At 61.4% G+C, this 56,893-nt stretch carries 56 protein-coding genes (1 of these 56 cut by a window edge); 30 read left to right on the forward strand and 26 right to left on the reverse strand.

Annotation, left to right across the window (positions count from 1 at the left end; translation table 11 throughout):
- Positions 1-211: 211 nt before the first annotated feature.
- Positions 212-1,534: a DUF3422 family protein gene (locus NKH57_RS18545; RefSeq protein WP_352945976.1), complete on the reverse strand. Its 1,323-nt coding sequence runs from the start codon at positions 1,532-1,534 to the stop codon at positions 212-214.
- 210 nt (positions 1,535-1,744) lie between these two features.
- Between NKH57_RS18545 and NKH57_RS18550 the strand changes: the two genes are divergently transcribed.
- The 3 genes from NKH57_RS18550 (at position 1,745) to NKH57_RS18560 (ending at position 4,656) form a co-directional block, all read left to right on the forward strand.
- Positions 1,745-2,548, forward strand: a complete 804-nt coding sequence (locus NKH57_RS18550) for a FadR/GntR family transcriptional regulator (RefSeq protein WP_352945979.1) — start codon at positions 1,745-1,747, stop codon at positions 2,546-2,548.
- A gap of 19 nt (positions 2,549-2,567) precedes the next feature.
- Positions 2,568-3,704, forward strand: coding sequence for an alpha-hydroxy acid oxidase (locus tag NKH57_RS18555; RefSeq protein ID WP_352945981.1), 1,137 nt, complete (start codon positions 2,568-2,570; stop codon positions 3,702-3,704).
- Positions 3,705-3,864: 160 nt separating this feature from the next.
- Complete coding sequence (locus NKH57_RS18560) at positions 3,865-4,656, forward strand: metallophosphoesterase (protein WP_352945984.1); 792 nt, start codon at positions 3,865-3,867, stop codon at positions 4,654-4,656.
- 27 nt (positions 4,657-4,683) lie between these two features.
- Here the strand turns inward: NKH57_RS18560 and NKH57_RS18565 are convergent, their stop codons facing one another.
- Both NKH57_RS18565 and NKH57_RS18570 read right to left on the reverse strand, forming a co-directional pair.
- On the reverse strand, positions 4,684-4,815 hold the full coding sequence (locus tag NKH57_RS18565) for a hypothetical protein (RefSeq protein ID WP_280948931.1): 132 nt from the start codon (positions 4,813-4,815) through the stop codon (positions 4,684-4,686).
- A 293-nt stretch (positions 4,816-5,108) separates the two neighbouring features.
- Positions 5,109-5,807 (reverse strand): type 1 glutamine amidotransferase, encoded by a 699-nt coding sequence (locus tag NKH57_RS18570; RefSeq protein WP_352945987.1) that lies wholly within the window; start codon positions 5,805-5,807, stop codon positions 5,109-5,111.
- An 88-nt stretch (positions 5,808-5,895) separates the two neighbouring features.
- Between NKH57_RS18570 and NKH57_RS18575 the strand changes: the two genes are divergently transcribed.
- The 5 genes from NKH57_RS18575 (at position 5,896) to NKH57_RS18595 (ending at position 10,501) form a co-directional block, all read left to right on the forward strand.
- Complete coding sequence (locus NKH57_RS18575; protein ID WP_352945990.1) at positions 5,896-6,543, forward strand: hypothetical protein; 648 nt, start codon at positions 5,896-5,898, stop codon at positions 6,541-6,543.
- 31 nt (positions 6,544-6,574) lie between these two features.
- Positions 6,575-7,309 carry a 16S rRNA (uracil(1498)-N(3))-methyltransferase gene (locus NKH57_RS18580; RefSeq protein ID WP_352945993.1) on the forward strand — a complete coding sequence of 245 codons (735 nt, stop codon included), beginning with the start codon at positions 6,575-6,577 and terminating at the stop codon, positions 7,307-7,309.
- A 244-nt stretch (positions 7,310-7,553) separates the two neighbouring features.
- On the forward strand, positions 7,554-8,927 hold the full coding sequence (locus NKH57_RS18585; RefSeq protein ID WP_352836088.1) for a glutamate--cysteine ligase: 1,374 nt from the start codon (positions 7,554-7,556) through the stop codon (positions 8,925-8,927).
- 100 nt (positions 8,928-9,027) lie between these two features.
- Positions 9,028-10,032: a DUF937 domain-containing protein gene (locus NKH57_RS18590; RefSeq protein WP_352945996.1), complete on the forward strand. Its 1,005-nt coding sequence runs from the start codon at positions 9,028-9,030 to the stop codon at positions 10,030-10,032.
- A 247-nt stretch (positions 10,033-10,279) separates the two neighbouring features.
- Positions 10,280-10,501, forward strand: coding sequence for a type II toxin-antitoxin system HicB family antitoxin (locus NKH57_RS18595; protein ID WP_050589468.1), 222 nt, complete (start codon positions 10,280-10,282; stop codon positions 10,499-10,501).
- A 144-nt stretch (positions 10,502-10,645) separates the two neighbouring features.
- Here NKH57_RS18595 and NKH57_RS18600 read toward each other — a convergent pair whose 3' ends face one another.
- Complete coding sequence (locus tag NKH57_RS18600) at positions 10,646-10,936, reverse strand: DUF1127 domain-containing protein (RefSeq protein WP_023756836.1); 291 nt, start codon at positions 10,934-10,936, stop codon at positions 10,646-10,648.
- 176 nt (positions 10,937-11,112) lie between these two features.
- Between NKH57_RS18600 and NKH57_RS18605 the strand changes: the two genes are divergently transcribed.
- The 3 genes from NKH57_RS18605 (at position 11,113) to NKH57_RS18615 (ending at position 14,906) form a co-directional block, all read left to right on the forward strand.
- The gene (locus NKH57_RS18605; RefSeq protein WP_023756837.1) at positions 11,113-12,069 is read left to right on the forward strand and encodes a LysR substrate-binding domain-containing protein; all 957 of its coding nucleotides are present in this window, start codon (positions 11,113-11,115) and stop codon (positions 12,067-12,069) included.
- An 82-nt stretch (positions 12,070-12,151) separates the two neighbouring features.
- Entirely contained in the window at positions 12,152-13,783 is a 1,632-nt protein-coding gene (gene xseA / locus NKH57_RS18610) for an exodeoxyribonuclease VII large subunit (RefSeq protein WP_352946000.1), read from the forward strand.
- Between the two features lie 4 nt (positions 13,784-13,787).
- Positions 13,788-14,906, forward strand: a complete 1,119-nt coding sequence (locus NKH57_RS18615) for a DmpA family aminopeptidase (protein ID WP_352731358.1) — start codon at positions 13,788-13,790, stop codon at positions 14,904-14,906.
- A gap of 63 nt (positions 14,907-14,969) precedes the next feature.
- Here the strand turns inward: NKH57_RS18615 and NKH57_RS18620 are convergent, their stop codons facing one another.
- The 11 genes from NKH57_RS18620 to ehuR form a co-directional block, all read right to left on the reverse strand.
- On the reverse strand, positions 14,970-15,224 hold the full coding sequence (locus tag NKH57_RS18620; RefSeq protein ID WP_352731361.1) for a hypothetical protein: 255 nt from the start codon (positions 15,222-15,224) through the stop codon (positions 14,970-14,972).
- 448 nt (positions 15,225-15,672) lie between these two features.
- Complete coding sequence (doeB, locus tag NKH57_RS18625) at positions 15,673-16,671, reverse strand: N(2)-acetyl-L-2,4-diaminobutanoate deacetylase DoeB (protein WP_352946004.1); 999 nt, start codon at positions 16,669-16,671, stop codon at positions 15,673-15,675.
- Positions 16,672-16,676: 5 nt separating this feature from the next.
- Positions 16,677-17,855, reverse strand: a complete 1,179-nt coding sequence (gene doeA / locus NKH57_RS18630) for an ectoine hydrolase DoeA (RefSeq protein WP_352731366.1) — start codon at positions 17,853-17,855, stop codon at positions 16,677-16,679.
- A gap of 38 nt (positions 17,856-17,893) precedes the next feature.
- Complete coding sequence (gene eutC / locus NKH57_RS18635) at positions 17,894-18,886, reverse strand: ectoine utilization protein EutC (RefSeq protein ID WP_023756843.1); 993 nt, start codon at positions 18,884-18,886, stop codon at positions 17,894-17,896.
- Positions 18,883-19,872, reverse strand: a complete 990-nt coding sequence (gene eutB / locus NKH57_RS18640) for a hydroxyectoine utilization dehydratase EutB (RefSeq protein WP_352486821.1) — start codon at positions 19,870-19,872, stop codon at positions 18,883-18,885. Before eutB ends, eutC begins: the two co-directional genes overlap by 4 nt.
- A 5-nt stretch (positions 19,873-19,877) precedes the next feature.
- Positions 19,878-20,657, reverse strand: a complete 780-nt coding sequence (eutA, locus tag NKH57_RS18645; protein ID WP_352731368.1) for an ectoine utilization protein EutA — start codon at positions 20,655-20,657, stop codon at positions 19,878-19,880.
- A gap of 3 nt (positions 20,658-20,660) precedes the next feature.
- The gene (gene ehuD / locus NKH57_RS18650) at positions 20,661-21,320 is read right to left on the reverse strand and encodes an ectoine/hydroxyectoine ABC transporter permease subunit EhuD (RefSeq protein WP_023756846.1); all 660 of its coding nucleotides are present in this window, start codon (positions 21,318-21,320) and stop codon (positions 20,661-20,663) included.
- A gap of 34 nt (positions 21,321-21,354) precedes the next feature.
- Positions 21,355-22,014, reverse strand: a complete 660-nt coding sequence (ehuC, locus tag NKH57_RS18655; protein WP_352946009.1) for an ectoine/hydroxyectoine ABC transporter permease subunit EhuC — start codon at positions 22,012-22,014, stop codon at positions 21,355-21,357.
- 173 nt (positions 22,015-22,187) lie between these two features.
- Positions 22,188-23,039: an ectoine/hydroxyectoine ABC transporter substrate-binding protein EhuB gene (gene ehuB, locus NKH57_RS18660; protein ID WP_352946012.1), complete on the reverse strand. Its 852-nt coding sequence runs from the start codon at positions 23,037-23,039 to the stop codon at positions 22,188-22,190.
- A gap of 86 nt (positions 23,040-23,125) precedes the next feature.
- Entirely contained in the window at positions 23,126-23,911 is a 786-nt protein-coding gene (gene ehuA / locus NKH57_RS18665; RefSeq protein WP_352606580.1) for an ectoine/hydroxyectoine ABC transporter ATP-binding protein EhuA, read from the reverse strand.
- 124 nt (positions 23,912-24,035) lie between these two features.
- Positions 24,036-25,421: a MocR-like ectoine utilization transcription factor EhuR gene (gene ehuR, locus NKH57_RS18670; RefSeq protein WP_352946015.1), complete on the reverse strand. Its 1,386-nt coding sequence runs from the start codon at positions 25,419-25,421 to the stop codon at positions 24,036-24,038.
- Positions 25,422-25,503: 82 nt separating this feature from the next.
- On the opposite strand from ehuR, the gene NKH57_RS18675 reads away from it, so the two are divergent.
- The 4 genes from NKH57_RS18675 to NKH57_RS18690 all read left to right on the forward strand — a co-directional run bounded on the left by NKH57_RS18675 (position 25,504) and on the right by NKH57_RS18690 (position 30,144).
- Positions 25,504-25,995: an Lrp/AsnC family transcriptional regulator gene (locus tag NKH57_RS18675; protein ID WP_023756851.1), complete on the forward strand. Its 492-nt coding sequence runs from the start codon at positions 25,504-25,506 to the stop codon at positions 25,993-25,995.
- A gap of 131 nt (positions 25,996-26,126) precedes the next feature.
- Positions 26,127-27,620: an NAD-dependent succinate-semialdehyde dehydrogenase gene (locus NKH57_RS18680; protein ID WP_352946018.1), complete on the forward strand. Its 1,494-nt coding sequence runs from the start codon at positions 26,127-26,129 to the stop codon at positions 27,618-27,620.
- Positions 27,621-27,651: 31 nt separating this feature from the next.
- The gene (locus NKH57_RS18685) at positions 27,652-29,031 is read left to right on the forward strand and encodes an aspartate aminotransferase family protein (RefSeq protein WP_352946021.1); all 1,380 of its coding nucleotides are present in this window, start codon (positions 27,652-27,654) and stop codon (positions 29,029-29,031) included.
- 9 nt (positions 29,032-29,040) lie between these two features.
- Positions 29,041-30,144 carry an alcohol dehydrogenase family protein gene (locus tag NKH57_RS18690; RefSeq protein WP_352946024.1) on the forward strand — a complete coding sequence of 368 codons (1,104 nt, stop codon included), beginning with the start codon at positions 29,041-29,043 and terminating at the stop codon, positions 30,142-30,144.
- A 295-nt stretch (positions 30,145-30,439) separates the two neighbouring features.
- Here NKH57_RS18690 and NKH57_RS18695 read toward each other — a convergent pair whose 3' ends face one another.
- The 7 genes from NKH57_RS18695 to NKH57_RS18725 form a co-directional block, all read right to left on the reverse strand.
- Positions 30,440-31,459, reverse strand: coding sequence for an isopenicillin N synthase family dioxygenase (locus NKH57_RS18695; protein WP_352946027.1), 1,020 nt, complete (start codon positions 31,457-31,459; stop codon positions 30,440-30,442).
- A gap of 258 nt (positions 31,460-31,717) precedes the next feature.
- The gene (locus NKH57_RS18700; protein ID WP_352946030.1) at positions 31,718-32,854 is read right to left on the reverse strand and encodes a hypothetical protein; all 1,137 of its coding nucleotides are present in this window, start codon (positions 32,852-32,854) and stop codon (positions 31,718-31,720) included.
- Between the two features lie 369 nt (positions 32,855-33,223).
- Positions 33,224-33,763 (reverse strand): prepilin peptidase, encoded by a 540-nt coding sequence (locus NKH57_RS18705; protein ID WP_352946033.1) that lies wholly within the window; start codon positions 33,761-33,763, stop codon positions 33,224-33,226.
- A gap of 1 nt (position 33,764) precedes the next feature.
- Entirely contained in the window at positions 33,765-34,304 is a 540-nt protein-coding gene (locus NKH57_RS18710; protein ID WP_352946036.1) for a tetratricopeptide repeat protein, read from the reverse strand.
- A 53-nt stretch (positions 34,305-34,357) separates the two neighbouring features.
- Positions 34,358-35,248 (reverse strand): type II secretion system F family protein, encoded by an 891-nt coding sequence (locus NKH57_RS18715; protein WP_502907304.1) that lies wholly within the window; start codon positions 35,246-35,248, stop codon positions 34,358-34,360.
- A 78-nt stretch (positions 35,249-35,326) separates the two neighbouring features.
- Positions 35,327-36,298 (reverse strand): type II secretion system F family protein, encoded by a 972-nt coding sequence (locus tag NKH57_RS18720; RefSeq protein ID WP_352946039.1) that lies wholly within the window; start codon positions 36,296-36,298, stop codon positions 35,327-35,329.
- Positions 36,298-37,686: a TadA family conjugal transfer-associated ATPase gene (locus tag NKH57_RS18725; RefSeq protein ID WP_352946042.1), complete on the reverse strand. Its 1,389-nt coding sequence runs from the start codon at positions 37,684-37,686 to the stop codon at positions 36,298-36,300. The genes NKH57_RS18720 and NKH57_RS18725 overlap by 1 nt, the downstream gene beginning before the upstream one ends.
- Before the next feature lie 526 nt (positions 37,687-38,212).
- Between NKH57_RS18725 and NKH57_RS18730 the strand changes: the two genes are divergently transcribed.
- From NKH57_RS18730 to NKH57_RS18775, 10 genes are all read left to right on the forward strand, one after another.
- Positions 38,213-38,425: a Flp family type IVb pilin gene (locus NKH57_RS18730; RefSeq protein WP_352946045.1), complete on the forward strand. Its 213-nt coding sequence runs from the start codon at positions 38,213-38,215 to the stop codon at positions 38,423-38,425.
- A 90-nt stretch (positions 38,426-38,515) separates the two neighbouring features.
- Positions 38,516-39,577, forward strand: coding sequence for a Flp pilus assembly protein CpaB (cpaB, locus tag NKH57_RS18735; RefSeq protein ID WP_352946047.1), 1,062 nt, complete (start codon positions 38,516-38,518; stop codon positions 39,575-39,577).
- A 54-nt stretch (positions 39,578-39,631) separates the two neighbouring features.
- Entirely contained in the window at positions 39,632-41,077 is a 1,446-nt protein-coding gene (locus NKH57_RS18740) for a type II and III secretion system protein family protein (RefSeq protein WP_352946050.1), read from the forward strand.
- Positions 41,064-41,354, forward strand: a complete 291-nt coding sequence (locus NKH57_RS18745) for a hypothetical protein (RefSeq protein ID WP_352946053.1) — start codon at positions 41,064-41,066, stop codon at positions 41,352-41,354. The genes NKH57_RS18740 and NKH57_RS18745 overlap by 14 nt, the downstream gene beginning before the upstream one ends.
- A 77-nt stretch (positions 41,355-41,431) precedes the next feature.
- A complete protein-coding gene (locus NKH57_RS18750) occupies positions 41,432-42,841 on the forward strand; it encodes a pilus assembly protein TadG-related protein (RefSeq protein WP_352946056.1) in 1,410 nt (469 codons plus the stop codon).
- A 5-nt stretch (positions 42,842-42,846) separates the two neighbouring features.
- Entirely contained in the window at positions 42,847-43,386 is a 540-nt protein-coding gene (locus NKH57_RS18755; RefSeq protein ID WP_352946059.1) for a TadE/TadG family type IV pilus assembly protein, read from the forward strand.
- A gap of 2 nt (positions 43,387-43,388) precedes the next feature.
- The gene (locus tag NKH57_RS18760) at positions 43,389-44,036 is read left to right on the forward strand and encodes a TadE/TadG family type IV pilus assembly protein (protein WP_352946062.1); all 648 of its coding nucleotides are present in this window, start codon (positions 43,389-43,391) and stop codon (positions 44,034-44,036) included.
- The gene (locus NKH57_RS18765; protein WP_352946065.1) at positions 44,033-45,196 is read left to right on the forward strand and encodes a CpaE/TadZ family protein; all 1,164 of its coding nucleotides are present in this window, start codon (positions 44,033-44,035) and stop codon (positions 45,194-45,196) included. The genes NKH57_RS18760 and NKH57_RS18765 overlap by 4 nt, the downstream gene beginning before the upstream one ends.
- Complete coding sequence (locus NKH57_RS18770) at positions 45,180-45,779, forward strand: L,D-transpeptidase (protein ID WP_352606537.1); 600 nt, start codon at positions 45,180-45,182, stop codon at positions 45,777-45,779. The genes NKH57_RS18765 and NKH57_RS18770 overlap by 17 nt, the downstream gene beginning before the upstream one ends.
- Positions 45,776-46,372, forward strand: coding sequence for a hypothetical protein (locus NKH57_RS18775; RefSeq protein WP_352946068.1), 597 nt, complete (start codon positions 45,776-45,778; stop codon positions 46,370-46,372). Before NKH57_RS18770 ends, NKH57_RS18775 begins: the two co-directional genes overlap by 4 nt.
- An 8-nt stretch (positions 46,373-46,380) precedes the next feature.
- Here the strand turns inward: NKH57_RS18775 and NKH57_RS18780 are convergent, their stop codons facing one another.
- From NKH57_RS18780 to NKH57_RS18795, 4 genes are all read right to left on the reverse strand, one after another.
- Entirely contained in the window at positions 46,381-46,917 is a 537-nt protein-coding gene (locus NKH57_RS18780) for a hypothetical protein (protein WP_023756874.1), read from the reverse strand.
- A gap of 253 nt (positions 46,918-47,170) precedes the next feature.
- A complete protein-coding gene (locus tag NKH57_RS18785) occupies positions 47,171-47,611 on the reverse strand; it encodes a hypothetical protein (RefSeq protein WP_352946071.1) in 441 nt (146 codons plus the stop codon).
- Between the two features lie 628 nt (positions 47,612-48,239).
- On the reverse strand, positions 48,240-49,007 hold the full coding sequence (locus NKH57_RS18790; protein ID WP_023756876.1) for a Crp/Fnr family transcriptional regulator: 768 nt from the start codon (positions 49,005-49,007) through the stop codon (positions 48,240-48,242).
- A 259-nt stretch (positions 49,008-49,266) separates the two neighbouring features.
- Positions 49,267-49,833, reverse strand: a complete 567-nt coding sequence (locus NKH57_RS18795) for a hypothetical protein (RefSeq protein WP_023756877.1) — start codon at positions 49,831-49,833, stop codon at positions 49,267-49,269.
- Between the two features lie 432 nt (positions 49,834-50,265).
- Between NKH57_RS18795 and NKH57_RS18800 the strand changes: the two genes are divergently transcribed.
- The 5 genes from NKH57_RS18800 to NKH57_RS18820 form a co-directional block, all read left to right on the forward strand.
- Positions 50,266-52,362, forward strand: coding sequence for a GumC family protein (locus NKH57_RS18800; protein ID WP_352946073.1), 2,097 nt, complete (start codon positions 50,266-50,268; stop codon positions 52,360-52,362).
- A 19-nt stretch (positions 52,363-52,381) separates the two neighbouring features.
- A complete protein-coding gene (nusG, locus tag NKH57_RS18805) occupies positions 52,382-52,939 on the forward strand; it encodes a transcription termination/antitermination protein NusG (protein WP_352946076.1) in 558 nt (185 codons plus the stop codon).
- A gap of 394 nt (positions 52,940-53,333) precedes the next feature.
- Positions 53,334-54,956, forward strand: coding sequence for a hypothetical protein (locus NKH57_RS18810; RefSeq protein WP_352946079.1), 1,623 nt, complete (start codon positions 53,334-53,336; stop codon positions 54,954-54,956).
- A 196-nt stretch (positions 54,957-55,152) separates the two neighbouring features.
- Positions 55,153-56,373, forward strand: coding sequence for a glycosyltransferase (locus NKH57_RS18815; protein WP_352946082.1), 1,221 nt, complete (start codon positions 55,153-55,155; stop codon positions 56,371-56,373).
- A gap of 125 nt (positions 56,374-56,498) precedes the next feature.
- Positions 56,499-56,893, forward strand: partial view of a polysaccharide biosynthesis/export family protein gene (locus NKH57_RS18820; RefSeq protein ID WP_352946085.1) — the 5' portion only. The gene runs 994 nt beyond the window's last position; the window shows 395 of its 1,389 coding nt (coding positions 1-395); it begins with the start codon at positions 56,499-56,501; its stop codon lies off the right edge, out of view.

The raw sequence follows: 56,893 nt of genomic DNA on the forward strand, positions 1-56,893 counted from the left end.
AGAGGTCCTTTCAGAATCGATTTCCGCACACCACACAAGAGTCCCTTTGTACTCATGTGCGATTCCCCTGCCCCTTGTGGGGAGGGTCGCGAACGAAGTGAGCGGGGTGGGGTCAGCGCGGCGCTCTACGAGGACCCCCACCCCGTCTCACGATCTTCGCTTCGCTGCGATCATGAGCCGACCCTCCCCACAAGGGGGAGGGTGAGCAAATCTACTCCCCCGCCAGCTTGCCGGGCTCGGAGTGCATTCGGCGCACACGGCGCACGCCCCACCAGACCAGCAGGATGGCGACGGGCACCGAAGCAGCAGTGATAACCTCCGGCGCGAAGGCATGGCCGAAGATCGAGGCGCCCTTGGCGACATAACCGATGAGGCCGACCACGTAATAGGAGACGGCGGCGACCGAGAGCCCTTCGACGGTCTGCTGCAGGCGCAGTTGCAAGCGGGCACGGTTGTTCATCGAGGCGAGCAGGTCGCGGTTCTGCTTCTCGACCTCGACATCGACCCAGGTGCGCAGCAGCGTCGTGGCGCGGGTCAGTTTTCGCGATAGATTGGCTTGCCGCTCCTCAACCGAACGGCAGGTGCGCATGGCCGGTGCGACGCGGCGCTGCAGGAACCCGCCCCAGGTGTCGTAGCCGGGCACTGCCTCTTCCTCGAGCGCTTCCAGCCGCTCGACGACGATGCCGTCATAGGCGCGGCTGGCGCCGAAACGGTAAAGGCTCGACGCGGCGTCGGCTTCCAGTTCCGCGGCGAGTTCGGTGAGATCGGCCAGCAAGGTCTGGCTGTCACGGGTTTGAGCGACCTTCATCTCCAGCGTGGTCTGCGCCAGCCGGTCCTCGATGCGGCGGGCGCGGCCGGACAGGTTCAGCGCCAACGGCAGGCCGAGCATGGCCAGCGTGCGATAGGTTTCGACGTCGATCAGCCGCTGCGACAGTGCGCCGGTGCGCGCCGGGGTCAGGCCGCGGTCGAGCACCAGCATGCGGGTCATGCCGTCGCCATCCTGGCGGAAATCGGTGACGATGGCGGCGTTGCCGCGCTCGACCAGCGAGTAGCACAGGCTGGTGGGATCAAAGCTTGCGATCAGCCTTTCGCTGACCTGCGTCCACTTGCGGATTTCGAGCCGAATACCCGAAATGACGGTTCCCGGCGGCGAAAACCCGTTGCCGAATGGCGAATCTTCCGGCGTCCTGCCGCTTTCGGAGAGCGGCCCTTCCCACAGATAGGTCGAGAATTCGGTGTGCCGCTCCCAGCGCAGCGAACCCTTGCCCCACTTCATGGCATGATGGCGGGCCTGCCGGTCGGGTGCGGCGATGCCGAGACGTCGCGACAGTTCCGAAAGCACCGCGTGGTCGACGCCGGAACCGCCCTCGGTCATGAAGGCGAGCTGCACCAGCACGCGCGGCTTCTCGATCAACGGATGCGGCCGGGCATGGACCTCGCCGAGCGCGCCGGGCCGGCCCTCATGCGCGGGAAACCCCATGACGCTGCCTTTGGCGCGCGGCTGGAACTCGAGATTGGACGGGTCGTCTGACACGGCGTGTTCCCCGGGGTTTCTTTGAACCCTCTTGCACTCGCGTCCCTCTAGAGCCAATAGCCCGGTGACGCAAACAACAAAGTTTAGCCGAAGATGACATGGTGCCCGGCGGCAAAATCGACATGCTTCGGCCAATTGGATAAATAATTTGACCAGTTGGCGACGCAGGCTTTATCCTGCGCGACAGCGGGTCACCTTCCAGGCATCGAGTTGAGCGACATTTTTTCCAGGATCGAGCATTCGCGCACCGCCGACGAGGTGGTGCAGCAGATCGAGAGCCTCATCCTCGAAGGCGTGCTGCGCACCGGCGACCGGTTGCCGGGCGAGCGCGAGCTCGCACGCCAGTTCGACGTGTCGCGGCCGATCCTGCGCGATGCACTGAAGGCGCTGGAAGGGCGCGGCCTTTTGACGACAAGGCCCGGCGGCGGCACGCATGTCGCCGATGTCATCGGCCAGCTGTTCACCAAGCCGGTGACGGACCTGATCTCGATGCACCGCAAGGCTGTGATCGACTATCTGGAATACCGCCGTGAGATCGAAGCGGTGGCGGCCGAATACGCGGCGCGGCGCGCCACTCCAGACGACATAGCCCTGCTCGACAAGATCATGGCACGCATGGACGACGCGCACAGGACCGGCGACTTCGACGACGAGGCTGACATCGACGTCGAGTTCCATCACGCGATCTGCGAATGCGCGCACAACATCATCCTTTTGCACACGCTGCGATCCTGCTACCGGCTGTTGTCGGAAGGTGTGTTCCAGAACCGGCTCCTGGTGTTCAGCGTGCCTGGCGCGCGCGAGGCGCTGCTTGCGCAGCACCGGGCGATCCATGCGGCGGTGAAGGCCGGCGACCCGGCCGCTGCCCGGCAAGCAGCGATGGACCACATCACCTATGTCGAACGGTCGATGGCGGAGGCTGAGCGTAGCGGCGACTGGCAGCGCGTCTCGCGGCTGAGGCTGAAGCAGCGCGTCGACGCCACCGACACCGAACCTGCACGCAAACGCTCCTAGCAATCGAAAACGGGAACCCATGAGCCAGATCCTGACCATCGCCGATCTCAAGGACCTCGCGCGCCGGCGCGTGCCGAAGATGTTCTTCGACTATGCAGATTCCGGTTCGTGGACCGAAAGCACGTATCGGGCCAACGAAGAGGATTTCCAGAAGATCAAGTTCCGCCAGCGCGTCCTCGTCGACATGGACAACCGTTCGCTGGCATCGACGATGGTGGGCGAGAAGGTATCGATGCCGGTGGCATTGGCGCCAACCGGCATGACCGGCATGCAGCACGCCAATGGCGAGATGCTGGCGGCGCAGGCGGCGGAAGAGTTCGGCGTGCCGTTCACCTTGTCGACGATGAGCATCTGCTCGATCGAAGATGTTGCCTCCGTCACCACCAAACCGTTCTGGTTCCAGCTCTATGTGCTGCGCGACAAGGATTTCGTGCTCAACCTCATCGACAGGGCGAAGGCAGCGAAATGCTCGGCGCTGGTGCTGACGCTTGACCTGCAGATTCTCGGCCAGCGCCACAAGGACATCCGCAACGGGCTTTCGGCACCGCCGAAGCTGACGCTGACGAACATCGTCGACATGGCCATCCGCCCGCGCTGGTGCGCCGCCATGGCCGGCACCAAGCGGCGGACCTTCCGCAACATCGTCGGCCACGCCAAGGGCGTCGGCAACATGTCCTCACTGGCATCGTGGACGACGGAGCAGTTCGATCCGCATCTGTCGTGGAAGGACGTCGCCTGGATCAAGGAACGCTGGGGCGGCAAGCTGATCCTCAAAGGCATTCTCGACAAGGAAGACGCGCTGATGGCGGCCAAGACCGGTGCCGACGCGATCATCGTTTCCAACCATGGCGGACGCCAGCTCGATGGCGCATCCTCATCGATCGGCGTGCTGGAAGAGATCGCAGATGCGGTCGGCGACACGATCGAGGTGCATATGGATGGCGGCATCCGCTCCGGCCAGGATGTGCTGAAGGCGCTCTGTCTCGGCGCCAAGGGCACCTATATCGGCCGGCCATTTCTTTATGGCCTGGGTGCGCTCGGCAAGGGAGGGGTTACCAAGGCGTTGGAAATCATCCGCAAGGAGATGGACATCACGCTGGCGCTGTGCGGAAAGCGTCTGGTCACCGACATGGGCAAAGACCAGCTCCGGCGTTAGAGCTGTCGTCGTTTCACGAACGCAGAAACGCTCTATCTCTTTGTTTTGTCGCAGTTCCCAAGGGAAAGCGCTTTGCGCTTTTTCCGGGAAAAGCGTTTCACAATTTTCTTGGAACTGCTCTAGAGTTCCGTGACAGCCTGATCACGGAGACAATGAGAAATTGGCGGAAACAGGTATCCACTTTCTCGACGCGCATGGGCCGGAGGAGGTGCGTGTTTATTCGATTGGCGACGTGCATGGCCGGCTCGACCTGCTGGCTGCCATGCATCAGCGCATCAAGACCGAGATCGAGACGCAGGCGCCCGCCGACTGGCGTGTCATCCATCTTGGCGACTATGTCGACCGCGGTCCAGATTCAAAGGGTGTCATCGACTTCCTGATCGAAGCGCGGGAGCGCGACCCGCGCCATCTGATGCTGGCCGGCAATCACGACATCGGCTTTCTCGATTTTCTCAATAGGCCCGACCCGGACGGACTTTTCATCCGGTTTGGCGGCATCCAGACGGCGCAGTCCTACGGCGTGGCGATCAGCGATAGCGCCAGCGCGTGGTTCGGCAAGGCCGAGGCGGCCGTGCGCAAAGGACATCAAGCTCTGGTCGAGGCCGTGCCGCAAAGCCACGTCGACTTCCTGCGGTCGCTGCCGTTTTCAGTGACGCTAGGCGATTTCTTCTTCTGCCATGCCGGCATCCGGCCGGGCATCCCCCTGGAAAGGCAAAACCCGCAGGATCTGATCTGGATCCGCGACGTTTTCCACGATCACACCGGCCTCTATCCGAAGATCGTGGTGCACGGCCACACGCCGGTACCGGAGGCGGAAGTGATGGCCAACCGCGTCAATGTCGACACGCTTGCCTGGCAATCAGGCATGCTGACCGCGCTCGTCGTCGACGGCTCGGACAAACGTATCCTGACGATGACGATCAAGAAACCTGGGAAAATAGGGGAAGCTTGACCGCTGCGTGGCCGAGGACGCTCGGTTTTAGTGCAGCGAGGCGGTCACGCCGTAGCCGTCGACGGCGTTGTGGTTGTTGGCCGCGTCCGCGGCATAGATGCCCAGACCGCAAAGCACGATGGCGGACAACATGGCAAAGGACAGAAGCGCTGCTTTCACGGAGGTCATCTCTTGTTGAGCTTTCGGCATCTGTGCACGAGGCGGTTACCAATGCGTTGAAACGGAGAATTCGCTTCAAAATTTCGACGATTTTGCGCTTCTAGGCACGTTCTGTATCGACGGTGTGTCGCGCCGGTCACACCAAAGGTTCATCGCGGTTGCACAAAAGATGCGGAGCGCGCGCCTTCTAGGATAGCGGGCGGACACAAGCCAAGGATGAAAGCGGTTTTCCCCAACGGTTTCGCCACCGCGTGCCAATTATGTCACGCGGCGAGGCCCTGAGGGACGGATGCTCAGATCGTCGCCACCCAGGCACGAGCGATGGCGAGGCCGGCAGCGTCCGCGTCGGGCCCGTTGCGGGCCATTTCGCCGTCGAGCGTGCCTGCCCAATCGGGGTGGCGCGCGGCGATGATCGGGGCAAAGGACGTGCTCCAGTCCTTGACCATGGGGCGGTCGGCCTCGAAATGGAACTGGAAGCCGTAGACCGCGCGGCCGACGCGAAATGCCTGGTTTTCGGCGACATCGTTGCCGGCTAGCCGCACGGCGTTCTCCGGCAGCACGAAGGTGTCGTCATGCCACTGGAAGATCGGGAATTGTTCGGGCAGCGCGCCCAGCACCGGATCGGCCTTGGCGTCCAGCGTCAGCGACACGCCGCGCCAGCCGAACTCGTTGGCGCCGCCGATGCGGTTCTCGCCGCCGAAGGCACGGGCGACGAGCTGGCCGCCGAGGCAGATGCCGAGCACGGCGCGATCCTTGTCGGCGAAATCGCGGGTCAGTTGGAGCAGTGCCGGGAAATAGGGGTACTCGTCATCGGCCAGCGCATTCTGGCCACCGCCGAGGACCACCATGGCATCATGCCCGGCCGCGTCATCCGGAAGGGTGTCGCCCTTGTAGGGGAGACGCAGATCGAGATCGGCGCCCGCCTCCGCAAGCGCGGCGCCAACCTGACCAAGGCCGGTATTGTCGTAGTTCTGGACCACCAGCACCCGCATCGCAAAACCCTGCTGACATGAAAATGATGCGACGAGCGATATCATGCCGTCTGTATTGCAGCCAAGATGGGTATTGCGGGAGAAAACTATGCCACTGCAGAACCGGGTCGATCCGTTCGGTGTCATCCACGCCGTACCCGAACGCGGGCTGTTCACCGGCAATCGCGGCATCATCCACGATCCCGAGACGAAGACGCTGTTGAAGAAGCGCTGGGCGCTTCAGGCCTGGATCATCTGCGTCTGCCAATTCCGCAATGTGCGGCGCGAGCCGATGGGCCGCAACCGGGAGGGCGGTAGAGCGGGGTGGACCGAGCTGTTCTTCCTCGACGAGGTGACGGCATTGGCGGCCGGGCATCGCCCCTGTTTCTTTTGCCAGCGCGAACGGGCCAAGGATTTCGTCGGTCGCTTCGGCGAAGCTTTCGGCATTGCCGAGCCGCGCGCGCCGCAAATCGACAAGCGGCTGCACAAGGAGCGGCTGGCGTCGGGCGGCCGGCTGGCGATGGTGGCCTTTGAGGAGCTTGCCGGCCTGCCGGACGGCGCCCTGGTCGCGGATGGCAGCGACGCTTATGCCTTGCGCGGCGGCAAGCTACTGCGTTGGTCTTTTGGCGGATATGGCCCACCCGCCGATTTCGCCCTGCTCGAAGGCAAGACGCTCTCGCTGCTGACACCGGCCACGACGCTTGCCGTGCTGCGGCAAGGCTTTCGACCCGTATGGCATCCGTCGGCAGAGGCTTGACGCCGGCGGCCGGCTCGCTCATTCCTCGCCAATGCGCGCCAACTACAAGATGCAACGTCTCTTCGTGCCCGACGATCTGCGGCCAGACATCGAATTTGACGCCGGTCAACAGCAAAGCCACTATCTCCTGCATGTGCTGCGGCTCGGCGAAGGTGCCGAAATCCTGGTGTTCAACGGCCGCGACGGCGAATGGTCGGCGGCCATTGCAGTCAAGACAAAAAGGGCGGTGCGGCTGAAAGTGTTCGTGCTACAACGGCCGCAGCCGCCGCTGCCCGACCTCGTCTACTGCTTTGCGCCGCTGAAGCAGGGCCGCCTCGACTATCTCGTACAAAAAGCGGTCGAGATGGGCGCCGGCGTCCTGCAACCGGTCATCACCCAGCACACGCAGGTCGCAAAGCCATCCATCGATCGCCTGCGTGCCAATGTCGTCGAGGCTTCCGAACAATGCGGCATCCTGGCGGTGCCGGAGGTGCGCGAAGCGGAAAAATTCGAGCGTTTGCTGACCGGTTGGGACAAGGAACGGCGGCTGATCTTCTGCGACGAGGATGCCTCGACCAACAATCCGCTGCCCGCGCTGCAGGCGGTCAAGGAAAAGAAGCTTGGCCTGCTGGTCGGGCCGGAGGGCGGTTTTTCCGACGACGAGCGCAAGATGCTGCGCGCCCTGCCCTTCGTCACCGCCATTCCACTCGGACCGCGCATCCTGCGCGCCGACACGGCCGCGGTGGCCGCGCTCGCGGTGATGCAGGCGACGGTTGGAGACTGGTGAGACGTCATCTCTCGCAAGGGACGGAGAGTGCAGCACCGTTCAATTCCTGTTCACCTGTGGCTCAGGATTTTTCGCTTGCTCGTCTGCTGACATTTCGTCCATTTAGCGCCGGCGATCGTCCGATCGTCCTATAGCGCCACGCGTCCTTTCGGACACACAAAGGACGCTGTAGCATTTCATTGGGTTCATGGTCCTTCCGAAAATCGAAAGCAGATTTTCGCGGTCATGTGCTGAGGGCTTACAAATGGCGCGCGATACTACCGATTTCCGCCCGATCGAAGGTGTCGACGAACTCGTCGAGCATCTGGCCGAAGGCAACAAGCCGCGCGACAAGTGGCGCATCGGCACCGAGCACGAGAAATTCCCCTTCTATGTCGACGGCAACGCGCCTGTGCCCTATGGCGGCGAGCGCGGCATCCGCGCCATCCTCGAAGGCATGCAGTCAAAACTCGGCTGGGACCCGATCATCGATGACGGCCGCATCATCGGCCTTGTCGAACCGACCGGCCAGGGTGCGATTTCGCTGGAACCCGGCGGCCAGTTTGAGCTTTCCGGCGCGCCGCTAGAGACGATCCACCAGACCTGCCGCGAGGGCAATGCCCATCTGGCGCAGGTGCGCGAGATCGCCGAGCCGATGGGCATCCGCTTTCTTGGCCTCGGCGGCAGCCCGAAATGGTCGCTGGCCGAGACGCCGAAAATGCCGAAATCGCGCTACGAGATCATGACGCGCTACATGCCCAAGGTCGGCACCAAGGGCCTCGACATGATGTACCGCACCTGCACGATCCAGGTGAATCTCGACTTCGAGAGCGAGGCAGACATGCGCCGCAAGATGCAGGTGTCGCTGAAGCTGCAGCCGCTGTCGACGGCATTGTTCGCCAATTCGCCTTTCACCGAAAGTCACCCGAACGGCTTGCAAAGCTGGCGCGGCGACATCTGGCGCGACACCGACAACCAGCGCTCGGGCCTGCTCGAATTCTGCTTCTCGCCCGATTTCGGTTTCGCCGACTATGTCGAATGGGCGCTCGACGTGCCGATGTATTTCGTCATCCGCGACGACCACTATCACGACATGACGCACATCACCTTCCGCCAGTTCATGGCCGGGGCCGCGCGCAATGAAGTGCCGGACGGGCTGCCGACAATGGGCGATTGGGCAAACCATCTGTCGACGCTGTTCCCGGACGTGCGGCTGAAGCGCTTCCTCGAGATGCGCGGCGCCGACGGCGGGCCGTGGCGGCGCATCTGCGCATTGCCGGCCTTCTGGGTGGGGCTTCTCTATGATGAGGCAGCGCTGGACGCCGCCGAAGCGCTGACTTCCAGTTGGACCTATGAAGAAACGCTGGGGATGCGCAACGCGGTGCCGGAACAAGGCATTTCCGCGCCCTTCCGCAACGCCACGCTGCGCGAAATCGCTCGCGACGTGCTGGTCATCTCGCGCATGGGGCTGAAGAACCGCGGCAAGAAGAACCGCGACGGCTATGACGAGACCTCCTTCCTCAACACTTTGGACGAGGTCGTCGCCCGCGGCACAACCAGCGCCGAGGAGATGCTGTCAGCCTATCACACGCGCTGGGGCGGCTCGATCGAGCCGGTTTTCATGGAATACGCCTATTAGGCCTCGGATATGACGCAGCCGATCGATCGGCAAAAGCCGCTTCAATCGGAAGTCGAAACAAACTAGGCTTCTTCGGCGAGGATTTCCGGAGGAGACGCCGATGCCTACCTTGTTCGACATGCTGACGCAGGCCCAGAACGGCAACGGCATGCAGGCCCTTGCCCAGCAATACGGGCTTTCGATGCAGCAGACGCAAGCGGCGGTTGCCGCATTGCTGCCGGCCTTTTCGCAGGGGCTGCAACGCAACACCGCCGACCCCTATGGGCTCGGCGCCTTCATGACGGCGATGGCCAGCGGCCAGCACGCCAAGTATTTCGAGGACGCAACCAGAGCCTTCTCGCCGCAGGGCGTCGATGAGGGCAACGGCATTCTCGGACATTTGTTCGGCTCGAAGGATCTATCGCGCGCCGTCGCCAGCCAGGCGGCGCAAGCGAGCGGCGTCAGTCAGCAGATCCTGCAGCAGATGCTGCCGGCGATCGCCTCGATGGTCATGGGCGGGTTGTTCAAGCAGACGACAAACCAGATGCGGGCCGCCGGCGGTTTTGGCGGCGGCGGCAACAATCCGCTCGGCGAGATAATCGAGCAGATGATGCGGCAAGGTGGCGGCATGCAGGCCCCGGCGCCGCAGCCCCAGAACCCGATGGATAACCCGCTCGGCAAGGTTTTGCAGGACATGTTCGGCGGCGGGGCGCCACAGCCGCAGAGCCAGCCGCAGCCGGCACCCAATCCCTATGGCGACAATCCGCTTGGCAAGGTGCTGCAGGACATGTTCGGCGGCGGCGCACCTCAGCCGCAAAGCCGCGCGCAGCCGCAGCAGACGCAAAGCCCCTACGGCGACAACCCGCTGGGAAAAATCTTCGAGGAGATGTTGCGGCAGGGCGGAGGCGGCTTCGGCATCCCGGGCGGCCAGCCGGCGCCGCAACAGCCTCAAGCGCCCCCACAGCAACGTCAGGCACCTCAGACCAATCCGAGCGGTCGGCCGAAGAATCCGTTCGACGACCTGTTCGGCAAGATGTTCGAGACCGGCGCCCAGCAGCGTGACGACTACCAGAAGGGCGTGGAAACGATCTTCGACCAGTTCAAGCGCGACATGGACCGGCGGTAGTCGACATCCGTGGGTAAGAGACTGGAGCAGATGCGCCGCAACCCGCGCGGCGACTGGTCGATAGCCGATGTAAAGGCGGTTTGTGACGAGGCTGGTGTCCAATGCGTGCCGCCAAGGTCAGGCGGCTCACACTACAAGGTCTATCATTCGGCAATAACCGATATTTTGACCGTGCCTTTCAAACGGCCGATCAAACCCGTATATATTCGAAAGCTCGTGGCATTTATCGACGAGGCAAAGAGACATGATGGACAGACTTGAATATCCCGTCGTCATTGCGCCACTTTCTGCAGAGGACGGAGGGGGGTTTTCGGCTTTGGTGCCTGATCTGCCAGGCTGCGTGAGTGACGGCGACACCCCTGAAGAGGCCATCGCGAATGTCCAGGACGCCATAGCATCTTGGATAGAGGCCGCGCACGAGCTCGGCAGATCGATACCAAGGCCATCGCGAAAGCTGGCATTCGCCTGACTGCCAAAAGAAAAGCCCGGTCCTGGGAGGACCGGGCAGAGTGCAGGCGGCCGGCGGGGATCCGGCAGGGAGTGGGGCCTGCATACTTTTCAGTCGCGCCGAACCTCTAAAAGGTTCAAAGCAACCTGAACAACAAGCTGTCGATCAAGCGACCTTGCGGGCGAAATCCTCGATCGTCTCGATGCGATCGCTGGCGATTTCGCGCAACATCGCCGTCGGGTCGCGGCCAAACGGCACGTCGATGGCGACATGCAGGTCGGCGCGCGTCAGGCCGATATCGGCGAGTTCGGCGTCCGACATCTCTCCCAGGCGATAGAAGGCGCGGCGGTTTTTCCAGGCGCGGTAGACGTTGGAAATGGTGTTTGCCACGCGCGTCGCAACGGCCGGACGCGAGGTGATGCGCGAGGTCTCGGTGGCGAAATCAAACGTGGTCATGTCGGTCTCCTTCAGACTCGAACGAGCAAGGCCAGCAATCGGCGCTGACAACAGCGGCGGTTCCGGTCCCAATTCACATGCTTTCATGTGGACAATGCGAATTTGACATGATGCGATTGATTAATCCAACGAATGTTTCTAATCTTAGGCATCAACACTAGTGATGGATCATATCGATGAAATCGCCTCTCGATCTCGATCAGTTGCAGACCTTCATCTCGATTGCCGACACCGGCAGCTTCACCAGAGCGGCCGAAGAGGTGCACCGGACGCAGTCGGCGGTGTCGATGCAGATGCGCCGGCTGGAAGAGCGGATCGGCAAGCCGCTGTTCGAGAAAGACGGGCGCACCAACAGACTGACCGAGGAAGGCGACAAGCTGCTGTCCTACGCGCGCCGGCTGCTCTATCTCAACCGCGAGACGCTCGCCGCTTTTGATGATCGGCGGCTCGAAGGCACGATCCGCATCGGCACGCCGGACGATTATGCCGACCGTTTCCTTCCGGAAATCATGGCGCGGTTCACGCGCTCCAATCCGCGCGTCGAACTGACTGTCATCTGCGAGCCGACACCGGGGCTTGTCGAGCATATCAAGCGCGGCAATCTCGACCTGGCGCTGGTGACGCACAACGACGTTCGCGGCCAGTCGGAGGTGGTGCGGCGCGAACCGCTGCTGTGGGTCACCTCGGCCAACCATGCAACGCATGAACAGGAAACGCTGCCGATGGCCTTTGGCCGGCCGAACTGCATCTGGCGGCGCGCTGCAGTCGATGTGCTCGACCAGCAGAACCGCGATTATCGCATCCTGTTCACCAGCTTCTCGGCCACTGTCATCACCGCCGCGGTGCTTTCCGGCCTGGCGATCTCGGTGCTGCCGGAATGCGCGCTGCGGCCAGGCATGCGGGTGCTGGGTGAGGCCGACGGCTTCGGCGCCCTGCCCGATTGCCGTATCGGCATCATGCGCGGCCAGACGTCGCGACCCGAGATCGTCGACGCGCTCGCCCGCCATATTTCGGAAAGCCTCGACAATATTTCCGTGCCGCTCAGCGAGGACACCGGGACATTCGATTTCGCAGCGCTCGCCTTCACGAAGCTGCGGAGAAGCAAGCCGAACCAGATCCTGCCCGGCTGGTAGGCGGGTCAGGCATGCGGGTTATGAATGCCTGGCCGAGAGCGGCCACCTTGACGCGGGCGCCCAACCGTCCCCCAATCGGCCGATGAGCGACGCATCATCCGAATCACGCACCAACGCCACCGAATACACGGTGAGCGAGATTTCCGGCGCGCTGAAGCGCACGGTCGAGGACGTGTTCGGCAATGTGCGGGTGCGCGGCGAAATCTCGGGCTATCGCGGGCCGCATTCCTCCGGTCATGCCTATTTCGCGCTGAAGGACGACCGTGCCCGGCTCGACGCCGTGGTGTGGAAGGGCACGATGAGCCGGCTGAAGTTCCGCCCCGAAGAGGGGATGGAGGTGATCGCCACCGGCAAGCTCACCACCTATCCCGGCAAGTCCAATTACCAGATCGTCATCGACAATCTGGAGCCAGCCGGCGCGGGCGCGCTGATGGCGCTGCTGGAAGAGCGCAAACGGCGGCTGCAGGCCGAGGGCCTGTTCGACACCAGCCGCAAGCGGTTGCTGCCGTTCATGCCGCGCGTCATCGGCGTCGTCACCTCGCCGACCGGATCCGTCATCCGCGACATCATCCACCGCATCAAGGACCGGTTTCCGCTGCATATCCTGGTCTGGCCGGTGCGCGTGCAGGGCGAAACGTCTGGCGCGGAAGTGACTGCGGCGGTCAACGGCTTCAACGCGCTGGCCTGGGACGGTGCCATCCAGCGCCCCGATCTGCTGATCGTGGCGCGCGGCGGCGGCAGTCTCGAAGACCTCTGGGGGTTTAACGACGAGGCGCTCGCCCGTGCCGTTGCCGCCTCCGCGATTCCGGTGATTTCGGCTGTCGGCCACGAGACGGACTGGACGCTAGTCGATCTCGTCGCGGATGTGCGGGCACCGACCCCGACCGGTGCGGCCGAGATTGCAGTGCCGGTGAAGGCGGACCTTGAAGCCACGCTTGCCAGCCTCGGCGCGCGGCTCAAGGCGGCGGTCCTGCGCAATTTCGAACGCAAGCGGCAGGCCGCCCGTGCGGCCGCCCGTGCTCTCCCCTCGCCCGATCAATTGCTGGCGCTGCCGCGGCGGCGCCTCGATGATGCGACATCTAGGCTCGGCCGCGGCCTGATGGTCTCCACCGAACGAAAGCGGGCACGATTCTTCGCTGTAAAGCTGACACCGGCGATGCTGTCCCAGCGCATTGCCGAGGTGCGGCGCTCCAATGAGCGCAATCTTTTAAGGGCACAAGTGGCGCTACGCGCGTTGGCAAGAGCCCGGCGGGCGGAATTAAATCGTGCGGCGGACCAGTTGCCGAAATGCGCCAGGGCATCGCTGCAGCGGCACAGGCAGCAACTGGCTTTGCTGCAAGGCCGCATCACGATCGATCCCACAGCGCGGCGGCAACGCGTGCAGAGGGATTTGCTGACAGCTTTAACAAGACGCGGAACGCAAGCCGTGGGGCTCAGGCTGGAGCGCCTGCGCGGCCGCGTGGTACAAGCCGAAAGGCTGATGGCGACGCTGTCGCACAAGGCGGTTCTGGCGCGCGGCTTCGCCTTGGTGAAGGACGCCGACGGAGCGGTGATCAAGCAAGCATCTGAGGTAGCGTCGGGAATGGCGCTTTCGCTTGAGTTCGCGGACGGCACCGCCGATGCGATTGCAACCAGCGGCACGGCAAAACCGAAAGCGGTGGCCAAACCAGCAGCCAGGGCCAAAGTACCAGGCAATCAGGGATCGCTGTTCTGATGCCATGACCGACAATCCGAACCATCTGGCAACGCCTTCAGGCAAACCCCGCGCGCGAAGTTTTGGCATCGTCTTCGACGGGACGCCCGGGCCGTGCAACGCGATCACCGATGTGCCCGGAGTGGCGGTCGGTTACGCGACGCTGATTTCCGGCGACGGAGCGCTCGTCGTCGGCCAGGGTCCGGTGCGCACCGGCGTGACCGCGATCCTGCCCAGGCCGCGCGCCGATCTTGCCACGCCGGTCTTCGCCGGCATCTTCAGCCAGAACGGCAATGGCGAACTGACCGGCTCGCACATCGTCGAGGAAACCGGCGCTTTCAACTTCCCGATCACCATCACCAACACGCATTCCTGCGGTGTCTCACGCGACGGCACGCTGCGCTGGATGCAAAGCGTGCTGCCGGCGGCGCTCGACAGCGCCTGGGGCCTGCCGGTAGCGGCGGAGACCTATGACGGCTTCCTCAACGACATCAACGGCCACCATTTGACTTTTGAGCACGTCGCCCAGGCTCTTGACGGTGCGACCAGCGGACCGATCGAGGAAGGCAGCGTCGGCGGCGGCACCGGTATGATCACCTTCGGCTTCAAGGCAGGTTCAGGGACCGCGTCGCGCGTCGTCGAATGGCAAGGCCATGGCTACGCCGTCGGCGCCTTCGTGCAGTCGAATTTCGGCAAGCGACACAATTTTACCATTCGTGGTCTGCGTGCCGGGCTGGAACTCGTCGAACCGGCGATCCGCGAAGGGGCGCCGCGCGCCGAAAAGGGCTCGATCATAGCCGTCATCGCCACCGATGCGCCGTTCCTGCCGCACCAGATGAAGCGGCTGGCACGCCGGGTGCCGCTCGGCGTCTCCATGACCGGCGGCTTCGGCTACCACAGCTCCGGCGACATTTTTCTCGCCTTCTCGACCGCTAATCCCGCAGCGGCTCTGGTACCGTCAGGCACCATCGCCAGTGCCGAGTTCATCCCTGACACAGACATCGATCCGTTTTTCGACGCGGTGATCCAGGCCGTGGAGGAAGCGATCCTCAACGCGCTGGTCGCCAATGACGACATGAGCGGACGCGACGGCAATTTCGTGCCGGCGCTGCCGAAGGCGTGGCTGAAAGAAAAATTTGGCTGAAAACCATCGTTGAAACGAAAACGCGGGCCAGCAAGCCCGCGTGTTTCAGATGAGGTCCGCCCCCTATTCCGCGGCTTTGCTGGACGCCTGCTGCTGCTCGTCGGCCTCGGCCGCTTCCTCTAGCCTGGAGGCGATGAGTTCCTTGATATCGCCGACTTCCTCCTGGATATCCTCCAGGGGTATGCCGACTTCGGCTGCCTTGGCAGCGCACTCCTTGGCCAGTGTCTCGGCCTGCTTCTCGATCCGGGCCTCGGAAGGCTGGCAGTGGACCTTCTCACCGATCCATTCCTGCAAGAACTCGATCGCATGTTCACTCATACTGCTGTTCCCTTGCGGCAAAGCCGGTTGGCAATCATAAACGTCGGCACCCCGCAAAGGATGCATGTCCCCATTCCAGCCGAGTCGCGGTCACTCGGCAAGCCGATGCCGTCCAACGTCCACAGAGCCATAGGAAATCGAGGGGTCAAGAGCATTTTCTGATTCTGGAGGGTCGGTACCGTAGGCTGGGTTACGCCCAGCGTCGCGCCACTGTTTCTATTTGCTTTTTTCCGGTTTCCGAGCCGATTTTCGTCACAATAGATGGCGCAACACACAACACATTTACAGTCGCTTCGAGGTCGCTGCCCTCAGGCACGCGGGGTCGAAGCCGCCGCTATATAGTGGCATCCTCATGCAATGTCGACTCCGCTCGCCATCCTGCTTCTTTCCGCCGCGCCGAGGGGCGGAAACAAGCCAAGGATGGACAAGCTTGCCGCAGCTTCAAGCTTCAGACGTGCACAGCCACGACCGCCGCGCAGTCGCCGGCCTTGACCAGGCCGGGGAAATGCCGCGCCGCCAGCATGCCCGACATTTTTGCCCGGATTTCCTGGGGGGCCATGCCGGTGCGACCGGTGGAATGGATGCGGGCAAGCACCGCGCCTTCTTCGACCGGCTCGCCAAGATCGACCATGGTTTCGATCATGCCGTCTTCCTCGGCGAACGAAAAACAATCGCCAGACGGCATGTCGAGCCACTGCGTCGGACTTTTCTCGACCGCTCCGGCAACGATGCCGGCATGACGCAGCACATTGAGAATACCGCGCCGCGCGATCCGTACGGTTTGCGCACGCGAGGTCCCGCCGCCACCAAGTTCGGTGCTGACAAAAACCTTGCCCATCTCTTCGGCTGCCGTGTCGTACATGCCGACTGAATCAATCTCGATCATGCGCATCGAAAACGGCGCGGAAAATGCCGCAACCGCCTCGAAGGCTTTCTGCTCCAGTGCCTTGTCCGGCAAAGTATGCGCGGCGCAGAACGGCACGAAGTCCAGCGTCCTGCCGCCGGAATGGAAATCGAACACGATGTCGGCGCGAGGCAGCAACTCACGTTGAAAATAGTCGGCGATCTTCTCGGTCACCGTGCCGTCCGGCCGGCCGGGGAAACTGCGGTTCATATTGCCCTTGTCGATCGGCGAGGTACGCGTGCCGGCGCGGAAGGCCGGATAATTCATCGCCGGCACGATGATCACGGTGCCGCTGACATGCTTGGGATCGAGCGTGCGGGCGAGGTCGTAAAGCGCCAGCGGCCCCTCATACTCATCGCCATGGTTGCCGCCGGTCAGCAGTGCCGCCGGCCCCTTGCCCTTGCGGATGACGCAGATCGGGATCATCACCGAGCCCCAGGCCGAGTCGTCTCGACTGTAGGGCAGGCGCAGGAAACCGTGCTGGACGCCGTCACGGTCAAAATCCACCGTCGGCGCGATCGGTGATGGGCGTAGACTCGACATCGGGTTCAATCCTTCACCACGAGTTTGCGCGGCACGTTGGCCAGGCACTCTACACCGGTTTCGGTGATCAGGATGGACTCGGTGATCTCCAGTCCCATCGTTTCCAACCACAGGCCGGTCATGAAATGGAAGGTCATGCCGGGCTTGAGCTCGGTGCGGTCGCCGGGACGCAGACTCATCGTGCGTTCGCCCCAGTCCGGCGGATAGGACAGACCGATTGGGTAGCCGGTGCGGTTGTCCTTGACGATGCCGTATTTCTTCAGCACGCCGAAGAAGCCATTGGCGATATCCTCGCAGGTGTTGCCGGGTTTCGCTGCGGCCAGGCCCGCTTCCATGCCCTCCAGCGTCGCCTTCTCGGCATCGAGGAATTCCTGCGTCGGCTTGCCGAGGAAGACGGTGCGCGACAGCGGACAGTGATACCTGTTGTAGCAGCCGGCTATCTCGAAGAAGGTGCCCTCGCCGCGCCGCATCGGCTTGTCATCCCAGGTCAGGTGCGGCGCCGAAGCGTCGGCGCCCGACGGCAGCAATGGGACGATCGCCGGATAGTCCCCGCCGATACCATCGACGCCGCGCGTGCCGGCATCATAGATCTCGGCAACGAGATCGCATTTGCGCATGCCGACCTCGATCTTGTCGAAGATGCGCTGGTGCATCGCTTCGACGATGCGGGCAGCCTTGCGCATATAGTCGATCTCGGTCGGGCTCTTGACCGCGCGCTGCCAGTTGACCAGCGCGGTTGCGTCGACGAAGCGGGCGTTAGGCAGATGTTTCTGCAGCGATGCGAAGGCGGCGGCCGAAAACCAGTAATTGTCCATCTCGACGCCGATGGTGAGCTTGCCCCAGCCGCGATCGGCAAGCACGCTGGACAGAAAATCCATCGGGTGGCGCTCTGTCGACTGCACATAGTGATCGGCATAGCCGACGATGTTGTCATGCGCGAGATAGGCGGTGCGCTTGGCGCCGTTGGCGTCCTGGCCGCGGCCGTACCACACGGGCTCTCCCGAGGGCGGCACGATGACGGCCTGGTGTACATAAAACGACCAGCCATCATAGCCGGTCAGCCAGGCCATGTTGGAGGGATCGCTGACGATCAGGAGATCGACGCCCTTCGCTTCCATGGCTTTCCGCGTCTTGGCCAGGCGATCCGCGTATTCGCCTCGCGAGAATTTCAGGTTCGGCTGCATTGTTCTTGGTCCTCGTTTGTTGGGCCTCGCGGCCAGCATCAGCTTTCGAAAATGGTTCCGGAATTTGCCGCCCGCGCGCGGTCGCGGGCGAGCGTGGCGATCGCCGTGTCCTGCACCCCGGTGCCGGTCAGATCGGCAATGGTGATGTCGCTGGCCGAGCGCCGGCCATGCCGTTCGCCGGCGATGACCTGGCCGAGTTCGGTCACCTCTTCCTCGGCGGCCATTACACCCGCCGCAATGGCATGATGCAGTTCACCCAGCCGCCTTGTCTGGATGGCGCTGTCGGCGACATAGAGATCGGCCATGCGCAGGATTGCCGGCGCAATCTCGTTCTTGTGCTCGGCATCGGAGCCCATCGCGGTGACGTGCTGGCCCGCGGAAACAAACCCCGCCTTGAGCAGCGGCTCGGTCGACGGCGTGGTGGTGACGATTATATCGGCGCCGGCAACCGCGTTTGCGGGATCGGGTTCGACGCGCACGGCGATGCCGAGCTTTTCGCGCAATGCGCCAGCAGTCGTCTCAGCCTTGACGGCATCACGCGCCCAGATGCGTGCCTCGGCGATCGGCCGCACCAGCATGAGTGCTTCGAGCTGCAAGCCCGCCTGCACACCGGCGCCGAAGATCGCTGCCACTGAGGAGTCCGACCGCGACAGATGTTTGGCCGCGACCGCGCCGGCGGCAGCCGTGCGGACATCGGTGAGATAGCCATTGTCGAGCAGCAGCGCTTCGACCAAACCGGTTTTCGACGACAGCAGCACCATCATGCCGTTGACGCTGGGCAGGCCAAGCTTGGGGTTGTCGAAGAAGCCGGGGCTGATCTTGATGGCGAAGCCGTCAATGCCTGGCACATAGGCGGTCTTCACGTCGACCTCGCCACGATGCTCGGGAATGTCGAGCCGCAGGATCGGCGGCATCGCCACCGGCAGAGTGGCGAGCGCGAGGAAGGCATTTTCGACGCAGGCGACCGCATCGAGATCCAGCGTCACGATCGAGCGCAATTCGGCTTCGGTAAGGATCGTCATCCGGCTCATATGGCATCCTCCTTCAACGATGGCGCCTCGCAAACGATCCTGCGGTGCGCATTCATGTCGATGTTGCGGCCGGAGAGAAGCACGACCACCGGCCCATTCGCCCCGACCTTGCCGGCGAGCAGCGCGGCGATCCCGACCGCGCCGGCGCCCTCGACGATCTCGCGCTCCTGCGCATAGGCGTGGCGGATGCCGGCGGCGATCTCGTCCTCGCTTAGCAGGATGACATCGTCGAGCAGGTCGCGGCACATGGCGAAGGTCAGCCGGTTGTCGAGGCCGATGCCGCCGCCGAGCGAATCCGCCAGCGTTGGCAATTCTTCCACCAGCACCGGGTGGCCGGCATCGAGACTGGCCTTCATCGCCGCACCACGCGCCATCGAGACACCGATGATTTTTGTCCCGGGGCTGACGCCTTTGATGGCTGCGGCAACGCCGGAGGCGAGCCCGCCGCCAGAGAGCTGGACCAGAACGAGAGCAGCATCCGGAACCTGCTCGATCATCTCCAGCCCGAGCGTGCCTTGCCCGGCGATGATGGAAGGATGATCGAAGGGCGGCAGCATCACCAGCCCTTCCTGCGCGACCAGTCGCTCGACCTCCTGCTGGGCATCGTCCTGGCTGTTGCCGACGATGCGGACCTCCGCGCCAAGCCGGCGGATTTCGTCGAGCTTATTTCCCGGCACCAGCCGCGACATGCAGATCACGGCGCGCAGGCCTTCGAGCTTTGCCGCATGGGCAAGCGCCCGACCATGATTGCCGGTCGAGGCCGCGACCACGCCCCGCGCCTTCTCATTAGTGCTCAGCGAAGCGACCGCATTGGAGGCGCCACGCAGCTTGAAGCTGCCGGTGATTTGGCGATGTTCGAGCTTGAGGTAAATTTGCGCGCCCAGCCGTTCGGAAAGACTCGGGGATAGCACGGTCGGGGTACGCTCGACCTTGCCTGCAATACGCTCACGCGCGGCGCGAATGTGCTCAAGGGTTACCCGTGTCATGATCATCAATCACGCGGCAGTGGCAGTGTCATCAGACGGCCGAATTCAGGACGCTGCGCGTCATCTCCACAAAGCCGCAAACAATTCCAGGCTGTCGCCTGGTTGCTGGTCACTACGGGGCGGCCAATCGCCTTTTCGATGCCCGTGACCGCGATTGCAGCGCGCAGCGCCGTGCAGGACACGAACAGGGCATCGGCGCTGGCTTCCGTCGCCTCACGCGCGAGATCGACAAGCTTTGCCGGGGCAATGCGCGCCATCTCGCGATCATCCTCGAACCCGAGACAGGTGAAGCTGGCGATGTCGAACCCTTGCGACGCGAAATAGGCGGCCATCGGCCTGGATGTCTCGACCGTGTAAGGCGTGAGAATGCTGATCTTGCGTGCGCCCAGCGCACGCAGCCCTCGTACGCCGGCCATGGGCGGCGTGACGACTGGTACGCCGGGTTTGGCGGCTTGGATCGCGGCCTCGATCTCGGCATCGCCGATCACCACCGAGGCCGACGTGCAGGAATAGCAGATCGCATCGAGCGGTTCGTCGGGCAGGATCAGGGCCGCGCCTGCCGTCAGCACCGGCTGCATCTTGCGCAGATTTTCCGGTGTCGTCGGGTTGGCGTAGGGAATGCGCGCGACATAGACGCCGATCCGCTCGCTCGCCACCATGCGGCGAAAATCCGGCTCGCTGGTGTGATCGGTGGCCAGGATAATCAGGCCGACGCGCCGCTCAAGCGGGCGGGCATCCAGCGCTGGCCGCTTCTGATGGACCTTGATCTCGGGCAAGAGTTTCACGAACTACCTCTCGATTTTGCCGTAGCGGCGTTCCAGCCAGCGCAGCAGCACCACCGAAAACAGACTGATGACGAGGAAGAAAGCGCCGACCAGCGTGATCGGCTCGATATAGCGATAATAGGTGTTGGCGACGCTTTTCGCCTGGTTCATCAGCTCAAGCACGGTGATCGCCGACAGCAGCGGCGTTTCCTTGAACATGGCGATGAAATAATTGGCCAGCGCCGGGATCATCGGCGGAATGGCCTGCGGAATGATGATATGGGTCCAGGTTTGCCCGGCGCTCAGATTGCACGCCTTGGCGGCCTCCCATTGGCCGCGCGGCACATTGTCGATGCCGGCGCGGTAGACTTCCGCCGTGTAGGTGCCGTAGTGGAGCCCGAGCCCGATGACACCGGCCACCAACGGCGGCAACAGGATGCCGATATCTGGCAGCACGTAGAAGATGAAATAGAGCTGCACCAGCAACGGCGTGCCACGAATGAACTCGGCCAGGAAGCCGACCGTGCGTGACAACGCCTTGTTGGGCGAGCGGCGCGCCAGCGCGATGCCCAGCCCGACGATCGCCGCCAGCACCGAGCCGAGCAGCGTCGCCAGGATGGTGATCTTCACCCCCTGGATCAGCGTCGGCATGATTTGCCAGACGAAATTCCAATCCCATTCCATCAGCAGGCCCAATTTATCAGAAGGGCATCGGCCATCAGACGCGCACCCCATCGAGGCCGCGCGCCATGCGGCGCTCCAGCGAGCGCATGCCCCATGAGATGAGCAGCGCCAGAATGAAATAGATGAACAGGATGGTGGTGAACGGCACCATGGTGTTACCGGTCTGCGAGCGTACCACCTGCGCCTGGAAGGTCAGGTCGGCAAGCGAGATCAGCGACACAACGGCGGTCGCCTTGAGCAATTCGATGGCGTTGTTGCCGAAGGTCGGCAGCATCACCAGCAGCGCCTGCGGCAGGATGACGTGACGCATACCTTGCCAGCGGCCAAGATTGAGCGCGGTACAGGCCTCGTACTGTTCGCGGCCGATCGACTGGATGGCGCCACGCACCACTTCGGCGGCGTAGGCACCGACATTGAGGCCAAGCGCCAGCACGCCGGCCTGTAGCGGAGTCAACGAAATACCGATGAAGGGCAGCACGAAATAGGCCCAGAACAACTGCACGAAGATCGAGGTGCCGCGGAAGAATTCGATATAGGCGGTGGCCAGCGCGCGCAGAATGAAGAAGCGCGACAGCCGTCCCATTCCGGCGAGGAAAGCCATGAACAGGGCAAGCACCGATCCCATCAGCGTCAGCTCGATGGTGACAAGCGCTCCCTGCAATATCAGGCCGAAATAGCCGGACCACTGAGTCATGAAATTCGATGTTTCCTACGTTTGGTCTTAGCGTCCTTCCCCCGTTCACGAGGAGAAGATGCCGGCAGGCAGATGAGGAGCGACGCTAAACTCTCAGAAGTAGGCGCCGTCCCTCATCCGTCACTTCATGACACCTTCTCCCCGCAAACGGGGAGAAGGGCAAAAAGGCGCGCCTACTTCGCCGCGCAGAGCTTGTCGCGTGTCGTCGACATCGCAGCCGCCGCCGAGAAACCGTAGGGCTCGATGATCTTGGCGAACTCGCCCGATGTCTTCAGCTTGGCCAGTTCGACGTCGAAGGCATCGCGCAGCGCCTCGTCGCCCTTCTTGAAGGCGGCGCCGTCGCAATAGACCGGCGCGCCCTGCACCGGCGCGATGACTTGGAGGTTTGGATCATTGGCCTTCTTGACCAGGTCGTTGATCGACAGAACAGGCAGCGAGTAGACGTCGATACGGCCATCCTGCAACATCTTCACGCCGCTCTGGCCGTCAGGCACGACGATGACACGCTCGCGCGGCACGCCGGCATTGAGCGCCAGCTTCTCTTCTGTGCCGCCGCCGGGCGCGCCGATGGTGGCGGTCGCGTCCTTGGCAACATCCTCATAGCTCTTGAAACCCTTCGGATTGCCCTTCTTCACCAGCATCGCCTCGGCGTCACACAGCACCGGTTCAGAGTAGGCAACGGCAGCGCAGCGCTCCGGTTTCATGAACAGGCCAGCCGTGACGACGTCGAAGCGCCCGGCCTGCAAGCCGGGGATCATGGCGCCATACTCCGAGATCGAGGCGACGATGTCGGCGACGCCGAGACGCTTGAAAATCTCGCGCGCCACATCGGGTGCAGCGCCGGAAACCTTGCCGTCGGCGGCGACCGCCGTATAGGGCGGCTCGTTGGCGATGGCGACGCGGGCAAAGCCTTGCGCCTTGAGTTGCTCGAGCTTGCTGTCGTCGGCCGAACCGGCGGTCGAGACGGCCAGCACCGCCGTCAGTGCAAGACCGGCGACGCCGGCCAGAATGCCAAATTTCTTCATTGTTCCCAACTCCTTGTTCCTTGTCCTGCTTTTGTACGGGCGGCGTTGCCGCCTGAGGGACGGCTTCGCCGCCCTTGGCATTGCGGTCAGACGCGATGTCCGGCCGCGATGATCTTCTTCAGGAAGCCTTGCGTACGCTCCTGCTTGGGATTGCGGAAAATCTCGTCGGGCTTGCCTTCCTCAACAATCTTGCCGCGATCGAAGAACAGCACCCGGTCGGCGAAATCGTGGGCAAAACCCATCTCGTGGGTGACGAGCAGCATGGTCATGTCGGTCTCGGCGGCGAGCTTGCGCATGACGTTCATCACCTCCTCGACCAGCTCCGGATCGAGCGCCGACGTCACCTCGTCGAACAGCATGATCTTCGGCGACAGCGCGAGTGCCCGGGCGATCGCGACGCGTTGCTTCTGTCCGCCGGACAACTGCGCCGGCATGTTCTTGGCTTTGTCGGCCATGCCGACCATTTCGAGCAGTTCCATCGCCCGCTTTTCGGCGGCGGCGCGCGGCGTGCCCTTGGTCAGCATCGGCGCCAACGTGACATTGTCCATGACGCATTTGTGCGGAAACAGGTTGAACAGCTGAAAGACCATGCCGATTTTCTGGCGCATCCTCGTCAAATGCCGCTCATCAGCGGGCAGCAACTGGCCGTTGCGCTCCACGTGGTAGAGCTGCTCGCCGTCGATCTGGATATGACCGCCATCGATGCGCTCCAACGTCATCAGGATGCGCAGGATCGTCGTCTTGCCCGAGCCTGACGGGCCGATCAGCGCCAGCTTCTCGCCAGGCATGACCTGCATCGACAGGCCGTCCAGCACCTTGAAAGTGCCGAAGCTTTTGGAAATGGCGTCGATGTTGATGATGGGCGTGGGCAATGCGGTTCCCCGTCCTGGAGAGGTCTAGGCTCTTAACGATGCGGAACGCGCCAAATCATGTCAATTGGGAAAATAATACCATGACAATTATTCTAATTCCGCACAATTTCCGAGCACTTGCGGCCTAGATGGCGAGCAACAGATGTTCCGGATCGCCAAGCAAAAGCTTGGTGACAACGCCCAGGCCGGCGCGCAGTTCCCCTTCGGTGGTCGAGCCCAGCGAGATGCGCACTGCCGGATGCCAGGGCGCATCCGAGATGCGGAAGGATGTGCCCGGGGCAATCGCCACGCCCTGCAGCCGGGCCTGGGCGACGAAGCTCTCCTCAGCGCGGTCGGCCGGTAGCTGCAGCCAGACATGCAGCCCGTCGCGCCGGGCGCGATAGTCGACCCCGGCCAGCACCTCCGCCGCTATATCCAGCCGCCGCCGCAGCGCCGCGCGCTGCCAGTGGACAAGCTCCATCGCGGTGCCGTCGGTGACCCATTTGGTGGCGATCTCGGCCACCAGCGGCGTCGCCATCCAGTTCGAGACCAGATGCCGGTTGGCGACGGCGGCGACATAGCGGTCGGGCGCGGCGAGATAGCCGATGCGCAAGCCAGGCACCACGATCTTGGTAAAGGAGGTGACGTAGAGCGTGCGCTCCGGCGCAAAGGCGGCAACCGGCGGCGGCCGGTCTTCTACCAGGGGACCGAGCACATCGTTCTCGATGATGGCGATGTCGTGCTTGCGCGCGACGGCGGCGATTTCTTCGCGCCGCCGCGCGTCCATCAGCGTCGCCGTCGGGTTAATCACCGAGGGCTGCACGAAGACGGCCCGGATGTCGGAAAGCCGGCACGCCTCGTCAAGCGCCTCCGGAATAAGGCCATTGTCGTCGATCGGCAGGCCTTCGAGATTGAAGCCGAGATAACGGGCGAGCGGCACCAGCGTGTGGTGGCCGATCGCCTCGGTGGCGACCGTCGAACCGGGCGGCGCCACGCTCATCAGCGCCACGGTCATGCCGGCGGTGGCGCCGTTGGTCAGGCTGATGTTCTGCGCGGAGGTGTCGAGCCCGCACAGTTTCAGCCATTCGACCGCCACCGCGCGGTGACGTGGAAACACCATATTGGGCCGGAACGACAGTGCTGAACTCGACGGCAGATTCTCGGCCAGCCAACCCAAGGCCTGCTTCAGCCGCTCCAGATGCATCGGCTCGCAGACAGGCTTCAGGATCGACAGATCGATGACTTCGCCGAGCCGCTCCGGCAGATAGGGCGGTTCCGGCTCGCGGCGCTGCGTCTGGACGAAACTGCCGCGGCCTATCTCGCCCGAAATCAGCCCGCGCCGGATCAGTTCCTCATAGGCGCGGCTGACCGTCTGCACCGAAAGCTTGAGGTCGTCGGCCAGCCGTCGATGCGTCGGCAACCGTGCGCCATTGGCCAGGCGCCCGTCATGGATGGCGCGCGCGAACTGGTCGGCAAGCGACTGATAGGCTGGCCGCCGGATGAGCTTGGGATCGGGATGCCACAATGTCATGACATATTAGAGATCGAAATCAGTGCAATTGACAATCGAAATAATGCGCCGTCATGGTGCAGTCGACGAAAAGTGGATGCTGATGACTGCCGCGAAACTCGACCCGATCGACTTGAAGATCCTCGACGCCATCCAGCGCGACGGACGCATCACCAAGCTGGCACTGGCCGAGCAGGTCGGCCTGTCGCCGACGCCGTGCTGGATGCGGCTGCGCAAGCTGGAAAAGGCCGGCATCGTCTCGGGCTACCACGCCAGGATCGCCATGCGCGTCGTCGCACCCGTCGCAACCGTGCTGATGGAGGTGACGCTGGCCAACCACCGCCAGGCCGATTTCGACCGCTTCGAGCGCGTCATCCGCGACATTCCCGAGATCGTCGCTTGCTGGTCCGTCGGCGGCGGCGTCGACTATGTGCTGAAAGTGATGGCACGCGACATCGACGCGTACCAGCGCCTGGTCGATGGCTTGCTCGACCGCGAGATCGGCATCGATCGTTACTTCACCTACATCGTCATCAAGACGGTGAAGGACGAGATTGCGCTGCCTGTAGCCGACCTGTTGCCGGTCTCGCCATAGGGATCGGAGAGATCGTCTCGCCCAAGGACGCAATAGAGAGAAACTCTCTACATCAGGGCATCCAAACAGCCCCTCTGTCTGCATAGGACGAATAGTCTTCCCGCATCAGTCCGAACCGGGAGGCCTCGACCATGTCCGCGCATTTTGCCCGCTCGCATCGCCATGAAGCGCTCGATCGCCTAGCCGACCGCCGGCTGCTTCGTGAGCTCGCCTATATCGATGGGCACTGGACGGCAAGCGAGGCTGCTGAAAGCTTCGAGGTCACCGATCCGGCCACCGGCACGACTGTCGCTTTCGTCGCCGCGCTCGATGCACGGCAGACGACAAAGGCGATCGATGCCGCCGCGCGCACCTTTCCGGCCTGGCGGTCGCTGTTGCCGCAGGAGCGCTCGAAAATCCTGCGAAAATGGTTCGATCTGATCATTGCCGCCAAGCAAGACCTCGCTTTGCTGATGACGCTGGAACAGGGCAAGCCGCTGCAGGAATCGCTCGGCGAAATCGACTATGCCGCCTCCTTCGTCGAATGGTATGCGGAAGAAGCAAAACGTCTGAACGCCGAGAGCGTCACCAGCCATCTGCCGAACGCCGAAATGATGGTGCGGCGCGAACCGCTCGGTGTCGTCGGCGTCGTCACGCCGTGGAATTTTCCGTCGGCGATGCTGACCCGCAAGGCAGCGGCAGCACTAGCGGCCGGCTGCACCATCGTCGCGCATCCGTCTTCGGAGACACCGCTGTCGGCGCTGGCGCTGGCCGAACTTGGCGAGCGCGCCGGCTTGCCGGCCGGCGTCTTCAACATCGTCACCGGCAAGGCTTCGGCCATCGTGGGACGGATGTGCGAGGACCCACGCGTTCGCGCCATGAGCTTCACCGGCTCGACCGAGATCGGCCGGCTGATCGCCGCCCAGAGCGCGCCGACGATGAAGCGGCTGGTGATGGAGCTTGGCGGCCATGCGCCGCTGATCGTCTTTGCCGACGCCGACATCGACAGAGCGGTGAACATCGCCATCGATGCCAAATTCGCCACGTCGGGCCAGGACTGCCTCGCCGCCAACCGCATCTACGTCCAGCGTCCGGCCTACGACCGCTTCTGCGCCGCCTTCGCCAGGCGCATCGAGACGTTGCGGACCGGCAACGGCCTTGCTCAGGGAATCGACATCGGCCCGCTGATGCATGAGCGCGCCGTCAAGAAGGTCGAGGAACAGGTCGCCGACGCACTGACCCATGGCGCGCGCTGCCTCACAGGCGGCAAGCGCCATGAGACCGGGCCACTGTTCTACCAGCCGACGCTGCTGGCCGATGTCAGCGATGAAGCGCTGATCATGCGCGAGGAAACGTTTGGACCGGTTGCCGCCGTGACGCCGTTCGACAGCGAGGACGAGGTAATCGCCCGCGCCAACGCCACCGAATATGGCCTCGTCGCCTATGTCGTGACCGAGAACGGCGCCCGCCAGCAGCGCATGGGCCGCGCGCTCGACTACGGCATGGTCGCCATCAATCGCGTCAAGATCACCGGCGCGCCGATACCGTTCGGCGGCGTCAAGCAGTCCGGCATCGGCCGCGAAGGCTCGCGCCACGGGCTCGAAGCCTTCACCGATCTGAAGTATCTCTGCCTGGACATCTCTTAATCCGTCCGGCCATCCCTCAAGGAGTCAAAAAATGCTCGACCAGTCCAACGAACTCGCCGCCTGGGATCGCGATCACTTGTTCCATCCCTCGACCCATATGGGCACGCATGCGCGCGGCGAGAGCCCGACGCGCATCATGGCCGGCGGTGAAGGCGTCACCGTGTGGGATAACAATGGCAAGAAGAGCCTCGACGCCTTCGCCGGCCTCTATTGCGTCAATGTCGGCTACGGCCGGCAGAAGATCGCCGACGCCATCGCCGCCCAGGCGAAGAACCTCGCCTACTACCACGCCTATGTCGGGCACGGCACCGAGGCCTCGATCACGCTCGCCAAGATGATCATCGACCGCGCGCCGAAGGGCATGTCGAGGGTGTATTTCGGCCTCTCGGGCTCGGATGCCAACGAGACCAACATCAAGCTGATCTGGTACTACAACAACGTGCTAGGGCGGCCTGAGAAGAAGAAGATCATCTCGCGCTGGCGCGGCTATCACGGCTCGGGCGTGATGACGGGATCGCTGACCGGGCTCGACCTGTTCCACAACGCCTTCGACCTGCCGCGCGCGCCGATCCTGCACACCGAGGCGCCGTATTATTTCCGCCGCGCCGACCGTTCGATGAGCGAGGAGCAGTTTTCGCAGCATTGCGCCGACAAGCTCGAGGAGATGATCCTGGCCGAGGGGCCGGAAACGGTCGCCGCCTTCATCGGCGAGCCGATCCTCGGCACCGGCGGCATCGTGCCGCCGCCGGCGGGCTACTGGGAAAAGATCCAGTCGGTGCTGAAGAAGTATGACGTGCTGCTCGTCGCCGACGAGGTGGTGACGGGCTTTGGCCGGCTGGGCACCATGTTCGGCTCCGACCATTACGGCATCAAGCCGGACCTGATCACCATCGCCAAGGGCCTGACTTCGGCCTATGCGCCGCTGTCAGGCGTCATCGTCGCCGACAAGATGTGGCAGGTGCTGGTGCAAGGCTCCGACAAGCTCGGCTCGCTCGGTCATGGCTGGACCTATTCGGCGCATCCGATCTGCGTTGCCGCCGGCGTCGCCAATCTCGAACTGATCGACGAGATGGATCTTGTGACCAATGCCCGCGACACCGGCGCCTATTTCCGCGCCGAGCTGGCCAAGGCGGTCGGCGGTCACAAACATGTCGGCAACGTGCGCGGCGACGGCATGCTGGCGGCGGTCGAATTCGTTGCCGACAAGGACGACCGGGTGTTCTTCGACGCGTCGCTCAAGATCGGACCGCAGGTGGCGATGGCGCTTGCCGCGAGCGGCGTCATCGGCCGCGCCATGCCGCAGGGCGACATTCTAGGCTTCGCGCCTCCGCTCTGCCTGACCCGCGAAGAAGCCGACATCGTCGTTTCGAAGACCGCCGATGCGGTCAAGAGCGTGTTTGCCAATCTCTGAGATCGATCCATGAATGCCATGACCAAAACTGTCCCCGCCACCATGGCCGCCGTGCTGCTTACCGGGCACGGCGGACCGGAAAAGCTCGTCTACCGCAGCGATGTAAAAGTTCCTGCGCCTGCGCCAGGTGAAGTGCTGGTGAAAGTCAGCGCCTGCGGGATGAACAATACCGATGTCTGGGTGCGCCAGGGCGCCTATGGCACGGAAGAGGACGCGGCTGCGGTGTCGACCTGGCGGCGCCAGGGCAACACGCTTGTTTTCCCGCGCATCCAGGGTACCGACACTGTCGGCACCATCGCCGCGGTTGGCGAGGGCGTTTCGCCTGGCCGTATCGGCGAACGGGTGATGGTCGATTTCTCCATCTACAACCGCGACGACGATTCGCTCGCCGACATCGACTATATGGGCCACGGCCGCGACGGTGGTTATGCCGAATACCAGGCCGTGCCGGCCGAGAATGCTCATCTCGTCGATACGAACATGACAGACGTCGAGCTCGCCACCTTCTGCTGCGCCTATTTGACCGGCGAACAGATGCTGGAACGGGCCGCGCTCAAGGCCGGTGAACGCGTGCTTGTCACCGGTGCTTCGGGCGGTGTCGGTTCCGGCATCGTGCAGCTGGCGCGAGCGCGCGGCGCCATTCCCTACGCCGTCGTCGGCAAGGGCAAGGAACAGGCGGTGCGCGACATCGGCGCCGAGGCTGTCATCACCCGTGGCGTTGCCGACCTGCCGCATGCCGTGAACGAGGCGACCGGCGGCCAGCCGATCGACGTGGTCGCAGACCTCGTTGGCGGCGCCATCTTCAACGATCTGTTGCGCATCCTCAGGCCCGAAGGCCGCTATACCACCGCCGGCGCGATCGCCGGTCCGGTCGTGCAGCTCGATCTCAGGACGATGTACCTGAAGCAGTTGCAGCTGCACGGCTCGAGCCAGGGCACGCGCGCGGATTTCCGCCGCATCGTTGGATACATCGAAGCGAAGAAAATCCGGCCGCTGGTCGGCGGCGTCTACAAGCTCTCCGATTTCCACCGTGCGCAGGCGGATTTTGTCGCCAAGGATTTCGTCGGCAAGCTGGTTGTGGTGCCGGATGCCATGTGGGGTTCGGCTGGCTGAACAACCTATGCCTCAACACTGCCTCGATGTGGAAATGAGCACGACACGGGTGTTTGACGGGCTTTTGCAGTATTTCCGCATTGCGCCGTCCGAAACCAGGACGAAAAATGGCCGGGCGCGAAGACGGCCCGGCCAAAAGAAGGTCAAACCTTCAGAGGGGAACACCGTCCAGCGGAATGGGAGGAAACCGCCGAACGATTTTGCCAGTCTGGGCTTATTTCTGCGCTTCGGCCACGAATGGAATTCCAAAAAATGTGCAAATTGGCAAAAATTCGTGCTCAGCGCCATAAAGCCTTCACGAGCCCGCGGCTCCGGTCTCGAGCAGATCGGCATAGTGGCGGCGTGCCACGTCGGGATGTGAACGCAGGCGGCTCTTGAGCACATTGGTGCCGACATCGCGGAACAATGGGTTGTCGGGATCGCTTGCGGGTCCGCGTGCCTGCGCCGCCAGTTCCTCGGAAAGGCTGAGAAGCGGGATGGTGGCATCCAGCCGCGCGCTGAAGAAGAAGGGCACGGAAATCCGCTCGACGCCGGCAGGCGGCGTGACGACGCGGTGCACGGTGGCGCGGAGATAGCCATTCGATGCCAGTTCGAGCAGTTCACCGATGTTGACGACCAGCGTTCCGGGGAGCGGGTCGACATTCACCCAGCTTCCATCATAGTCGACCTGCAGTCCCTTGTTGTCGTCCTGCAGCAGCAAGGTCAGGAAACCGCCATCCTTGTGCGCGCCGACGCCCTGGTCGGTGCCGGTCGCCTGACGGCCGGGATAGCGCACGATCTTCATGCGATGGTTGGGCGAATCCCGGTAGATCGCGTCGAAGGCGTCCTCGGGCTGGTCGAGCGACAGCGCGAAGGCCTTCAGCAAGCGAATCGCCACCGCCGTCGCCTTGGTCTGCCATGCCAGCAGCGCCGGCTTGAGCTCCGGCAACGCCTGGGGCCACTGATTCGGCCCTTGCAGCCGCGTCCAGGGTGCTACTCCCGGCCCTTGCGCTATCGGCTGGCGCTCGACGCCGATGTCGAGCTGCTCACGCCAGTCGGCCGTGCCCCTGGTCAGTTCGCCGCCGGCGCGGGTGTAGCCGCGAAACTGCGGGGACTTGACCATTTCGATGGCCAGCTTGTCGGCTTCGGGCAATGCGAAGAAGCGGCGCGAGGCATCCAGCACGTCGTCGATCTCCGCGGCGGAAATTCCGTGGCCGCTGAGATAGAAGAAGCCGACGTCCCGGGCCGCCGTGCGCAGGTCGAGGAGAAAGGTGCGATGCTCGGACGCACCTTGTTCGAGACGGCTCAGATCGAGCACCGGCACAATTCTGGGCATGGTCAGGTTCCTTCCATTCTCTGCCTTGCCTGGGAGAAGTAGAAGCGACCACAGGCAGCAGATCCGGGCACGGATCGCGCCTCCAAAAGTGGCACGCGGTGGCTGCCGATCAAAGCAACGGGCACTCCAATCTGGTCCGAATGGAAGAACGCCAGCGCTGCATATGATGGCCTGTCGGCAAATAATGTTCCAAGCTGCTCTTTTGCCCGCAATGCATCGCGCGGACCGTCCTTCGAGCGCGACATCGTCCAATAGCAGCTAGCGGAACAGATATTTCGACACTTCCGGGTTGCCGCGACGCCACATCACATTGTCCAGGAAGTAGTGGTGCACGTTGATGAATATCCACGCAATGAAGAGGAACAGCGACGAGCCGAGCACCTGTTTGTCATAGGGGACCAAGGCAGTCAGCGCCATCGGCACGAGCCAGAAACCAAGCGCGCCAAGAATTGTGCCGGCGACGATGAATATCAGCACCCGCAGCCTGTACAGCGGCCCGACAATGGACAGGACCTTTAACCCCGGATCCCTGGTGGCATCCGCGCGGTCGCGCTCGACATTGGTCTGGTAACGCCAGACCACCGCCAGGTACTGCAACGAATGGAGCGCCGGCACCACAAGCAGCCAGAGCGGATTTATCGTCACGAACAGGATCCAGGCATAGAGGGTGACGACATAGGCGACAACGCCGTTATAGGGCAGCGCGCCACCATGCTTGCGCCAGCGATTGGCAAACATCACGATGGTGGCCGCGGAGGAAGCAGCCGCGACCGCGAGCGCGATGTTGAGGAGCCATGGCGGGACGGCGAATGTGTAGTAGTCCAGGCCCCAGAACTGCCGTTCGGTGATCACCGCGTTTGTCTGAAGCCAGGCGAACAGCCACACGGCATAGCCGTTGAACAGCAGCACCTTCTTGTCCTGATCGCTGAAGAATTTGCGCTTCAAGACGGCGTCCACCATCAGCATACCGTAGCCTTGCTTGACGTAGTGCCAGCCGACGAAAAAGCCCATCGCATTGGTGGCATATCCCAGCAGGCGAGCGTTCCCGGTTACGGAGCCATAGGCGAAGAAGGCGCCCATGATCAGCGGGACGACAATGCCCGCGAAAATGTAGCGAAGCTGGAGGCTCCTGTCGTACCCGTCACCGCGCACCTTGCGTGCGTAGTTGCGATAGAAAATCTGGTAGGAATGGGCGAAGTGCGGCTGGTTGATGAGATGGGACAGCAGGAACGCCGTCAGCGCCACCAGACCTTCGTATTTGAGCGGCACAAAATACAGCACCGGCAGGATCAGGAACGCGCTCCCGCCAAGCATGAAAAAGTCGATGAACGGACCAAAGAGATATTTCTGCGGAGCGACCGAGACCGGGGCATCCGCCGAAAGGTGAAGTGCCATGCTGCCTTCTCCCTGTGATCGTTTATTTAGCCATCGACCTGATTGCCCGGCAAGGTCCTCGGGCTCCGAACTCAGGCTGACAAAAGACCTGACGACAGCCGGCGGCGTCGGCGGCGCCGTTCATGATAGGAATTTTTTCTTGACTCCGTGCCCTCAGCTATGGTACATATTTGTCCATGGTGCTGATTTGCGCCAGTGACCCGCCGCACAGGCGGGTTTTTCGTCAGCCTACGCGCCGGCGAAGGCTCCGAAGCAACCCGTTAACCCGAGTTCGTAGCCCTGGTCCCGAACAGGCGGCGTGGGGAGAAAGGCCCGCACGGCTGTGCCGATCTCCAGTACGCGGCGAATCCAGCTATGCGGCTGCGAGGTTCAGTTAAGCTGGTTGAGGATTCCAGAACTGTTCGCCAGCACCAAACTTTTGTAGATCAGGAACGCTATCGTACAGATCGCGGCTATCGAGATCGGCACTCCGAACGGCACCACGCCCTTGCGATCCAAATGCTGGACAATGAGCCGAAAAGCACCGGCAGGCAGCATGAACGGGTTTTTCACGATTGCAGCGGTGGCGAGGGCGAAAACCAACAGCAGCACCGAAAACACAACCAGATCGCTGCCACCGATCAAAAAAGGCACCACAGCGATCAGCTTGACATCGCCGGCGCCGATCTTGCGCAAGGCCCAGAACGGGAAGAGCGCTACGAACAGCAAAAGCCCGGCCATGGCACTCAGCCCCGTGTCCCACCAGGATCCGGATTGGAGCGATAGCAGCAACATGCCCCCCGCCCCAAGGCAGAGCAGCAGCAGCACGTCCCGGTTGGAAATTTTCTGCGTGGTGAAATCGAGCCAGGCAATCCTTGCCAGCAGAGGGATGGCGAGGACCTTCAGCAGCAGCGCTTCGACGAGCAACATGCTAGCGCTCGATATTCTGCACGCTTGATGACAGAAGCTTCAGATTGTTGGCGACGGTCGGATCGTTGGGCGCCAGTTCATAAGCCTTGAGGAAATTGCTGCGTGCATCCTGCAGCTTGCCGCGCAGCAGGTAGGAATAACCGACATTGTTGTAATATTCGGGCGTCGCGCCGACCAGCTTGGACGCACGGGCATAGGCCCGGTCGGAAAGGTCGAAGCGGTGAATCCGGTCGGTGCAGGCGGCCAGCCCCATCCAGGCGCCGCCGTCATTGGGCGCCAGTTGCGTCGCCTTGAAGAACAGCGCGCCGGCATTGCCGTAATTTTCCGCGCGGAACTGGTTCTTGGCTTCGGCAACAGCCTGGTCCGAGGCGTAATATTCGACGTCACTGACCGTCTTCAGCCCGTCGAAAGCATCGCCGAAGGACGTCACATCACCCTTCGACGGCTCGTTGGTGCGGACCACACCGTCGGTGGCGTCCGTCTGGCAGCCTGCAAGTACTACCGTCAACAGGCAGGCTGCGACAGCGATAACCCTTCTCATATAGTTCCCCTCGAGGGCCCCCGACTCACATTAGGACCAAAGCATACATGTAACTAGAAGAAAACACCTTTCATGCGAATGATGATCGGCAGCAGGACAATCATCAAGACCACCGGAAAGACGCAGACCCCGAGCGGGATCATCATCTTGACCGGAAGCGCGTTGCCCTTTTCCTCTGCCCTGAGAATTCTCTTGCCGCGCATCTCGTCGCTGTAGACTCGCAGGGCATCCGTCAGGCTGGTGCCGAGTTCTTCCGATTGGCGGAACAATACCGAAAGTGCCCTCGCCTCATCGAGGCCCAGACGCTCGGATAGATCCCGGAGTGCCTCACGCAACGGCTTGCCGGCGCGCAACTGCAGATTCATGATCGCAAGCTGTATCCCCAGCCATTTGTGCGTGCCAGCCAGTTCCTGGCTCACCCGTTCCACGGCGGCCTCCAGGCTCATGCCGGCATCGGCGCAGGTGATCATCATGTCCATGAAGTCGGGAAAACCCCGGCGATAGGTTTCCTTCTTGGCATTCTCGAAACGATCCAGCGCGACACTCGGAATAACCAGACAAGCGAGGCCAAACAGCGCGGAGGCCGCGAATACAAGAATCCCCGGAATTTGCGGTGGGACCACGGCAAGCAAGCCGGTATACACTCCCAGAAAGCCGACGGTGACAGCCCCTATTCGGGACAGGGTATAGAAAAGGGGCGCGCTCGCCTGGTAGAATCCGGCACGAAAGAGCTTGGCTTCGAGAGCGTTAGGCTCGCCTCGCTCTTTCTCGACTGATCGGAAGTAGGCATCGACCGGTCGTTGCGCCGATATCTTGGCGAGTTGTTCCTGGCCGACCAACGACCGACGGCTGGCGATCCCTTCAGACAGCAGGTTTTGCGCGACCAGTTTCCGCGTCTGCAAGGCAGGCCGAAAAACCAGCGCGCCGAACAGGAACAGCGCCATCGCCGCCAGGAAGACAGCGATAGAAACCAGAAGGCCCAGATCCTGGGTATTTGAAAACAGGTTTATGTTTCGCTCCTGTCAGAAATCAAAATTGACCATTCGATACATGATGAAGTCACCGAGCAGCGCCCAGAGTCCGAAGATCACGAACGCCGGCATGAGAAGGGGACTGTTCCAAATATCCCCATAGTAGCTCGGCGCGATAACCATTAGCAGGGCAAGCATGACCAGCGGAAACAGCGAAATGATCCATGCCGACATCCTGCCCTCGGCCGACAGTGCCCTGATTTTCATCCGCAATTTCTCCCTCTCGCGCAGTACTGATGAGAGGTTCGAGAGGATCTCGGTGAGGTTTCCGCCTGTCTTGGCCTGGATGGAGAGCGACACCGAAAGCAGATGGAGACCTTCAAACCCCACGCGTTGCGAAAGTTTCCGCACGGCATTTTCAAGACTGAGGCCGAAGGTGATTTCGTCGGAGACAATGCCGAATTCGGTGCCCAGCGGGTCAGGCATTTCACGCGCTACAAGCGCGATAGCCACTGTCGTCGGATGACCTGCCCGCAACGAGCGCACGATCATGTCCAGCGCATCGGGAAGTTGGGCAGCGAATTTCAAGATACGCTTGTTGCGCGCGCGCCGAAGAACGAGGAGCGGCAGCGCAAACCCCACAAGCAGAAGGGCGATCAGCGCCACGACAGTGGAAAAGCCAAGAAACAATGGCAGCACCAACGCGAGCACCAACCCGGCGAGGAGGAACATTGCTGCGAAAGCCAGCGGATTACCGGTGATACCGGATTGTGTGTAGAGCCGGTTCAAACCGACCATGCCAAAGATGTAATCGCCTGAACCTGTCAGCCCGCGTTCACGCAGCAAGCCTTGCAGAGTCTTTTCGGCAGGTGCCTCCTCCGCCAGGCGCGCGAGACGTCGGTTGATCGTACCGGCTCGAACGCGCCGCGCGGCGTAAGACACATACAGGGATTCGGCGGCAAGGATCATCGATGCGGCCGCAAGCACATAGATGAAATAGAGCAGCGTCTGACCAGTGGGCATCAGAGCGGAACCTGCGGATTGAAGGCATCCTTGCCGAAGTGGTGGCCAAGCGTTGCGGCTTCCTGGGCAAAGCGCGGACGCACGCCGGTGGCGCGAAAGTCGCCGACGATCTGGCCGTCGGCTGTCACATCACGGCGGACGAAATGATAGATTTCCTGGAGCTGGACGACATTCCCTTCCATGCCGGTCAGTTCCGAGATGGATGTCACGCGCCGGCCGCCGTCGGAAAGGCGCTGGGTCTGTACGATGATGTCGATGGCGGATGCAATCTGCGCCCGGATCGAGTCGTGCGTCATCGGCATGCCGGCCATGCCGACCATCTGTTCGAGACGCGAGATCGCGTCACGCGGCGTGTTGGCATGGATGGTGGTCATCGAGCCCTCGTGGCCGGTGTTCATTGCCTGCAGCATGTCGAAGGCTTCCTCGCCGCGCACCTCGCCGACTATGATGCGGTCGGGCCGCATACGCAACGCGTTCTTCAGCAACTCGCGCTGGCGAACCTCGCCCTTGCCCTCGACATTGGGCGGCCGCGTCTCCAGCCGGCCGACATGAGGCTGCTGCAGTTGCAGTTCCGCCGCATCCTCGATGGTGATCAGACGTTCTTTCGAGGGGATGTAGCTTGACAGGGCGTTGAGCAGGGTCGTCTTGCCGCTGCCGGTGCCGCCCGAGACCAGGATCGATTTGCGTGCCTGAACCGCGATCCGCAACAGATCGACCATCGGCGGGCGGATCGAATTGAACGCGATCAGGCGCTCGAGCGAATAAGGGTTCTTCGAGAATTTGCGGATCGACACCAGCGGGCCATCCACTGAGATCGGCCGCACCGCGATGTTGACGCGCGAACCATCTGCCAGTCGGGCATCGACCATCGGCGCGGATTCGTCGACACGGCGGCCGATGGCGGAGACAATCTTGTTTATGATACGCAGCAGGTGTGCCTCGTCGCGGAACCGTATTGCGGTTTCCTCGATCACGCCACGCCGCTCGATAAATACCCGATTATGAGTATTGATCAGAATGTCAGCGATGGAATCATCCTTGAGCAGCGGCTCGATCGGGCCTAGCCCGAGCATTTCATCAGCGGTGTCGCTTGTCAGTTGATCGAGCTCGCGCGCATTCAGTGGCACGTTTCGGCTGCGCACGAACTCGCGGACGATCGGACGGATCTCGTTCAGGATCTCATCCTTGGAGGCGCTTTCAAGAGCGGTGAGATTGAACCGATCGATAAGGTGGCGATGAAGCTCGACCTTGAGCGTCAGAAAATCATCGCCATGTGTTTCAATGTCGGCCGCCGGCGAAAGGGGCTGAGCAACAGGCGGCACCGCCAGCGGCTCGACCTTTGCAACCGCCTGCGGCTCGCTTGGCCCCTTGATGAACCGCCCCAGCATAATCCCCTATACCCCCTGCAGCGCACATTAGTGGAAACTAAACGTTAACCAAGCGACGCACAAGCGCCGGGGTTTCTCACTTGCGCACAATACTCTCAACATAGTTAAGGAGTAGGCAAGAAAAATATCGTTTTTATTTCCGGCTGCACGCTGCCAAACATGAGTGGCGCACTGCTCTGTACCCTCGCGCGCTCCGGCATGGGAATTTCCCTCCACAGCTGGCCACAACCCCTTAGATATAAAGGAATATGTCATATTGCTAAAGTACGTCCATCTTGATTAGCCCATACGCATAATTGTGAACGAATGGTTAAGGACGCTTGAAAAATTAGACGAATCAAGCTCTTGCTGAAATTTAGGGCCGCACTCAACTCGGGAGTTCATGTATTGGGAAGTTAAGGAACCGTTAATCCCGTTTGACTCCGCAATTTCTCGGGACCTAGGATCGAGATGACGGGGGATGCTTGGGTATGGATTTCATCCTGGCTCGTCTCGTCGGGTTCAACCTCCAAAGGGAGAAATTATCATGAAGAAGCTCATGACGATGGCCCGGCAGTTCCGCGACGACGATAACGGCGCTGCCATGGTCGAGTATTCTATCCTTGTCGGCATCATCGCCGGCGCGGCAATTCTTATCATTGTCGGCATCGGTCTGTGGGTGAACGGTCGCTTCACCGGCCTCTGCACGGCGATGGCAGCCAGCGGCATCGGCACTTGCGGTGCGGGCGTCGGCAGCTAATCAAATGCTTCGGGCCCGGATCCATTCGATCCGGGCCTGAATCCAATCGCGGCGGGCGAATTCCCGCTCTTGGGGCTTGGGGCTTGGGCTATGCGCGCCAATACACTCATCATGATCATACTCGCCGGTGTGTTCGGCGTGCTTGCGGTGGTTCTCATCAATATCTGGCTGGCCAGCCAGCGCAGCGCCATGGCGAGCGCGGACGGCGTCCAGGAAGACACGGTCGTCGTGGCGGCGGCCGGGTTCAAATTCGGCGACACGCTGTCCGCCGACAAATTGCGTGAAGTCGCATGGCCGGCGGGCGCGATGCCGGCCGGCGCCTTCAAGACGACAAAGGAATTGCTGGCCGGCGATGGCTCGAAGCAGGCACTGCAGGCGATTGGTGTCAACGAACCGATCCTCGCCACCAAGATTACCGGCCCCGGCCAGCGCGCCACGCTATCGGCGGTGCTCGGCGAAGGTTTGAAGGCCGTTTCCATCAGGGTCAATGACGTGCTCGGCGTTGCCGGATTTGTGTTCCCAGGCGACCGGGTCGACGTGCTGTTGACGCGCACGATGCACAACAATGACGGCGCGGACCAGAGTTTTGTCGATGTACTTTTGCAGAGCGTGAAGGTGCTCGCCGTCGACCAGGTCGCCGACGAGAGCAAGGACAGCCCGACCGTCGTCAAAGCGGTGACGGTCGAAGTCAGCACCAAGGACGCACAGAAACTGACCCTAGCGGCGGGCGCAGGCCAGTTATCCCTGGCGCTGCGCCAGGCCGCTGCCAGCAAGGGCGAGACGACCGAGCGCGTGACTCTCTCCGACCTGACCGGGGAAATGCCGGCTGACGTCGCCAAAAGGCAAGCCGAACTCGCCAAGCAGGCTGCGGCCGACGCTGCCGCCGCTGCCGACCGCCAACGCGCGGAGGACGACCGCAAGCGTGCAGACGACAAGATCGCGGGATTGGCCCAGGCAGTCGACCGGGTGGGAAACAAACTCGACGACCTAAGCAAGGTCAAGCCGGCCCCGGCCGTGGTATCGGCGCCGGAAGTCCGGGAAGTCGTCAAGGAAGTGGTCAAATATGTGACGCCCGAGCCACCCGCGCGTGCTACCATCGGTGTATTCCGGGGCGTGAAGCTCGAGACATATGACGTGCCGCGACAACCGTGATAGAGTGCGGCAAATAGAACGGGGCTGCCATCGGCGGCGATTGGGGAGACGGGGATGCAGGGGACTTGGTTAAGGATGGCGGCGGCCGCGTTGCCCGGTCTGGCGGCGCTGTTGCTGTCGAGCCTGGTGGCCTATGCCGCCGACCGGTTCATCGACGTATCGACCCCAAGCGTGCATCGGATTTTCCTGCCGATGTCGCAATCGGTAACGGTCCAGGTGAGTGCCAATCTGGGCGACATCGTCGTTGGTGACGAGAAGATCGCTGACGCCCAGCCGATGACCGACCGGACACTCTATGTCATCGGCAAAGGCGCCGGCACCACCACGGTCAATCTGTTCTCCACGGACAAGCGCTCGCTCGGCGCCCTCCAGATCGAGGTCGGCGTCGATGTCAGCGACATGGCGCAGGCGATCCGCCAGGTGGCGCCGAAGTCGCGCATCGAAATCGGCTCGGTCAACGGCAGGGTCAGGCTTGGCGGCCATGTCAAGGACGGCGCCACGCTGGCGTCGATCCTGGAGGTGGCGCAGCAATATGGCCCCGACGCCATTATCAACTCGGTCATCGTAGACGACAGCCAGCAGGTCAATCTGGAAGTGCGCGTGCTGGAAGCCAAGCGCAACGCCGGCCGCGATCTAGGCGTGTCGATCAGAAGCACAAACGGCGATGGCACGACTAAAACTGGAACCGGCATTGCCGCCGTCGACAAGGACAAAGTCGTACTAGGACCAGGCACTCTGCTCAGCAATTTGCTGTCTAACTCCACCCCCTTCGGAGCGCTGCTCACTCGCGTCATCGACAGTAATATCAAGGTCGATCTTTATATCGAGGCGCTTGAGGCAAAAGGCGTTGTGCGCACCCTCGCCAATCCCAATCTCACCACGCTTTCGGGCGAGCCGGCCAGCTTCAACGCCGGAGGCGAAGTGCCGATCCGCACTCTCGATAAAGACGGCGAGATTAGCATTGTATACAAGCAGTTCGGCGTGAACCTTCTGTTCACGCCGGTCGTGCTGGACGACGGTAAAATCCATATGGACCTGGCGCCGGAGGTCAGTGACCTGACCGGCTTCACTACAGCCGGCGACCCGATCTTCACCAACCGCAAACTGTCGACCGTCGTCGAATTGCGCGATGGCCAGAGCTTCGCCGTCGGCGGCCTTCTGTCGAGCAAGACTACCAAGCTTCAGGAGCAGGTGCCGTGGCTCGGCCAGGTGCCGATTATCGGCACGCTGTTTCGCAATTCGAGCAACCAGAAGGAAGAGACCGAGCTGGTGGTCATCGTCACGCCGCATATCGTGCGGCCGGTGAAGCCCGGCGAGCAGCTGGCGACGCCGTTCGACAAGACCCGGCCCGCCAACGATCCGGAATTCTTCGTGCTCGGCCAGCTCGAGGTTAACAAGGACATGATCCGAAAATACGAAACGGGTGATGGCGTCACCGGCCCTTATGGCCACATGCTCGACTTCAAATCGAAGGACAAGATGCTCTATGTCAAAAAATAGCACCTTGATCCTCATTGTATGCGCCGGTGCGCTGTCAGGCTGCGCCGCCGACTATCTGAACCACTATGATTCGGTGACGCTGGCCGCCGGCGACACGCAGAAGTTTAATTCGCTCCTGCAGACGGTCGATCCGCTCAATCCGGCCTCCAGGAACACACACATTGAAGGCGACGGCACGCGCGCCGCACTTGTTGCGCACAATTACAAATTCCCACCACCACCGCCACCGCCGCCAGCGATCACGGTCAATGTCGGTGGGTCGGGTGTGACGCCGTGAACTGAACGGAAGGATGCGGTTTCAGGACGCCGGACCATACGAGGGAACCTGGCGTCAGGGGAGCAAAGAGTAAGGCCATGTTGCGAATCATTCGCGCGTTCTGGCGGGATCAAAGGGGTGTAGCCCTAGTTCTAGTGGCCATCATGCTGCCGGCGATCGTCGGCTTTTCGTTGCTGGTGATCGACATGAGCCGGGTCAACAATCTGCAAAACGACCTGCAGAAAGGCGCCGATTCCTTTTCCATTGCAGCGGCAGCCGAACTTGACGGCAAGCCGGACAGTATCATCAGAGCCGATCGAGCCCTCTCCACACTGGTCAGCAGCCAATACAGTTTCTCCGGCACAGCCGGGCCGCTGACTTTGCAGTCGGCTGGCGTAACCAGGCGCTACCTGAAATCTCTGCCGGCGACCGATAACCTTCCGATCGTAGCAGCCAATGTAATCACCGACGAAGTGACCGATGCAAGTAAAGCACGGTTCATTGAGGTCAGGGTGACACCCGTCGGCTTCAATGCGATCTTTCCGGCTTCGTTTAGTTCCTGGACCGTAGGCGCTGTCGCAGTCGCAGGGTTCACCAGTTCGGTCTGCGACTTCACGCCCATGTTCATCTGCAATCCATATGGAAGCTCCGATGCTTTGGCCGCCTCGCTCACCGGCCACAAACGGGCCATGATGGCGCTGAAAAAGCAGAATGGCGGCGGCAATGCGCAATATGGGCCAGGGGACTACGGGTTCCTCGATACGCCCTCTGGCAGCCAGTCTACCCCGGCCCTCACCGAGATGTTCGCAGCCACAAAGCCGCTAGGCTGCTACGCAAATGATGGCGTCAATACCAAGCCAGGTAACATCCCGCCCGTCAATGACGGCATCAACGTCCGATTCGACATCTATCCGAACGGAAACAACTACCCGCCTGCAAGCTATCCGCCTGCACCAAACACCAGAAAGGGGATGGTGACAAAGATCCAGGGCAACAATTGCAGCTACGTCGCGCCGAATAGTGGCCAGGCGTCATCCTATAAAGCCGTACCGAAGGATAATTGCTTCACAGCAGGCACATGCTCTGTGAATAACCGCCTCGGCACCGGAGATTGGGATCGTCCAGGCTACTGGTCGGTCAATCATCCATCAACGAGCTATGCTTCAACCGGTCTGGATGCCAATGCCAGTCGCTACGAGGTCTACCAATGGGAAATGGCCCATGCTAACGACCACGGCACTGAGCCCACCACGCCAGCCTGCCATACGCCTTCGACCGATGTGAAACGCCGGATCATCAACGTCGCCATCATCGATTGCGTGGCGAACCCGGTATCGGGCAATGGCGGAGATTACCCCGTCGACACCTTCGCCTCATTTTTCCTGACCGAGCCTGCCGGCGGGCCTCCAAACGCCGACATCTACGGTGAGATCGTCGACATCACCGGCCGCGGCGGTCAAGGAACGCTTGACAACTTCCTGCGCGACGAAGCCCAGCTTTACCGGTGATAGCGATGATCAGCACCCTGTTCCGTCACCTCGACAGATTTCGACGCGACCATCGTGGCACCACGCTGGTCGAGACGGCGCTGATATTGCCGCTGATGGTGCCCCTGTCGTCGGGCGTGTTCGAATTCGGCAATCTGATCCACGACAAGCTGCTGATGGAGGCCGGGCTTTCGGACGGCGCCCGTTTTGCAGCCCGCTGCAACAGCCAGATGTATACAGACTCGGGGCTGGCGGCGATCGACTGTGCCGCCATCGCCGCCAACATCGCGGTGTTCGGCAAGCCGACAGTGACAGTGGCGGATAGCCCGCGCATCAGCGGCTGGCAGACCTCGGGGCCGACATCGTATGCGACGGTGACTATTGCCACCGGCTGCCATAACGCTGTGGAGGCCGGAGTCACCAAATATCGCTCCACCACGGCACAAGTCTGCATCGTCCGCGCGGTCGGCAGCTACCCATATACCGGCATAGGCATGCTGTCGTTGCTCAACATCGGCCCGATCACTTTGAACGGTTTTCATGAGGAGCGGTTGATCCGGTTCTGAAGATGCTCAGGCGCTTCGCAAAATTGGAAGACGGTACGGCGATGGTGGAAATGGCCATCGTCTCGACGCTGCTGTTTGCGCTGACGCTGGGCTTCGTCGATTTCGGCTACGCGCTGTACCAGTGGAACGGAGCGACCAAGGCCGTCCAGGTCGGTGCGCGGCTGGCATCCATCTCCGACCCGGTTGCAACCAATCTGACGGCTGCCGCGCCGACCACAACGCCAGGCTCGCCGGTTATCGCCGGCGCGTATGGACCTTTCGTCTGCAGCTACACCGGAACCATAGGCGCTTGCAGCAATGGCGGCACGTTCAACGCCACCAATTTCAGCCGCATATTCCGGGGAGACACGGCAGTCACCAATAACGATGTCTGTCCGACAATCACCGCAGCCCAGGCGCTCACCATGCGGCGCGGCATGTGCCATTTCTTCCCCGGTCTGCGACGCGACAATGTTGTCATCACCTATGCTGCCACCGGCCTCGGCTACCAGACACGATTGGGCGGTCCGGTGCCGACAATCACCGTCAACCTGAAGAACATGACCTACCGTTTCTTCTTCCTGGGTGGACTGTACGGATTCGGAACCATCACGATGCCCTCCATGCTGAGCACGGTTACGGGCGAAGATTTGAAGGCCTCCTTCTCATGAACGCCATCAACACCAAGGTTACACCGACCAAGCGAAAGCAGGTGGCGCTGTTCTCTTCGGATGCGGATTTCAAGCGGGATGTGGCGACGCGGCTGGATGCGCTGGCGATCTATGATGTCAGGGTTTCCGAGACGGGTGATTTTCTCAAGGGGCCGCCGGCGGATACGCGCCCAGGCATCGTCATCCTCGACCTCGGCAATGGCGAGCTGCTCGGCAGGCCAGGCATCGTCGAGGCGCGCGCGCTGTGGGCTACCGTGCCGCTGATCGCGGTTTCCGACGAGCTGACGTCGGAACGGACGCGCGTGCTGGTGCGCATGAACGCATCGGACTGGCTGCACAAGCCGCTCGACGGCAAGGAGCTGCTCAACGCGGTGACCTTCCACGATACCGGCAACCAGGGAGCCAAAAGCCGCATCATCACCTTCATCGGCGCCAGCGGCGGCGCGGGCGCGACGACGATGGCGCTGTCGGCGGCCGAATTCCTGGCCTCCAAATCGACCGAGCGCGCGGCTTCGACCTGCCTGGTCGATCTCGATTTCCAGAGCGCCAATTGCGGCGCCTATCTCAACCTGTTCAACCAGTTCGACCTTGCCGGCATCATCGGCCAGCCGGAGCGGCTCGATGTCGAGCTGATGGATGTCATCAAGCTGTCGCGCCCGTCCGGCCTCACCCTCTATGCGTTCGAGCGGCCGCAGCTGCCGTTCGAGCCGCATGGCAGCGATTTCGTCTTCCGGCTGCTGGACCTCGTCGCCTACCGCTTCGACGACATCGTCATCGACCTGCCCAATCTCGAAACGCCCTGGCACGATTCCGTGCTGTCGACGAGCGACGAGATCTTCATCGTCTTCGAACTCAATGTCGCCTCGCTGCGGCAAGGCAAGCGGCTCTACAAGAAGATCCGCGAGCTGCGCGGCAACGCGGTCAACATCACGCTGGTCGCCAACAAGCACAAGCGCAAATGGTTCGGGAACCATTTTTCGCGCAGCGAGCTCGAAAAGATATTCAAGGCGCCGCACATCAAGTCGGTGGCGCTGGACAACGCGCTTCTGACCGACGCGCTGAACAGGGCCATCCCGCCATCGGAAGTGGATGGGCGGGCGCGCTTCAACAAGGACCTGAAGCGGATGTTCAAAGAGCGGCTCGATGACGCTGCCCGATAGACACCGGCTCGCGAGATATCGGATTGCTGGGCGGCTGGCCGGCGCCTGCGTGCTCGGCGTGGCGCTGGCGCTGTCCGTCCAGGACTTCGCCGAGGCGCGGTCGGTCGAGCGGCCGCCGCTGCCGGCGATGGGGCCCAGCCTGCGCAAGGCCGTTGCCTTCGCAACCGCCGAGCAGCCGGGAACGATCATCATCCGCAAGGACGAGAAGGCGCTTTACCTGGTGACCCGCCAGGGCCAGGCGCTGCGCTACCAGATCAGCGTCGGGCGCGACGGGTTCGGCTGGACGGGCGTCGTCAAGGTGGGGGCGAAGACCGAATGGCCGGAGTGGCGCCCGCCACAGGACATGCGGGCCCGCCAGCCGGAGCTGCCGAAAATGGTGCCCGCCGGTCCCTACAATCCGCTCGGCGCTAGGGCGCTCTATCTGTCCAGGGACGGGCGCGACACGCTCTACCGCATCCACGGCACCAACGATCCGTCCGGCGTCGGCTTCGATGGGACATCGGGCTGTTTTCGTCTTACAAACACGGATGTGATCGATCTTTTCAAGCGCGTCGCGGTCGGCGCAAAGGTGGTGGTTCAATGACGACGATCAGCGAACCGGACATGCCGGCGATCGACGTCGGAAACCATGAACAGCGCGAACAGGACGCCATCGAGAGACCCAGCAAAACCAAGGCGATCGGCATTCTCATCGCCAGCGGCGCCTTGCTGATCACCGCGGTCAACATGGCGGCCGCGATTTATCTCTATCGGGGCATCAGCGACTTGCGTTTCGTCGAGGCGCGGCTGGCGCAGCTTGGAGCGTTCGAGCAGCGGATCGCGGCACGGCTCGACACGGTCAACAACGGCTTCCAGAGCCGGTTCGAGAAACTGGACAGCCAGCTGCAAGGCAGCTTCAACGAGATCAATGGCAACATTGCCCGGTTGGCCAAGAATATACCGGTCGGCAGCGGCGAGGCCGTGTCGAGTGCGGCGGAACCGTCCGACGTCACCACCAGCACGCTGGCGGAAGCGCCCGAAGCTCTCGAAGGCGAGAGCGCGAGCGATCCCAGCGTCATCGAAGCACCGCCTGCGCCCAGGAAGAGGACCGCGCCGGCGGCGCCCCCTCCCCCGAGCTCCAACTACCAGCGCGTGGAGCAGCCCGACGGCAAGGTCTATTACCGCAGGATCAACTAGACCGCGGTTTAGAGATCGCGCTGCAGGGCCAGGCTGCGGATGGACCGGGCTTCGGTCCGCGCCCGCGCTTCGCCGAGGAAGGCGATGTGGCAGTATGCACAGGCCGTGACGCCCAGAAGCAGCACCAGGCTGTTCTTCAAGGTGAAATCAACCGCCAGCGAGAATGGAAGACCGCTGGGCGACGTGAACGCGGCGATCGTGCTCGCCGTTTCCGAGTGGCTGCCGGTCGCGATCATCAGCCCGGCGAAAATCAGGGCGACGTGGTTGGCGAGAAAGAAGAAAGCCGACCTTCTGGTGTTGCAGGCCATCCAGCAGACGATCGATGCTGCGGCAAGGATGGCTGCGTCGAGAGCCATCGAGCCCCCCAGATTGAAATCGACCTGCTGCCAAAGCATCGTCGCCAACGGACGCAGTTCAAGCCATATCCACCATGCGGTGGGGCTGGCTGGATAGGCGCCCAGCAAGAAGGTCGCCATGCGCTCCCCTGCCAGGATCGCAAGAATGAGAAACGGGAAGGCAAAAAGCAGAAGCGGCTTGCGTTTCATGTTCCCTCGCCAATCTGCCAGCCAGAATAGACTGCATAGATTGCGCAAGGCTTAACGGTTCCACCAAAAATGTCCTGATGGCTGTGAAGTTTGGCCGCGATTGCGTGGCCGTTATGGAACAACCCGGCCCGTCCGCCGTTCGAAGAGCCTCGGGGTCTTTTGAACTGGGCGGCAAGCCTCAGACATTGCTCATCGTGGACGGGATATCCAGGGACGTCAGCACACTGGACGCATGCGCGAACCGCCTCTGCGGCTAGTGCCCGCGCGCAAGCAGCCAAACAGCCACTAGCCGGGTGAGTGGCCCGGTGATCGCGCTAGCCCAGGTAGTCCTGGCGCGCGCTCGGCGGTCTTTGCGTTCTTGACCGATCATGTTTTGGACTTCAGAGCAACCAAGTGGCGTCAATACCCAGCTGTTGAGCTGAGACGATCTTCTCCACATTGGGCTGTTGTCGTCCGTGTAAGCAATCGACATATTGAGATAATCCGCCTTCCGGATCAGCCGCCGGGTCTTTATCTCCGCAATCTGTTCATAGTATATCAATGTTTCCCAATAGTGTCGGTACTCTAACTTTTCCCGTTGCGCAGGTGTGCAAGCATTTGCCAGGTCGATGTCATAGGCGTGGTCGAGCTTCCTGATGGTTCGCCGGTACGCCGCAATTTCTAACAAGTCTTTGATTTCTAATTGTATCGCCATATGACCTCCCCGCGCCGAAATAAAACGCTACGACGTCATATGACGTTCGGTCCATTCCACTACTTGGTTAAGCTCACAAGTCAAAAGAACTAGACGGCGAGTAGCATAGCATCGGACGGTCTGGTTCTGAGAAGCTTCGCCTAGCTCTGTCTTGGGCGGCATGGCTACCGGTCCGTTGGGCGCGAAGCCGTGCCGCACCGATCTGCCTGCCTTGGGAATGGCGCTGTGTTGAGCCCCGTTAACGCCGATGCGGATTCTTACGCTCGATTTAGACGCCTTGCATTGTTGACGTTTTAAGCTTTGGCCATTTCCGTTTTACCTTTATTGGCCAAAGACGGTATTGCTTGGCACCACCAATAGGATTAATTGCGTCGCTGCAAAGAGGCCCTGTAAAATTGGCCGGTGCGGGTGCGTAACCTAAGCCCGCCGCAATGGCCGGTGCGGTCCTCACGTCCCCGGAGGGCTGCCCCCCGCACCGGCCATTTCCGTTACGCTCTGGTAGCGGCGACGGTTGGAGATCGATCTAAAGACTGATGCGCGACGAGGCCCAGTTGATGTCGCCAACGGCGTGGAATCAACGAGGCACCCCCCAGGGAGAGAGCCGGCCGCGGTTGAGATCAGAATGATGTCAGCTCGAAATGTAAGACCGATCAAATCCGGCCGTTTTGATCAGTCCCGCATGGTCATGCAACTCGACCACACCATTGCGGAATGAAGCCAGTCCGCTTTCTCGCAAATCCTTCAACACGCGACTTACATGTACAGCCGAAAGCCCCAATGCATCGGCCAGCTCGGCCTGGGTCAGCGGGCATTCAAAGCGGTCCGGATAACTCGTTGCCGATCGATGTGCTCGGCAGCCCAGTTCGAGAAGAAGATGGGCCGTGCGTTCCACAGGTCCCCGTCTACTGACTCCTGCCAGATGTTCCGCAACCCTTGAGTGCCGCCTCGCCTCAGCCAGCAGGATAGCCTCGCAAAAGGACTGCGGATAGCGCGAAAAACAAGTATGGACAGGACCGGTCAACTCGATCGCGGTCACATCGGAGAGAGCCGTTACCGTCTCGCCCCCTTCTCCGCAGAACTCGACCAGGGAAATTTCGCGAGGAAGCGCAAAATCGACGATGAGACGCGAGCCATTCCGCAACGTTTTGCCGAATGCAGCCCACCCCGCAGTCACAACCAGGATGAAGGATTTAGCCCGATGCTCGCGCGCGATCACCGTGTTCGCCGGATAGAAGCGACGCACAGCTCCCGGCAATACGGAGATCCCCCTTTCCCAACTCGCGTCGGCGAGCGTAGGTCCCCGTCCCAAATCAAGAGCCTGCTTTGATAAGCTCATTTTGTCTTGATCACCCCAGCCGTCGATTGCCCCTTCAATCAACCTGAAGCTACTAACCATCAACTACACAAAAAGTTCCGCTTATATTTTCATCCGAATGGCGTTCCGGTCTACCTCCCCAGGGCACAACCTTACCACCTTGGGTGTAAGTTCACCATCCAGCAGTCTCTCAATCTACCCACCGGATAGGCCTCGGCAAGTTGCCGCTGGGCTGCCAGCAGCCAACACCCGCGGTCGAACTTGTCCTTTGGGCTGCGCCCGGCGGACCATCACCGCTGCGACACCTCACTGGTTGAAACCGTCGCCAAGCGGCGGCTGTTCAACTTGAGAACAGCCCGGTTAGACGCTTTTCCGAAAGCAAGTCGGGTCCTGCTGGTCGAGTTGAAGCCGGAACCGCGGGCTCAATGGGCGGATCGGGCCGTTGTAGCTCTTGCCATGGCGGGCCAGGGATCACCTGCGTCTCACTTTCGGGACGATCCATAGGGCTGGTTGCCGGTTTTCGGCGCAGGTGAAGCCGCGAGATCGAGGGACGCTTGGCGTTGTAAGTCTGCCGTCTTTCTTCGGCAACTTCGAGGTCATCGAGTGCCGAAATGACCAATGCAAGGCGATCCTCGATTTGGCTAAGACGCTTCCGGGTGGAAAGCAGTGCAACTGAAACCAGCAAAGCGTAGGCAAGTACGACAATGACCGCTCCTACAGAGCTTTCGATGCCGAACACAATTAAGGTGCCGGCCCCAATAGAAACGGCAAGGGCCCCATAGCCCAGCAACCTGCCTTTCTCCAGAAGAAGCATCAACGGCCAAGTAGCGGACAGAATCAGAATGGCTGCCGGTCTGTTGGCAATCCAATCTAAGAGGCCCGGAACAATTTCGCTGTAAGTTTCCATATCAACCTCAGACTAGACGAGCTCAGACTAGACGAGGCCGGCCGCTTTCTTGTCGTCAGGGATGCAGACGCTCCCGCGCGCCCTGTACGCCGCAGCGCGGGAGAGAGATGTATGGTCCGGCGACTTCCTAAGGTCTGGAAGGCCTGCCGGGTAGACCAGATCGACCTTTAGCCGATTTACTACTCAATAATGGTAATGGCGGGGATGTCCGCGAAGCTGTTATGTTTCCGGCTGACGGGCGATGCCGTCGGTCGGTAGGCGGAAGAGAGCGATCTGGACATGTCGTAAGGGGGCACGAACCCCTACATCTCATGCGGTGTGAGCGCTTAACAGGCAACTGCCCGAATTATTTTGAAGTGAAGCACATCCAGCCAATGCTGGAGGGGCGGAATTTGTGCTGCTGTTTGCGCTGGTGTTTGCAAGGATTCGGAAATGGCAAGTCCAACTGACAATCCTATCATGACCCGAGAGTTACTTCCGCTTGACGTGAGAGAGATCCTTGATTTCTTTCTTCGCCGGTGGAAGCTTGTATGCTGCATTGCAGCGCTGACCTTCGGCATATTTGTGGTCGCCGCCTACGTCCTTCCTCCATCCTACACGGGGTCTGCACAAGTCTTACTCGATGCCCCGATCGACTATATGACTCCGCAAGATTATTCGAATTCTGATTTTGCCGACAATTCAACATTTATTGAAAGTCAGATCGCAGTTCTGAGATCCACCTCGCTGCTTCAAAAGGTCGTCGACAGTGAAAAGCTCACAGAAGACCCAAGGATCGGGTTGGGGGCACTGGAATGGCTGAAGGGTTCACTGGGAGTCTCACGCGTCGGAATGGCGGACGTTATTGAGATTTCAGTGACCGCTTACGATCCGGAAAAAGCGGCATCCCTGGCCAACGCAATTTCCCAGACCTACCTCGCTGATCGAGTAAGGTCGCGTTACGAAGGAGCCAGAAAAGCATCCACCTGGCTCACTGAGCGGGCCGCATCTTTGCGCGAGGAACTGAGCCGCTCGGAACAAACTGTCCAGAAGTTTCGGATCGATCACAATTTATTGGCGACTCCAGCAGGCAGTCTGACTGATCAGCAGCTGTCCGAGTTGAATATCGCCTTGATTAACGCAAGCGCCGAATTGTCCGAGAAGCGGGCCCAATTTTCTCAAGTTGACAAATTGTTGGCTAGCGGAGGCGACATCCAGTCGATACCGGATGTATTGCAGTCTGTGGTGATCAGCGCGCTTCGGGCTCAGCTCTCTGGAGTGACACGGCGGGAAGCCGACCTTAAGTTGAAATATGGCGAACGGCATCCGGACGTCATGACCGCCCAAGCCGAGCGCCGCGACATCGAGGGGCAGATTGCCGCTGAAGTCCAGCGTCTCATCGGCAACCTAAAGAATGAAGTCGACGCGGCAGAAGCCCGGGAGGCTTCACTGAAGCGGGCCTTGGATTCGGTATCCAACCGATCCGAGGTCGAAGGTCAGGTTGGCGTCCAGCTGCGCGATCTGGAGAGGATTGCGGCCGCGAACAAGGAGCTCTTTGAGACATTCCTTTCACGCGCCAAGCTCACCGAGGAGAAGTCCACTCTCCTCAACAGCGGCGTACGCGTGATAACCGACGCAGGTGTTCCGGGTTCGCCAAGCTTCCCGAACAGGCCTCTTTTTGCGGCCTTGGGACTCGTCCTAGGCCTCTTCGTCGGAGGCGCAGGCGCCGTACTTCGTGAGCTTTTCGCCTCGGGCTTCATGGCAAAGAAGCAGATAGAGGACGAGCTGGCGGTTCCGGTTCTCGCGTCCATGCCAAGGATGTCGGGCTGGTCGAGGGACGCCCAGTCGCTTGCCCAGCCTGTGGCCTATCTCGAACGCAGACCCCTCTCCAGATATAGCGAAGCCGTGCGTCGACTCCGCCTGGGCATCGACGGGACACCCGAACAGGCACGTTTGCCGCGCGTCATGCTGGTGACATCTGCGATGCCCGGCGAAGGAAAGACAACCCTGGTGTTGAGCCTGGCCTGCTCCGCCGCTGCCGATGGCGAACGGGTCTTGGTCGTCGATGCGGACTTGCGGCTTTCGGCTGCCACGGCCTTCTTCGGGATGGCGGACAGGATCGGGCTGGTTGACCTTCTGACTTTGCCGGTGAAGGCCGCAAACGCAATTCATCTGGACGAACGTTCGGGGATTTCCCTGCTCCCTGCCGGCGCAAGGACCCGGAACCCGCCTGCCCTTCTTGCTTCGGTGCGAATGCGCTCGGTCCTCGATGAGCTTCGCGGAAAATTCGACACGGTGATCATTGACGCACCGCCTGTTGGACCTGCCGCCGATGCCTCGATCCTGGCGAGGTATGTCGACAAAGTTCTCTTTGTCGTGAGATGGCGTGAAACCTCGCGCGAGGCCGTCGCCGAAGGAATTCGACATCTTGGCGGCCGGTCCAAGATTGCCGGCATCGCCCTGACAATGGTGGATGAGCCAAAGCTACCGAGATATGGCCGCTACACTTCACTCGAAAGTAGTGTTTTGGACAGTTACTATCTAAACTAGAGAGAGCAGATATTCCGCCATGCAGCACGCTGACTTATACCATCGCCTCCCGGAGCCGCTAGAGGAGGCCCACGACGGGGAACCTGCGCGCTGGTGCGTGGTCCAGACGCACCTGCATTCCGAGAGCTTGGCGGAGCGGCACCTGCTAGCGCAAAACTTCCGAACCTATCTGCCCAAGCGGAGGCGGACTGTCCGGCACGCTCGCATAGTTAGAACCGTTTCCAGTGCGTATTTCGACTGCTATCTGTTCGTCTCGCTTGTTCAGCAGCAGAGTTGGTACCCGATCAACTCAACCGTCGGCGTGCGGAAAATTGTCATGAGCAAAGGAATGCCGATACCGGCTCCTTACGGCGTAGTTGAGTCTTTGATATCAGCAACCGACGATGACGGAATTTTGCATCCGGACATTCTATTGAGGCCCGGTCAAAGAATTAGGATATTAGATGGGCCGTTCTCAGACCAGCTTGGCATTCTTGATCATGTCGGTAGCGCCGGGGCTGTCAGAATTCTTCTTGATATCATGAACCGATCAATTCCGATTACCATCGACCGGGATAGAATCTCGATAGTTTCTTGAAGTCTATGCGTTAGCTGTCAATTAGTACAACTGTTCGCTCGCAAGATGCTGGAACCACCCGGCAATGAGGAAATGAGTTGGCACCCAATTCACCCTCTCTGCGGCAGCTTGCAAGGTGACATCCGAGCCTGCGGGTCGACAGTGAGAACCTTGGTGCTGCGTCCCAACGAAGTCGGCCCCAATCGGCGTGGATATAGCTCCGCCAGGTCGAGCCCCTTTTGAGGCGACGATGTGCGAATAACCCTCGACGCGATCAACTAGGGGATTCCCCTTGCAACCTTCACGCAGATCCAACCCCGGAAGCCAACGTCCCGCGGCCCCTGGAGAGCCTTGGGATGGCCTGCGGCCACAACAGTATCGTCATCGTCGCTGGACTCCAGAGCCGAAGGCAAGCATGGCGGCCGAAGCGTTGACGGAGGGGTTGAATGTTCCGGCGCCAGCCAAGTTGGTTGGGGCGGGCCTGTCGCGGACCAAAGCAGATGCAGGTTTCTCTCAAACTGACCGAAATGCCCCCCTTGAAGCGTTACCGGCCCTACCGATCGCCAGCGAAATGTTTCGAGCATTCAACGAAAGTGGCCTGAGGTACGGGATAATCCAGGATCTCGCATCCCTGCAAGACGGGCTTGCGGGCCGGGACGATCTGGACGTCCTCCTGGACAAACACGACTACGCGGCCTTCTGCTCGATCGTGAGCAAGCTGCACGGCTGTCGAGGCGTCAGCCTGTCTTGCTACGACAATGTCTGCGCCGGCCGCGAGGACTGGTTCCTGCCTGACTTTTCGCATGGTCGCTATCTCCATCTCGACATGCATATCGGGCTCCGCGTCGGCTGGGAGTTCCGCAAGCGATATCCGGTATTCGACTATGCGACGATTACACGATGGGAGCCGATTTGTGTGGACGGCGTATCGATTCCGGTCGTCTCTCCCGAAGACGAGATTCGAATAGCAATTGCCCGCTTCGCCTTTCGGGCCTGGGCATTGCCTTGGAGACAATGGATCACCGTCGGTGATGCTTGGAGGGACCAATTTGCACGCCTGCCATTTCCGTCAAGCGAGCAAAGCGTGGATGTCGTGGAATACATGTTTGCCGGCGGGAAAGCGGTGAGCTGCAGGTTTGTGCAAAACGCCGACGGCTTGGTCGTCCACCGCGGAGATCTTGCCAGGTTGCGGCGCGCAATCCGAGAAGTATGCGGTTTCACGGGTCGTTACGAAATCGCCGATGCATCCATCCATCTGGCCCGCAAGACCACGTATCTCGCCTTGAGATCTCTTCAGCACTTGATGCCCGGCAGATTTCCACCAAAGAGACGGCCTGCGGCTGGTGGCTTTGTAGTCGCGCTCATAGGTCCCGATGGCATGGGGAAGAGCACTCAGGCTGAGCGGCTGACACAGATATTTCGATGGAAGTTCGGGTGTGCGCAAGCCTATGTCGGAACCGGAGACGGCAATGGATGGTGGCTTCGCAAAGCGTTGCAGACGCTGGTTTTCCCCCATAGACGCCGCCTTAAGTCCTTGGTTCAGCGCAATAACGACAATTCCCTCAGTCGAAATTGGTCGAAGGGAGGATTTGTCGCTGCCGCGCTGGCATTGTGGGCGGTTTTGATTGCGTTCGAGCGATACGCCGTCGTGAAACGTGCACATCGATGGGCGACGCGCGGCCTGATCGTCATTTGTGACAGGTGGCCGCAGGCGATCTGCAGAGGGTATCTGGACGGGCCAACGATTCCACCGCACCTGTTCTCCATCCCAGGCTTGTCGGCACTCGCCCGGCTCGAGCAAAGACTCTATCAGAAGATGGCAGAATGCCGGCCACACCTTACTCTGCACCTCGTTTCAGATTTTGCGGTCTCCGAGCAGCGAAAGCCCGGTGAGATCAGGAAAGAAGCGTTCGATGCCCGGCTATCCCTGATGGCGGAGCTGCGATCCAAGGACAAGAACATCCCAACCATTGACGCGAGCGCAGGCATAGAGGCGGTCGGTCAGGAACTGTTCAGGCATATCTGGCTGTCTCTGTAGAGACAGAGCTGTCCCTGTAGAGACAGAGCTGGCGGCTCAACCGCCGACATCCACCACCATAGCCAACGCAAACGGGCAGCCCTGCCACATCCCGACCATGCTCGGGAAGGCCGCCGAAAGAATTGTCGAACGCCACCGCTCGATGCGCTCGATCTTCCGGGATGTACCAACCCCGGATGCCCAGAGGTGCAAGCAAATGAAGATCGTCCATGTGCTCACCCGATTGCTTCGGGGAGGTTCCGAAGAGAACACATTGGCCTGCTGTCTCGCTCAGGCGCGCCACGGCCATGAAGTGCTTTTGGTTCACGGCGAGGAGTACGACCCGATTTTGCGGGCGTCCGTTGCCGAAGCCGTTCGGGTCATGACTCTGGAAAAACTCATCAACTCGATTTCACCGTCCCGCGACATTTCTGCATTTGGGCAACTCACGCGCCTTATGCGCGATTGGCGGCCTGACATCGTGCACACACATCAAAGCAAAGCTGGCATCGTCGGCCGCCTTGCCGCGAGGGAAGCCAATATCCCTTGCATCATACATGGCGTGCACATTTTACCGTTTGTGCATGTGGGCAAAGCGCAGAGCCTGATGTACCTGGCTGCCGAACGCCTGGCCGCGAAGGTCACACAGGCTTTCATCGATGTCAGCCAGGCCATGCGCGACATTTGCATCGCCAATCATTTGGGTAGCGCCGCTCAGCACCACGTCGTCCACTCCGGCTTCGATCTGACACGCTTCGCGAACGCGCAATGGCCGCAACAATCGCATCTCCTGCTGGGGACGGCTTTCGGAGAGCCCAAGCCGCCGGTGGTCCTGATGCTGGCTGCACTGGAACCGCGAAAACGCCACGTAGAGTTCATTGAAGCATTTGGGCAGATCGTCGAGCGAATTCCGAACGTGCGACTGCTGCTGGCCGGCGAAGGGCCGGCGCGATCCACTGTTGAATCGGCGATTGAACGATCCCCTTTCGCAAACAACGTTCGCATGATCGGCTACCATAGCGAGCCTGAGCGACTGATCAGTCTGGCGGACGTGTGTGTGCTGACGTCGATGCGAGAAGGACTGCCTCGCGTCATGATGCAGTATCTGGCGGGCGGTCGAGCAAGTGTAGTTTCGCATCTGCCGGGAGTGGAAGAGGTCGTGAAGCATGGCGTAAACGGAATCGTGACGCCGGCGGAAGATGTGGGTGCCGCAGCTGTAGCGGTCGCCGATCTCCTTGAGAACGAGCAGTATCGCGCTCGACTGGCTGAGAGTGCGAAACTCACCGACCTTTCGTCCTGGGGACTGGATGCCATGTGCGATAGCGTCGAGTTGATTTATCAATCCGCTCTTGGGTCAGCCCTTCCAGCCACACGACCGAACGAGGCGCAAATTCGCGATGGCCTCACCAAGCAAACCGTAGGACTGCACGGATTTTGATCCTTTGCTCCTTCGACGGAGCGTGGATTTCCAAGGCTTACTGCTCGAACCCAACGAACACCCTGCTGTCACGGCCGACGAAAGTCGATTGGCCCTGACGGCAGACAAGGCAACGGAGTACGACGATGTGTTTGCGTGCTGACCAGCAATTTCCTTCCAAGCCTCTGCGAGTGAAGGATTGGGGCCGACAGCTTTTTCCCGGATTTGAATTTCCCGGATTTGAACTTGCGGCCGGCCGCATGCTCGCAATGATTGGTGGCCTCGCCATTGCCTTTGTTCTGCTCACTGCTGGCGCATCCCGTGCGGACGGATATGCGTTCGACACCGGTGACATCCTGCGGGTGTCCGTGATTGGCGAGCAATCCTATCCGCTGGATGTGGTGGTCGATGATCGGGGCTCGATATCACTTCCCATGCTGGGCGATATTCAGGCGCGCGGCCTCACCACTGTTGCTCTTTCGCAGGCCATTCAGCGTGCATTACAACAGCAGAAGCTCATTCTCGAGCCTTTCGTGAAGGT

Origin of the sequence: Mesorhizobium sp. M1050 (assembly GCF_040318715.1) — a bacterium.
GTDB lineage: Bacteria > Pseudomonadota > Alphaproteobacteria > Rhizobiales > Rhizobiaceae > Mesorhizobium.

Coding starts and splice junctions, on each gene's coding strand:
- NKH57_RS18770 (WP_352606537.1), top strand. CDS start 45,180: ATGACGCTGCCCGATAGACACCGGCTCGCGAGATATCGGATTGCTGGG.
- NKH57_RS18595 (WP_050589468.1), top strand. CDS start 10,280: ATGGACAGACTTGAATATCCCGTCGTCATTGCGCCACTTTCTGCAGAG.
- NKH57_RS18755 (WP_352946059.1), top strand. CDS start 42,847: ATGATCAGCACCCTGTTCCGTCACCTCGACAGATTTCGACGCGACCAT.
- NKH57_RS18710 (WP_352946036.1), bottom strand. CDS start 34,304: ATGAGAAGGGTTATCGCTGTCGCAGCCTGCCTGTTGACGGTAGTACTT.
- NKH57_RS18760 (WP_352946062.1), top strand. CDS start 43,389: ATGCTCAGGCGCTTCGCAAAATTGGAAGACGGTACGGCGATGGTGGAA.
- NKH57_RS18815 (WP_352946082.1), top strand. CDS start 55,153: ATGAAGATCGTCCATGTGCTCACCCGATTGCTTCGGGGAGGTTCCGAA.
- NKH57_RS18800 (WP_352946073.1), top strand. CDS start 50,266: ATGGCAAGTCCAACTGACAATCCTATCATGACCCGAGAGTTACTTCCG.
- NKH57_RS18690 (WP_352946024.1), top strand. CDS start 29,041: ATGAATGCCATGACCAAAACTGTCCCCGCCACCATGGCCGCCGTGCTG.
- NKH57_RS18795 (WP_023756877.1), bottom strand. CDS start 49,833: ATGGAAACTTACAGCGAAATTGTTCCGGGCCTCTTAGATTGGATTGCC.
- NKH57_RS18580 (WP_352945993.1), top strand. CDS start 6,575: ATGCGCGCCAACTACAAGATGCAACGTCTCTTCGTGCCCGACGATCTG.
- NKH57_RS18745 (WP_352946053.1), top strand. CDS start 41,064: ATGTCAAAAAATAGCACCTTGATCCTCATTGTATGCGCCGGTGCGCTG.
- NKH57_RS18785 (WP_352946071.1), bottom strand. CDS start 47,611: ATGGCGATACAATTAGAAATCAAAGACTTGTTAGAAATTGCGGCGTAC.
- doeA (WP_352731366.1), bottom strand. CDS start 17,855: ATGCAGCCGAACCTGAAATTCTCGCGAGGCGAATACGCGGATCGCCTG.
- NKH57_RS18600 (WP_023756836.1), bottom strand. CDS start 10,936: ATGACCACGTTTGATTTCGCCACCGAGACCTCGCGCATCACCTCGCGT.
- nusG (WP_352946076.1), top strand. CDS start 52,382: ATGCAGCACGCTGACTTATACCATCGCCTCCCGGAGCCGCTAGAGGAG.
- ehuC (WP_352946009.1), bottom strand. CDS start 22,014: ATGACTCAGTGGTCCGGCTATTTCGGCCTGATATTGCAGGGAGCGCTT.
- NKH57_RS18750 (WP_352946056.1), top strand. CDS start 41,432: ATGTTGCGAATCATTCGCGCGTTCTGGCGGGATCAAAGGGGTGTAGCC.
- NKH57_RS18700 (WP_352946030.1), bottom strand. CDS start 32,854: ATGGCACTTCACCTTTCGGCGGATGCCCCGGTCTCGGTCGCTCCGCAG.
- ehuD (WP_023756846.1), bottom strand. CDS start 21,320: ATGGAATGGGATTGGAATTTCGTCTGGCAAATCATGCCGACGCTGATC.
- NKH57_RS18615 (WP_352731358.1), top strand. CDS start 13,788: ATGACCGACAATCCGAACCATCTGGCAACGCCTTCAGGCAAACCCCGC.
- NKH57_RS18715 (WP_502907304.1), bottom strand. CDS start 35,248: ATGGCGCTGTTCCTGTTCGGCGCGCTGGTTTTTCGGCCTGCCTTGCAG.
- NKH57_RS18620 (WP_352731361.1), bottom strand. CDS start 15,224: ATGAGTGAACATGCGATCGAGTTCTTGCAGGAATGGATCGGTGAGAAG.
- NKH57_RS18675 (WP_023756851.1), top strand. CDS start 25,504: ATGACTGCCGCGAAACTCGACCCGATCGACTTGAAGATCCTCGACGCC.
- NKH57_RS18605 (WP_023756837.1), top strand. CDS start 11,113: ATGAAATCGCCTCTCGATCTCGATCAGTTGCAGACCTTCATCTCGATT.
- NKH57_RS18590 (WP_352945996.1), top strand. CDS start 9,028: ATGCCTACCTTGTTCGACATGCTGACGCAGGCCCAGAACGGCAACGGC.
- ehuR (WP_352946015.1), bottom strand. CDS start 25,421: ATGACATTGTGGCATCCCGATCCCAAGCTCATCCGGCGGCCAGCCTAT.
- NKH57_RS18575 (WP_352945990.1), top strand. CDS start 5,896: ATGCCACTGCAGAACCGGGTCGATCCGTTCGGTGTCATCCACGCCGTA.
- xseA (WP_352946000.1), top strand. CDS start 12,152: ATGAGCGACGCATCATCCGAATCACGCACCAACGCCACCGAATACACG.
- NKH57_RS18555 (WP_352945981.1), top strand. CDS start 2,568: ATGAGCCAGATCCTGACCATCGCCGATCTCAAGGACCTCGCGCGCCGG.
- NKH57_RS18725 (WP_352946042.1), bottom strand. CDS start 37,686: ATGCTGGGGCGGTTCATCAAGGGGCCAAGCGAGCCGCAGGCGGTTGCA.
- cpaB (WP_352946047.1), top strand. CDS start 38,516: ATGCGCGCCAATACACTCATCATGATCATACTCGCCGGTGTGTTCGGC.
- eutC (WP_023756843.1), bottom strand. CDS start 18,886: ATGAGCCGGATGACGATCCTTACCGAAGCCGAATTGCGCTCGATCGTG.
- ehuB (WP_352946012.1), bottom strand. CDS start 23,039: ATGAAGAAATTTGGCATTCTGGCCGGCGTCGCCGGTCTTGCACTGACG.
- NKH57_RS18740 (WP_352946050.1), top strand. CDS start 39,632: ATGCAGGGGACTTGGTTAAGGATGGCGGCGGCCGCGTTGCCCGGTCTG.
- doeB (WP_352946004.1), bottom strand. CDS start 16,671: ATGTCGAGTCTACGCCCATCACCGATCGCGCCGACGGTGGATTTTGAC.
- NKH57_RS18705 (WP_352946033.1), bottom strand. CDS start 33,763: ATGTTGCTCGTCGAAGCGCTGCTGCTGAAGGTCCTCGCCATCCCTCTG.
- eutB (WP_352486821.1), bottom strand. CDS start 19,872: ATGACACGGGTAACCCTTGAGCACATTCGCGCCGCGCGTGAGCGTATT.
- NKH57_RS18765 (WP_352946065.1), top strand. CDS start 44,033: ATGAACGCCATCAACACCAAGGTTACACCGACCAAGCGAAAGCAGGTG.
- NKH57_RS18780 (WP_023756874.1), bottom strand. CDS start 46,917: ATGAAACGCAAGCCGCTTCTGCTTTTTGCCTTCCCGTTTCTCATTCTT.
- NKH57_RS18695 (WP_352946027.1), bottom strand. CDS start 31,459: ATGCCCAGAATTGTGCCGGTGCTCGATCTGAGCCGTCTCGAACAAGGT.
- NKH57_RS18685 (WP_352946021.1), top strand. CDS start 27,652: ATGCTCGACCAGTCCAACGAACTCGCCGCCTGGGATCGCGATCACTTG.
- NKH57_RS18570 (WP_352945987.1), bottom strand. CDS start 5,807: ATGCGGGTGCTGGTGGTCCAGAACTACGACAATACCGGCCTTGGTCAG.
- NKH57_RS18730 (WP_352946045.1), top strand. CDS start 38,213: ATGAAGAAGCTCATGACGATGGCCCGGCAGTTCCGCGACGACGATAAC.
- NKH57_RS18680 (WP_352946018.1), top strand. CDS start 26,127: ATGTCCGCGCATTTTGCCCGCTCGCATCGCCATGAAGCGCTCGATCGC.
- NKH57_RS18720 (WP_352946039.1), bottom strand. CDS start 36,298: ATGCCCACTGGTCAGACGCTGCTCTATTTCATCTATGTGCTTGCGGCC.
- NKH57_RS18775 (WP_352946068.1), top strand. CDS start 45,776: ATGACGACGATCAGCGAACCGGACATGCCGGCGATCGACGTCGGAAAC.
- NKH57_RS18790 (WP_023756876.1), bottom strand. CDS start 49,007: ATGGTTAGTAGCTTCAGGTTGATTGAAGGGGCAATCGACGGCTGGGGT.
- NKH57_RS18810 (WP_352946079.1), top strand. CDS start 53,334: ATGGCGGCCGAAGCGTTGACGGAGGGGTTGAATGTTCCGGCGCCAGCC.
- NKH57_RS18585 (WP_352836088.1), top strand. CDS start 7,554: ATGGCGCGCGATACTACCGATTTCCGCCCGATCGAAGGTGTCGACGAA.